Source organism: Spirosoma sp. SC4-14 (assembly GCF_037201965.1).
GTDB lineage: Bacteria > Bacteroidota > Bacteroidia > Cytophagales > Spirosomataceae > Spirosoma.
The window spans coordinates 3018014-3075684 of sequence record NZ_CP147518.1 but is presented as its reverse complement, the minus strand read 5'-3'; the positions used below and the strand labels follow the sequence as shown (position 1 = coordinate 3075684).

Genomic DNA, 57671 nt, shown 5'->3' with positions numbered 1-57671 from the left:
TTCGTCGAGGCCGAGTTCGTATTTCATCATAAAATCGACCCATTTTACTTTATCTTTTGCCAGCTCGTCGGCAATGGCAACCTGTAGCGCCGGACTGAGGCCCATTTCGGCAAATACTTCGCGTACTTCTTCCTTTTCCCGCTCCGGCACTGTTTCAACCTCTCGCACCTCCCGCCGGCGCTCAGAATCATAATGATCGGCCTCGGTACGCCCGGCCAGATAACCGCCCAGGCCCATAGCAATAGACCCCGCAACGATTTCGGCGATTCCGGCCGTTACAACCAGCGATGAATCGGACACGGCACCGCTTAGGCCGGCTGCCAGCGCGAAGGGAACAGTGAGGCCATCGGACATGCCAATGACAATATCCGAGATAAAATCTGAACTGCGTAGATGTTGCTCGTGATGGATATATCCTGTATCTGCCATAGATTTCTGGAGAATTGACGCTAAAAACCGAATTGTTTGACCCTCAAAAGGACCTGCTTGGAAATTTTATAATTAAGTGCAAAAACTATGAAAAAAATTGGCTTCTGACGGAGAAAAATTCAACTTGTTTGTGTTATCCCAGCATTAAGGTCGCTGGTTTTATGCAAGTTCTGTCTTCTCCTCTCACTAATACGCCTAATCGGCTCACACTCTGGGCAAATTTAGTTTCGGTTTATATTCTTTGGGGTTCCACCTATCTGTTCATTCATTTTATGACCGAACAGATGCCTCCCCTGTATATGGTTTCGATGCGGTACATTGTGGCCGGTACGATTCTGTATACCTATGCGCGATTAACCGGAACCCCACGGGCAACCCGAGTTGAATGGCAGTCGGCCGGCATTATCGGCATTATTTTACTGGCTATCTCCAATGGCTGTCTGTCGCTGGGCCTTCAATATATTCCGAGCGGTATGGCGGCTTTGCTGGGCGGCTTATTGCCTGTTTTTCTACTAACGCTGAACTGGGTTTCGTTTGGCAGACAACGGCCCACCAACCTGGCGCTGGCAGGCCTGATTGTTGGCCTGGTGGGTATTTACTTTCTGATTAAACCCGACAAATTTCAGGGCGCGGGCGGAGCCAATGCGAATCTGGTTGGTGCCAGTCTGATTGCATTTGGTAATTTCTCCTGGGCCATTGGTACATTAATGACTCCAAGGGTTTCTTTACCGTCGGGCACCATTTCAACAGGAATTCAAATGATTGTTAGCGGTTTTGTCCTGCTGCCCGTTAGTCTCATCATAGAGCCGGTTTCGCTGTTCAGCATCTTCGATGCCCCGGCCAAAGCTATCGGTTCCATGTTTTATCTGGTCATATTTGGTAGCATTATTGGCTTTTCGTCATATGCCTGGCTGGCTCGCAATGCAGCCCCTCAACTCCTGTCGACTTATGCTTTTGTGAATCCCGTAGTGGCCATGCTGCTCGGAACCCTGTTTGCTGGCGAAATTTTCTCCAGTCAGTCACTTATTGGCGCAGCCATCGCACTCGTGGGCGTGATTCTGATTACGCTGGGGAGGAAATAAATTGTTGAATTGTTGAATTGTTGAATTGTTGAATTGAAAAAAATTCAATCATTCAACAATTCAATCATTCACTTGGCGGTGGGCTAATGCTTGTCCAGCCGCCATCGACAACTAGACTTTGACCGGTGATGTGCCTTGATGCGGGTGAAACCAGAAACAGAGCCGCATTGGCAATGTCGTCGACGGTAGCAGGGCGTCCCATTGGCGTAATGCGTGACCAGATCGGAATGTAGGTTGGATCATCCAGCGTGCGCTCGGTGAGAGTTGCACCGGGGGCAACGGCGTTGACGGTAATACCGAGTGGCGAGAAATCAATGACTAATTGTTTTGCCAGCATTTCCAGACCCGCTTTAGTCATGCTATAGACCGGCAAGCCCGGATGCGCCTGATGTCCCACAACCGACGACATAAACAGTACGCTTCCTCCCTTTCCCTGCTGGCGCATTTGCCTGGCGGCTAGTTGTGCCAGAAAAAAGCTTCCCCGTAGGTTCACGTTCACTATTTTCTGAAATGCATCGGGTGTTGTCGTAAAAATGTCGCCAAAGACAGTGATTCCGGCATTGGCAATGGCAATATCGACCGAACCAAACGTATTGATTGCTGTTCTGACCATGTGTTCAATAAAGGCCACATCGGCAGAATCGCCCGGACAGGCGATACAATTGCCCATACTGGCCTGCTTTTCCTGCCGAATGGTTTCGGCAGCCTGATGCGCCAGATCCTCGTCGTAGTCGTTGAGAACAACGTTGGCTCCCTGCCGAAACAGGGCGCGGGCTATAGCAAAACCGATACCCTGTCCGGCACCGGTAATTAAAACGGTTTGATCAGAAAAAACAGGCATATACTTATTGAGTAACACCAGACTCCCCCTAAGCTAGTGTCACGATTCTATTGTATCAAACAGCAAGGTGCTGTTTGATACAGTCGTTCTAACTAAATATACGGATGGGTGTTACAGACAAATTAATGAGAATCTCGTTTTACTTCGCTACCCGAAGCGCCCTGTAGGAAATCGAAATCGGCACCCTGATGCGCCTGGGTGACGTGTCGGATATACAGGTTCACATACCCCCGGTCGTAGCCCAGATCAAGCGGTTTGAACTGCACAAGCCGGGCGGCCAGTTCCTGGTCGGAAACGTGCAGGTGTAAACTCCGGTTTTCGACATCGAGCGTGATCAGATCACCGTTTTGTACCAGCGCCAGATTTCCGCCCACAGCCGCTTCGGGCGACACGTGCAGCACCACGGTTCCGAATCCCGTACCACTCATTCGGCCATCCGAAATCCGGACCATATCATGCACACCCTGCGCCAGAATTTTGGCGGGCAACTGCATATTCCCAACTTCGGGCATACCGGGATAGCCTTTGGGACCAACATTTTTCAGCACCAGTACGCAACTCGGATCAACGTCCAGATCCGGGTCATCGACGCGGGCTTTGTAGTCGTCGATATTTTCGAAAACAACCGCCCGGCCCGTGTGCTGCATAAGAGCAGGCGTAGCCGCCGAGGGCTTCAGAACGGCTCCGTTCGGGCATAGATTACCGCGCAGAACGGCAACACCCGACTCAGGTTTAAATGGGTTTTCGACGGTGGCAATAACCGCCGGATCGTAGCATTGAGCCTCGGCACAGTTTTCGCCGAGGCTGCGCCCATTAACCGTTATGGCGTCATTGTGCAGATAATTGCGCAGTTCGCGGATTACGGCGGGCAAGCCACCAGCATAAAATAAATCCTCGACAAAATGCTCGCCCGATGGCTGAAGGTTGGTTAAGAGTGGAATTTTTGCCGACAGTTGATCGAAATCATCCAGCGACAGTTCAACCCCTACGCGCCCGGCAATGGCCATCAGGTGCAGAATAAAATTGGTTGAACCACCCAGAGCCGCATTGACCATGATAGCATTTTCGAATGCCTGCCGGGTCAGAATTTTCGACGGGGTTATGCCTTCGCGCGCCAGCTCCACAGCACGCATACCCGTCAGATGGGCCAGCACTTTTCGGCGTGAATCGGCGGCCGGAATAGTTGCGTTATCAGGGAGGGCCAGGCCCAGCGACTCGACCATGGCGGCCATTGTCGATGCCGTTCCCATAACGGCGCAATGCCCCTGCGAACGGGCCATACTGGCTTCGGCTGCCACAAATTCAGCCTGGCTCATCTCGCCTATTTTGTAGGCTTCGGCAAACCGCCAAAGATCGCTGGTGCCAATTTTTCGTCCCTGAAAGCGCCCGGCCAGCATAGGTCCACCCGACACGACCATTGTCGGCAAATCGACACTACAGGCACCCATTACAAGAGAAGGGGTGGTTTTGTCGCAACCGCACATCAGAATAACCGCATCGAGGGAGTTGCCCCGGATGCTCTCTTCTACATCCATACTGGCCAGATTCCGGAACAGCATGGCCGTTGGTTTAATCTGGCATTCGCCCAGCGACATAACCGGAAATTCGAGCGGAAATCCGCCTGCCTCCCATACTCCCCGTTTTATGGCTTCGGCCAATTCCCGAAAATGGGCATTACAGGGGGTCAGTTCAGACCATGTATTGCAAATGCCAATTACGGGCTTACCGTCAAATTCATGGTGCGGAAATCCCTGGTTTTTCATCCAGGCGCGGTAAATAAAGCCGTCTTTACCGGTGCGGCCAAACCAATCTTGTGAACGTAAGGGCATTTTTTGTCAGCAATAAACAGTGAGCAGTAGTCTTTTTCGAATAAAGAAGGCAAAAAAAAGAATCTACCGCCCTCCAATCTGCTCTTTTATGATTGATCTATGGAGGCAGGTGGCTCTGTTGAATCCGTTTTTGTTGTCACACTGCCCCATTCATCATCCCTAATCAGTAAGGCTTCTGGTTTAGCAGGCGATATATGATGCAGCGGTATTACAAAGGTTTGACGAACACGGGTCGATTTATACAGATATGGTATCCATATTGCCGCAGCGACTATTGCCCTGACAACATCATTATATACATCCTTACCCAAAGCAACGTCAAAAAAGCTCCCAAACACCACGGCATTGACAAGCAGAAAAGCGGCACGGCCAGCCAGCAATAGTGTATATAAAAAGGGGAAAGAATTTCTACGTTGCACAAATAAAACAGCACACAGAATAGCAAAGCAGAACAAAAACAGGTTTGCAGCCCCTTCTAGATAAATTCCTATTCGTAGCAATATACTTCTTAGATCAGGAGCCACTTTCAGGGCAGCCCAGGTACTCGAATCAACATAAATTTCGGATGTAAAGAGTTGTTGCGCCTGTAGTATTGGCGCAATTAACACACTAAATGAAACCAACACCAGCCAGCCACCAATTGGACGGGGCGCTGGCACGCTGGTAGTTACACTAGGTGAGTACCGATACCAACGGCGACATAAATACCCGAAACCCAGCAACAATCCAAGAGCAAAAAGTACACTCCCTGCATGTAGGTGCCCTTCCTGTGATGCCAATTCTCCGTTATACAACAACTGGTATTCCAGTTCGCCCGTTATCTTCTTTACATCAGCCCGATAGGTGGCAACTTCGTCGGGTGCTATATGATCAGCTAACGTTTTATAGTGATAATGCAAACTGATCGTACTATCACCCGAATTATAGAACCGCGAAAACGACAACTCATAACCCTTGCGCTTTACACTCCACTGATCGTCAGTAGCGGTCCAGGTTTCCGGCATTTCCAGCTTAATTGTATAGTCCATTTCATAGGGGAACGACAGTGCCAGGGGCTGATGCCGCTTTTCGGACGTTAACTGGTAGAAATTGTCGTAAAATGTCCGACCAAATACATAGAACGTCGACTGTCCGGAGGCCGTATCGGTTTCCCATCCGTCGCCGATCGAATATCCTTCATAACTGGTTAATTCATTTGCTATTGAATTGTCTTCAATCCGAAGGCTGTCGAGCAGTTCTACCGAATGCTGTTTATAATTTTCCTGATAAAAATCATGGTACGATTTTTCGAGTGTTGCCAGACTACTCCCGGCCAACTGACTCCGCATATTATCGGCATGGTTATCGGAATAGACTGACACCACCTGAAGTTTAGCGCTCCCACCTTTCTTTTGGGGAGATGGCACTACAAAAGTTTCTGTAATATCAATGGTTCCGCGTCGGGGCGTTGTTATGGTTTGCAATGTCGTTGTCGATGGACTAATGACCAGTGCATTGCCATAGAGTGGAATACTGAATTCGCCATCGACATTACGCTGGTGAGCAATCGTAGGATCGATCCAGTAACTTTTGTTTGCCAACCGAAACCAAACAATTGCATGATTGAAAAGTAGTGGACTAGGCAGATACGTATTCGTTTGTGACCCCGAATAGGTATTGGTTAAAGCCGGATATGCTTCTATCTGATTAGCCTGCAACAACGTACACAGCAGCAACGACTTATCTTTACAATCGCCATAGCGTTGACGTACAATTTGGGCCGGATCATGAGGGCGGTGCGAATACTCCCCAATTTCAATACCCATATAGCGTACATCGTTCTGCACAAAATGGACAGCCAGTTCGATGTATTTTAGCTTATTGGTGCCAGCTTGGCGTTTCCAGTCATTTACGAATGTCAGCAATGGTGCCGAAACCGTCGGAACTTTATAGAGCGAGAGCGCCCAATCGGTAACAGCCTGCCAGCTTGCATACTCACTTACCTGCACATGAGGCTCCGGATTGTTCCAGTCGGGCTGATTGCTCTCCTGCACCGATGATTTGAAATCATAAAGATCCCATTCGTAAATGTTCAGCCCTCCCTTCGAAATCAGATGGGGTTTGGGTGGATTATTAAGGTTTCGAAAAGAAAGCTTACGGGATGGACTCACAATCAAAACCTGGTGCCGATGAGGAAGCCGATCTGCCGAAGCAAAATAGAAGTCAGTAGCAAATCGTCCGGCAAAAACAGGGTTTACCCCTGTCAGCGTAAATTCGTATTCTATTCGATCGCCGGGCCTGACATCATCCAGTAATAGAGAAGCTACATACGAATCGTTATAAATAAACCGATCCCGCTCAGCCTCAACTGGCGCTACCTTGAAAGCACCTGCCCGTAATTTATTAATCGCTCTCCCATCCCGATACAGGGTTACGGTATGAAACGATAGTCGCTCATAGGCCGGGTTAAAATAAACATTGATTTGCGAGCCATTTTGCACGCCTTCGGTTGTTCGGATTTCCCGTATTATGTGCGAATAAGAAGCCTGTTTCTCAACATGTACCTGTAAATCGACCAAAGAAGCATAGTACCCCTCTGTAAACTCTTTGGCAGATGGGGTGCGTCCGCCATTCTTAACAGGCAACCTCCAGTCGGGCGAAGCCGATAGATCAACCTTAGGATAGGCCCAGGCAGTTAAAGAGGGTAATAAAACCAGCAGGAATAAACGTAGATAACTCAGTTTAAATACGATCACAGGGGCAGCCAAGAAAATGATGGGATATTACAAAAACTTACGTTCCGAAAAATAAAATAAATGACCGGAATATCCTTCAAACTTTTTCGAAGGTTCACCCAGATTTTTTATTCGGATGCCACAGAAGAAAAATCTTCATTCGATACAAAAGCGGTTCAATTCGTGTGCCAACGCTTTGCATCGCCTGCAATGCTTTAGTAAAGAGCAGGATACACCAACGAAAATTCTGTTTTTATCCGGGAGAAACCTCAATTTGGCAACGAAGAAAACCTGACTAATAAAGCAAAACCTCATATGACAATCTGCATTATTTTAAGGTACTGACACTCAGCAGGTTTACTTCAGCACCGATAAAAACCATGGCTGACCCAACTGTTAAATTGACATAAAATATTGATTATCAGTAAACTATTTTTTGTCTATAGACCGTTATAGTCCCAGTAACAACCTGAATATGTTTTGTTGAAACGAGTTGGATTTTCCTTATTGATGGCTTTTATTCGTCCAGCCATCACGGTCGCTGCGAAGTTTACCGCCCCAATCACAAACCTCACTCCATCGAACATCAGCGCAGTAGCTCAGGCCGACGCAACCGGGTCACGCCTGACAAAATCGGGACTACTTTCTCCTTCGGAGTCGGTTTTTGTTGCCGAATCGGTTTCCCCTACGGCAACCCTCACACTCAATGCTCCGGAGTTGCCACTTCTCGATGTTAATTTTTGTGGGGAGTGCCTTCCCCTCGACCAGAGTGACGTAGCTGATCGCTGGAAACACGTGTTCACGCTGTTTAGAAGCCACGCCAGCGATTTGGGGAGCCTTCGCCAACGAGCCGAGGCCTTTTTTCCAATTATTGAACCTATTATGGAGAAGTACGACATCCCCGACGATTTCCGTTATGTTCCTATGGCCGAAAGTGCGCTTCGGCCCCGGGCCGTATCGCGGGCGGGAGCGGCTGGCTACTGGCAACTGATGCCCGCTACGGCTCGCGCTCTTGGGCTGCGTGTTGGAGGTCGAATCGACGAACGATTCAACGTACATAAAGCAACAGAGGCCGCCTGCCGTTACCTTCGGAAACTATATGATCAGCTAGGCTCATGGTCGCTGGTTGCAGCAGCCTACAATGCAGGGCCAGGATTGCTAAAAAATCAGTTGAAACGGAGCAGTCACCGGGATTACTACCGAATGAGCTTACCGCGCGAAACCCGCTATTATCTGTATCGGGTGTTGCTCTACAAAGAGGTAATGTCGCGTCCCGACGATTACTCCTCCTTTCTAACCCCAGCAACGCACACCGCTTACCTTCCTCCGTGGCAGAGTGACCTCTTACGTGCAGCCTGATTTTGGGTTATTTACCGACAGCCGGACAGCAGAAATGATTCCTGTCCGGCTGTTTGCGTTAAAAACCCTTAATTTCTTTTTCGATATTGGAAAAGCGCCGGATTAACGCTTCTTTGTGTCAAATTAAAACTCCAACCGCACAAATCAGTTATATACGGTAATCCAATCAGCACTACCGTCAACGTTTAATGCAATCAGATACCAGCAAACCCGCCAATAAATCGTCCAGCAAGCCGGTTCTATCCCGTGGGCTGGATAAACTTTTTTTAAATCTGACCGATGTAGCCTCCTTTGTTGGTCGTTTTTTCAAAGAAGTCTTTCTGCCGCCTTTCGAGTTCAAAGAAATCATACGCCAGTGTTATGAGGTTGGCTATCGGTCTCTGTTATTGATTTCCACAACGGGTTTCATCACGGGTGTTGTTTTCACCAATCAGTCGCGCCCTTCGCTCTCCGAATTTGGGGCTACATCGTGGCTCCCATCCTTAATTGCCATTGCCGTCGTACGGGCGCTGGGACCTCTGGTAACGGCACTGATAGCCTCCGGCAAAGTTGGCTCCAGCATTGGTGCCGAGCTGGGATCGATGAACGTGACCGAACAGATCGACGCCATGGAAGTGTCGGGCACAAATCCGTTCAAATTCCTGGTTGTCAGTCGGGTACTGGCCACATCCATCACCATACCGGTGCTAACGATGTACACTATTTTTGTGGCTTTGATGGGAGCTTATCTCAACGTAAACCAACACGAACAAACCAGTTTTACCTCTTACTTCCAGGAAGTTTTCGGGGCTATTACCTACACGGATATTTTCGCATCGCTGACAAAATCCATTGTTTTTGGTTTTACGATCGGAATGGTTGGTTGCTACAAAGGCTATCACTCATCGAAAGGCACCGAGGGCGTAGGAAAAGCGGCTAATTCATCGGTTGTTACGTCTATGTTCCTGGTATTTATTGAAGAGTTGCTTTCGTTGCAGATTATCACCGCCATTCGGGGCGACTAGGCCATTAGGTATACTAACCTTACCCATTGTTTAGCGCTTTCCCTGACAAGTAATTACGATATACTCCATGACACCTGCAAACGACCCGATCATTAGTATCCACGGACTAAAAAAATCATTCGGCGATCTTCATGTACTGCGAGGAATTGACCTGGAGGTGAAACGGGGCGAAAATATGGTTGTACTGGGGCGGTCGGGTACCGGTAAATCAGTATTGATCAAAATTATTGTTGGTTTACTGAAACCCGATGCGGGCAAAGTTATTGTGCTGGGGCAGGATGTTGAAACGCTGCACGGTATCGAACTGGATCAGTTTCGGCAAAAAGTTGGGTTTTCGTTTCAGAGTAGCGCCCTCTACGACAGTATGAGTATTCGCGAGAATCTGGAATTTCCGCTCGTGCGCAATGTCAGAAACCTATCGCAGGGTGAGATTGACCGGGCTGTTGAAGAAGCGCTGGACGATGTGGGTTTATCGCAAACGATAAACCAGATGCCCTCGGAGCTTTCGGGAGGGCAGCGTAAACGAATCGGTATTGCCCGAACCCTGATGCTCAAGCCCGAAATCATGCTCTATGATGAACCCACCGCCGGACTTGACCCCATTACCTGTATTGAAATCAATAACCTGATCAATGAAGTTAAGGAACGGTTTAAAGCCACTTCAATTATTATTACTCACGACCTGACCTGTGCAAAAAGCACCGGCGACCGGGTAGCCATGCTTCTGGATGGCCGTTTCGAGCGGGTTGGTACGTTCGATGAGGTTTTTGCCGACCCCGACGAACGGGTAAGGCAGTTCTACAACTATAATTTTGTTACCTAAATCCGGCAGTGTGGCGGGGTATGAGAAGTAGCCCGATTTATGCCTTAAAGCATTATTTATTAACCAATTACTGGTTCTCATAGTTACCTAGTTACCGAACATCCCCAAATACAATCTACCCGAATTTCCCATTCAATTGATACACTATGAGTACAGAATCGAATAAACGCTCCGTTGTTGTTGGCATTTTTGTTCTGCTGGGCATCGTCATTTTTGTGGCAGGAGTGTTTGTGCTGGGAGGCCAGCAGAAGCGTTTTACCAAGAGTATTCGACTGATTGCCGTTTTTAAAGATGTTGCGGGTTTAAAGGCAGGCAACAACGTCTGGTTCTCAGGCGTTAAGGTTGGCACCGTCAAGCGCGTAAGCATCCTTAGCAATTCGCAGGTGGAGGTCGATATGGATGTCGAACAAAGTTCGCAGCAATATATTCGTCAGGATGCCACGGCCACAATCAGTTCCGACGGTCTGATTGGGAACAAGATTGTTGTGCTGGCGGGGGGCACCAATAGCCATCCGGAGGTAGAAGACGGCGATCGTTTACAAACCCTGGCAGCCCTCAGCTCCGACCAGATTATGGAAACGCTCCAGGAAAACAACAACAACCTGCTGCGGGTGACGAAGGATTTTAAAGAACTGGTTGGCAATCTTCGAAAAGGAAAAGGTACTGTAGGGGCCGTTCTGACCGACTCGCTGGTGGCTAATCATTTCAAGCGAGCCATGGAGAATCTGGAGCGTGCTTCTGAAAACACGACCCGCATAACTGGCTCGGTGTCGCAATTTGCCGCTAAACTTAACAACAAAGGCACACTGGCCAATGAACTCGTAACCGACACAACGGTGTTCCGTCGCCTGAGTCGTTCGGCAGCCCGATTTGAAAGTGCGGCCAATACGGCCGAGAAAACCGTTACCAACCTGAACCGGTCTTCAGACAATCTCCATCGGGCATCGGAGAAGCTAAATAATAACAACAGTCCCCTCGGGGTTTTATTAACAGACCAGGAATCGGCCAGTAATTTACAGACAACGCTGAAGAATCTCAGTCAGGGCACTGCGCTGCTCAACGAAGATTTAAAGGCAGCTCAGAGTAATTTCCTGTTGCGGGGGTTTTTCAAGAAACGAGCCAAAGAGGAGGCCAAGCGAAAAGCCGACAGTACAGCCGCTCAGCAGTAACAGCTCTCTTACCGTCAATTATGTCACAGAATATCCACTAGCGATATACTAACCAACAACTATTAAGCGTTTTACTTACGCACGGACTATCTACCCTTGCTACTAGTTGCCTACTTTGAGCTGCAACTTCTGGCAGGGGTAGAGTCTTTTTCAACCTACCCTTTTATCCTAAAAATTATGGTACGTCTCTCGCTACAAATTTTCGCTTTTGTAGTTGTCGGTTCTACCTTTTTTGGCCATCTTGTTTTTGGCCAGAACAAAACCCAACCCGACTTTCCTACCTATCAGCAACTCAAGTCAGGCAACTCCGAAATAATTGATTATTTCCCGACAGGCCCCTTTATACGTACCAGTTTCAGGAGAATCAGTTATACCGACACCACAACGGGGTATCCTCTTAATTTATTCGATTACCCCAAAGGCTCAGTCACCTATTATCTGAACGAGCAACCCACCACCGATGTCAATTATGTTCGGGAGGTGATCCGAAACAAGAGCGTATCAATCCAAACGATTTCAATCGGCAAACCGGACGAAAACGACAAACGAACGATTCGAATCCGTTACGAAGCTTTTTGACTAAGGGCATAGCCCTCCTCGATAAACCGCATCCGCAACCAGGTCTTCGTTCGTCAATCGGGCGCAACTGGAGTTATAACCAGACACCGTATGGGTGATCGGTCACTATTCAGTGTGCGCCCGTCATTGCCTATCGATTTCAGGAACCTTATGACCCCTCCTGTTTCCGCGTCAGTTTTACCCCTGCCCTACAACTCAACAACCAGGAAGCAACACCTTTGCAGGGGGCTTTACTGAGGCACCGGATATGGCAGGAGTTTTTAACCGGGAAGCAACAGAAAAACGTACGGCCTGTTTTCCTGAGTAGTGGAGTTACCCGATTGCTCTATCAGTTTTTATTCGGCGTTAAAACCGCCCAAACTCTTCATAAACATCAAATGGATTCTTACCTTCGGCCATGGCCTGGCGGCTTTTAGCTTCACTGGCAAACCACTCTTCGGCTAGTTCCAGTACGGGTATGGTTAATTCCTGAGGCACAATTACAACCCCGTCGTTATCCCCGAAAACATAATCGCCGGGATGCACTACGAGGAGTCCGCTCATGCCTTTTACATAAATCGGAATCTGATAGTCGACAACCATAAACCGGCCAAAGGCTTCGACCGGATTGCGAAACCGACAGAATGTCGAAAACCCCATATCGATCAGGTAATTAGAGTCGCGGGTAGAGCCATCGATTACAGCTCCCACGCAACCATGGGCGGCAGCCGCCGTGGCCGAAATTTCGCCAAATTGTCCGCAGGATGTATCACCTTGCGTATCCCGAATCTGCACCACACCGGGCGTCATGCTCTTAAACATGCCCAGGCGGATGTCGTGGACTTTTTCGTCGCGACTGGGAGTACTGATGCCATGAGCGGTGAAGGCTGGCCCTGCCACTTTCATGTTATGCGTGAGCGGGTAGATGCCGCTGGCCATGCACTGATTATGATAGCCCATATGTTCGAGGGCATCGGATACAAGTCCGGCATAGAGTTTCAGATAACGATCCTGTATTTCCTGCCAATCATAATTGACTTCTTTTTTCCGAACAGGATACGAATTCGAAATTATTTCCATGGTTGTTCGTCTGTGTTTTGTGTCGTTCTATAGAGTTCAGATAATGCCTTTCAATGGTGACCGGTAGGTTAGCATCTGTCCTTTTTCGGCCTCGGTGATAACAAGCCCCAATCGCCCCGACGGATCAAATGCGCAGTTTGTTGGGTTTTGCCCCGGCAAGTCAATCAGGTGAACAACATCGCCATGCTGGTTAATAACATGCACCTTACCTGTTCCGTAAACAGCCACGTAGAGGTTGCCTTCTTCACCAAACGCCATGCCATCGGGGCCACCCGGTCCAGTAGGCCCCTGCACCTTTGCCCACACTTCGGCCTCGGTCCACTCGCCCGTTTCCACGTTCCATTTGCCTTTCCAGAGCCGATGCTTATAGGTTTCAGCAAGAATTAACTGTTTCCCGTCGAGTGTCAATGCCAGCCCATTCGGGAAATACTTTTCGGTCGTAATTTTCTTTACAGTTCCATCCCGCATCCGAACGCCAGCATAACCCGTTGGCTCCCGGCGCGATTCGCCCGGACAGGTGAACAACAGATTACCTGCCGAATCGAAAGCGAGGTCATTGGGTTTATTCAACGATTCGCCCATGATTTTATCCAGCATTGTCTCCGTTTTTTCGGTTTCAGGATCGAACCGGCGAATGGACCGCTGGCCAGCATCGCAAAACCAGATTTTGCCGTCTGAATCAATGGCAATACCGTTTGGTTCGCCACCAACAGGGAAGCGTTTGACGGTACCATTCTGATACCTAATCAGACTTTCGCCTTTCAGCTCAACAGCCCAAAGGCTACCATCATTGGCAAAAGCTGGCCCTTCAGGAAAACGAACTCCCGTGGTTAACACCCCGATTCGGGGAGAGTTTGGAAGTGGGTACCGTCGATGAATCTGCCGAATTTCGTCGGCCGACAACGCCCGGTCGAACACGGCTAAACCACCCAGTTGCCCTACAAAGTCGTTCCCAATGGCTCCTAACCGATGAACAGCTCCAACGGTAAAGTCGGCACCCTCTTCGCCCCCATCAAAAATCCCTTCTGTGTAGGGATATGGATTCTGGTTTTCGCGCTCGTCGTACTCACCATTTCGGTACGATTTGATCTGGTTTCCATCGTAGGTCATGGCAACAAACGTCCATTCATCGAACAATACCGGCGTTTTGCCAATCGACACATCGACGCACCATTTCTCTCCCGGTGTTGGCCCACCAACGCCCGAAATGTGCCCACAAACCTGTTCGCCACTCTGATTCAGTCGGATGTTCAGAAACAGACAGTATTGTCGTTTTCGGTTGGTTTCGTTCCACATACCCGCAATGGCTTCGCATTCGGCATTACCCCGGCTTTTGGGTTGCCGTTTTACCCAGGCCAGCACCGATACCTGCGCATTCTTACCCCGTATATTTAAGCCCGGACACTCAGAGCGCGGAATGCTGAGATAGGCATGTTCCTTAATAGCAAGGGAATAGCCGGACAAAATACCTTCCTTAACGATTGGAATCGGGCCGGTTGGCTCTCGAAGCTGGTAGGCATACTTTCCTTTGGCCCGGAGTGGATGCTCCCGGAGTGGATGCTTACTGGAAAAATCCCACAGACAGAGCAAATTTGGAACCGACAGCAAATCGGTAGGTGGGGCCAAAGCGTTCGTAACGTTGGTCATCATCAATCCACTGAGTAAGGTTGAATGTGTTATAAAGTCGCGTCGTTTCATAGGGCGTGTTCACGATCGTTTCTGAAAAACCAGATGGCACCACTACCAATCAGTAATCCGCCCAATACATATACCCCCGACAAACTGGCCAGCCCGACCGTTAAACCCAGGGTAGGTTTCAGGACGCCAAGCAGATAGGGGGCCATTGACCCGATCAGGAAGGCACAGGCCAACATCAACCCATATGCCGACGAACGGATTTTCGGGGCAACTACTTCGTAGAGCGAGGCCACAATGTTGGAGTCGTACCAGCCCCGGAAAATACCGAATAGGAACAGAGCGATGTAGGTAAGCACTGGTGTCGGGCTCATGCTGATGCCGTAGATGAAGGGAGCCCCCAGCAACAATCCAGCCGACTGAACGACCAGCCGACTACGCGGATCGGTTTTGGCAAAATGATCGGCGATTTTTGCGCCTGATAGTACGCCCAGAAAAGCCCCAAGATGATGGTAGAATAGCGCCGAGAAACCGGCTTCGGCCAGGCTCTGACCAAACTTATCGACCAGAAACGAGGGCATCCAGGTCAAATACCCCACATTAACAAAAACCATACAGCCGAACCCCAGAGTTAATAGGACCACCGTTGGTTTACGAACAATAATGCGGGCCGTTGCCAGTGTTTCAGAAACAACCGAAGCAGTTTCTGTTCTCTCATTGCCTGGTTTATCCTTTGGAATACGATAAAAAAAGACCAGCGCCAGCACAATTCCCAGGCTTCCGAACAGGTAAAAAGCATTGCGCCAGCCGTAATGCTGGCCCACATAGCCAGCAATGACACCGCTTAGAATGATGCCAAAATACACCGCCGTCTGATGAACCGACAACGCCCATGAACGGCTCTCCTTATATGTCTCACCCAGCATTGCGTTTGCCGATGGCGCATAGAATGCTTCGCCCCCACCCGTGCCAACACCGCGCAGCAGAATAAACTGACTTACGGTTGAGCATAACCCCGTAAAAAGTGTTGTACTCGACCAGAACAGCAGACAAACTCCGAGAATATTCCGACGCGAAATACGATCGCCAATGAAACCAGCGATAGGTACCAGCAAACCGTATGTCCAGACCAGTGCCGATGCAATTAGCCCCAAATCGGCGTCACTCAGTCCCAGATCGGAACGGATCAGTGGAAGCACGACACTGAAAATCTGCCGATCGGCCTGATTCAGAAAAAAGGCCAGCCAGAGTAGCGCAAGAAGTTGCCATTTGGGCGCCGTGGCCGACGACATCGGCGTTGCCTTCGGCGGTGAGTTGGTTAGCATCGGTCAGTGAGGTTGTGAGTTGGCAAGGACTGTCTGTACAGGGGTAGCATTCCAGGCATTGGCCACAATACGGGCATTGGCTTTGGTTGCTGGTTCGCGCCAGCGCACGCTTAGCGCAATGGTTTTGGTTTCGCCAGGAGCCAGCCACTCGAAATCATGACTGGCCACCAGCGCACGCTTTGTGCCGGCAATATCCACTGTGGTCATGAAAGCAGGCATTGGGCCCGTATTGCGTACCTGAACCGTAATCTGGCTTTCGGTGTCCCGTATGGTTTTGTTTTCCAACACCACCAGGGCCAGGGTGGTAGGTGTTGCCGCTACGGTAGGTTTCAGAAACGGACCATTTTCGAATGTAGGCCAGGGGGTTAGTGGCTCTGTCAGGTATCTCTGACGGAAAGCCGCATCATCGAGTTTCGATGTACTACGGGGCCAGTAAACCGAGCGAGAAACAAGCTGTCCTTTGGCATCGGTTAGTTGAGTAACCACAAAAAAGAAACGATCACGGTAGGCGACAGGAAGTGTCCAGGTCCCCAGTTCGGCTTTTACGACCGACGGTCCCACTGGTAATGAAACCACTTTTTCTTTCTGCCAAAGCGGTTTAAACGACTGGTCGAGAATGCGTACGGTTGCTTTCAGGTTACCTAGTGGCTGCTCGGATGCGTGCGTAACCGAGAGCTTCACCGGAAACAAATCACCAGCCGACCAGAGCAGGCGGTCGATGTCGAGGGCAATATGCGTGGGTTCGTAAGTTCGTTTCAGGAAATAATAGGGTGCCCCGGCATGACCGAACCAGTCCATCATCTGAATGGCAATAACGGGCCAGTGGCGTTTGAATACCCACGGCATCAACCCCGCCGTAACGGGATAGTTTCCCTGCATTTTTTCGGATAATACCTGATAAAACTCACCTGCACCAACCTGACTGGCTTCGGTAATGGTTTCGATAGACGGCTCACCGGGACGGCTGCCGGTCATATCGGCCACGTGCGATGCCCGGCTCAGCATTCGCGGCACCCGGCTGGGGCCATATTCGGTGAAATGATGAATAAACTCCGGATGTGTTTTATAAAAATTCTTATCCCACATTTTGCCCAGGTCCGTAAACTCTTTATTATCGACCAGTTCATAAAACAATCCGGCTTCGGGCATGGAGTGCATACCAGTTTCAGAAATCCAGGGTTCATACCGATAACTGGTACTATACCAGCTGGGGTCCATGTCGGGGTAGGTATGAATACTCCCATCGTCGGGAGTAGTACGAACATAGAGCCGCCCACCCGTCGCTACAGATCTGTCGAAAATATCCAGATTGCGCTCGATTATCCCCAGCGATGTGGCGTTCCCCAATGAGTATGGATTGAATTCGTTACCGCCACACCATACTGCCAGCGATGGATGGTTGCGCAACCGAACAATGTTCTGCACAACCTGGGCCTCCCAAATGTCCTGCGGATAGCCGGGCGTATCCTGATTGCCAATCGGGAAATCCTGCCAGACCATAATACCGAGTTCGTTACAGATAGTATAGAAGTGTTCCGTTTCGATTAGTCCCCCGCCCCAGATACGTATTAGCTGAACGCCCATTTTTTTGGCTGCTTCGAGCGTCCAGCGATACCGGTCTTCCGATGTTTCGAGCAGCACGTCCTGTGGCGTGAAATTCATTCCTTTCACAAAAAGCTTTTTACCATTGACAATGAACTGCCAGTTTTCCCAGCGGTCGTCGTAGCGTGGGCCTGCCGTTCGAATCCGGTCGATGGTACGAATGCCGGTCATAAAAGACAGATTGTCGATCAGCTTGCCATCCTGTTTGAGCGAAAGCCGAACCTGATACAGGTGAGTTTCTCCCAGACCGTTGGGGTTCCAGAGCTTTGGGTTCGGTAGGGTCAGGTCTTCTTCCAGCCACGTGCGCCCTTTAAACAAGGTCATGGGCTTTTCGAGCGATAGAGCGGTTTTACCGGTATTATCGACCAGTTCAATGAGCACCGACGCATTTTTCGAAGCAGGTGATGTTCCGGGAACGCGACCGTCGTAATGATGAACCTGACTGTTGTTCCACGGATGGAGCTGATAGTTCAGCGAATGGGTTTCGGCCAGCACCTCGCAGGAAAGATGCAGATGAGCTTTGTCCTTAGCCAGAGCCGTTGTTGTCAGATACGGGCGTTCGAGGTGGTAAGGCGGCACAATTTCCAGCCGAACCCCCTGCCACATCCCCACGCTGAAAAACATCTCACAGCCCGAACCACCCGATATGACCCAGGGTTTGATGATGCGGCCAGTGGCTCGTGGGTTATACCCTTTCCGCTGCGAAATCATAAATTCGCCGTTGCTGTTACGGGGCAGACTTTCATAATCAGTCGCTTTATTTCCCCAATCGCCAGCCCGAACTTCAACAACCAGTTCGTTATCGCCCGATGGTTTCAGGAACTTGCTGATTTCAACCGACGGCCCTCCGAACATCCCTTCATGTACGCCCAGAACGGTACCGTTGAGCCAGATTTTCGAGAAATAGTCGATCCCATCGAAACAGAGAAAAGCGTTATTGCCTGCCGCGCTGGCGGGCGTTGGAAATGACTTTTTGTAATACCACACTTTCTCGTCCATGAACTTATACTGGTCCGAATTTTTGTGGTAATACGGATGCGGTAGTTTCCCCGCTTTGAAATATGACCAGTGAACGGAGTTCGGAATACTGGTCTGAAACGGCTCCTTCTTCTGGCTTTGTAATTCGCCCAGGTCAGAAACGGGCTGGTCGGTATGCGATAACTCCCAGCCACTGCCCGACAGCTCGATATGCTGTGCCCCCGTTCGGGGGGTAATTCGATACGGTTGCCAGAGCTTATTTTTCGCGTCGGCAAACGGATTATCGGGTGCCGAGGCCGGTGTCGTATCTTGCGCTGAAACCGAAGTGAGATGCCACAGCGTTATTAGGAATAGTAAGGAAATGTGTCTATTTTTCATGGTTACGAGAGTAAGCTGATGGAAGCACTCCGATTTATCTGGCTTCGTATGACTCGGATTTTCGACCGGCCTGCCAAAAAGAAGACATTGCCTTCATCGACAGCGTCGGCGCACTGAACGTTCATGTACCGGTTTCATAAGGTCCCGGTTTTCCATACCCCCGCATCAGCAGCAGTCCCCCGTCAATGGTGATTGTAGTGCCGGTCATATAGCTGCCGGAATTAATTAAATCGACCACTACAGCCGCAATTTCTTCGGGCTGCCCCAGCCGTCCGGCCGGAATTCCCCCGTTTACTTCCTGAAGCAGGTCTGGGTTTTCCCAAACACCCCGGTTAATGTTGGTTTGCACAGCCCCTACCGCAATGGTATTAACCCGGATGTTGTGCGGTCCCAGCTCCATTGCCACGCCTTTCATTAGTGTTTCCAGTGCCCCTTTCGTAGCTCCATACAGACTCAGCCCTAAACCCGGACGCAGGCCATTGACTGAGGTGATGGTCCAGATGCTTCCTGCTACGTTATGTTCCACCATACGGCGGGCAACGGTCTGCGTCAGAAATGTGGTACTTCGAAAGTTGACGTTGTTGAACCGCTCAAAATCGGCCTCCGTTACGTCCAGAAAATGTTTTTTGTACGATACGCCCGCGTTGTTCACCAGAACATCCAGCCCTCCTGCAACTGCCCAGGCCTCCTGGCCGAGTTGAATAGCCTGTGCTGCTTCCAGCAGATCGGCCTGCAACAGCCAGGCATTCCGTCCTATTTGCTGAACGGTTTCTGCAACAGCTTCGGCCTCGGCTCGATTTTCGTGAAAATGAATCACTACATCATAACCCGCTTCGGCCAGTCGTAAGGCAATGGCTTTGCCTATTCCCTGCGATGCTCCGGTAACCAGTGCTTTTTTCATTGTGTATTTTTTTGACAGGATTTGTTAGTTGCTATCAATCCAGTAAATCCTGTCGAGCGAAATATCATATCCCCCCCACCGTCGGATACCAATCAGGCCGGTACGGGTCCTGATGAAAACGAGCATAGTAGTCGCCTTTCTCCTCATAAAGCTTTTCGTAATGCTTCATTTTATCTTCGTCCAGCGACACCCCCAACCCAGGCCCCGTAGGGACTTTAATGGCACCGTTTTCATAGCTCATCAGCCCACCTTCGATGATGTCGTCGGTGAGGTAGTGGTAGTGAGCGTCGCCCGCAAACGTCATGGTCGGAATCGTCGACGCGGTATGGATCATGGCGGCCAGTTCGATACCAAATTCGGCTCCTGAGTGCATAGCCACCCCCATATTGAACGTATTGCAGACAGCAACCAGATCTTTTACACCACGCGGTCCTTCCCAATAGTGGATGTCGGTTAATACAATATCAACGGCCCCCAGTCGGATAGCTGGTCCCAGATCATCGAACTTAGCCGGATACATATTCGTCGCAATAGGTATACGCACCTGTTTGCGAACAGCCGCATTTCCTTCGAGCCCCCAGGCCGGATCTTCGAAGTATTCCGGGTTCAGCTCTTCCATCCGACGCCCCATCTGAACAGCCGTCGCTACAGACCATACCCCATTCGGATCGATGCGCAAACCAAAATCATCGCCCAACCGATCGCGGCAAAGTTCAAGCACCCGCACCTCTTCTTTGGGTGCCATTACCCCTGCTTTCAGCTTCATTGCTTTCACACCTAATGTTTCATGAAGCTCCTGGCAATAATCAGCCAGATCGTCGGCAGTTTTGTCGTTGCCACCACCGGGCCGGTCATAGCGCCAGAACAGATAGGCAATAAATGGTACTTCGTTACGCACACGCCCCCCCAGCAGGTCGCTTAGTGGTCGCCCCAGTACTTTGCCCTGAATATCGAGGCAGGCCATTTCGATGGCGGCATATAAACGGGCATTGGAGAGGTAGTAAATGCTCCGCAGCACTTTCATCTTGATCACTTCCAGATGGAACGGATCTTCGCCAACGATACGCGGCTTTAGTTTTTGCAAGGCGCCCCGCTGATCGCCACCCCCTACTTCGCCCAGGCCAACAATGCCCTCATCGGTAATAATCTCCAGAATGGTTCGGAGAAAATAGCCGGGATGCACGCCCGTATTGTGGCGAAGTTGGGCGTTGAGCGGAATAGCAACGCAGCGAGTACGTAAGTCAATGATTTTCATCTTTATAAGCGTATGTTCTTATTCAGGGCTGTCAATTTTTTTTGCATTCCGTTCCTGGTTTCGATTAATCCAGCACCATAACGATGTCACGCGCACCACTTTTTGGAAACTGGACTACCTTTTCATATTTCTTGCCGTTACGCTGCGTAACCACCGTATACGTACCATAAAAACCCCGATAGCTGATTGCATTATTTTGGGGGGCAACCGTCAGATTAGTGCGCCACTCTTTGTTAATCAATCGATCGAGAACGTCGTAGGCAGGTTTTTTCGTAAAATCCCGATTCAGCAATCCACCTTTCCATTTGTCTTCGCCCGGCACTACGGTTCCGTCGGGTTTGATGCGCGCCGGTGCGGCCGTTCCGTCGACCAGATTCCACCAGATGATGCCTTCCACGCTGGGGTGACTAAACCAGAGTTTATAATAGTTTTCTGCCATAACGGCCTGGTATTCCGGGCCTTTCTCCGACAGGGCAGATACCGTTATTTCAGTAATATGGATGGGCAGATTAAAGTCGGAATACAGATCCAGCGTGTTGAACAAGGTGGTGGGTGTCATGGCTTTACCCTTCAGAATCTGTTCGTATTCGGGTTCGCTGAAGTTATGAAACTGCATTCCAATGGCGTTGATTTTTGCCTTACGTAGCAGCAGATTTTCGGTAAGCAGGTAGTCGGCATTGTATTCGCGCTTGTTGCTACGGTTCCAGATGCCGGTAGTGAAGTTGAGCGTAAATACATTACTGCCGGGAAATACGCGCTCACTTTCCAGGAACGCCTTAAAAGCAAAATCTTTGGGCATCAGAACGTCTGGATGACGGTCGGTCACCTCATTTACGACATCCCATATCTGAATATCGTGGCCATACCGCTGGGCAATTTCATCGATTCGCTTGCTGATTTTCTGCTCCATAATTTTTTCATCTCTGGGTAGCCAGGCAGGCAGAGACCAACGCGGATTGTCCCACACGAGCGTATGCCCTTTGGGCGTAAGGTTGTACTTGCGCACAAACTCCATCACAACATCGGGCGCGGGACGGCGGTAGCTATATTCGCTTTCCTTGCCGAAGCGGAGTTTACCCGGTTCGGGCTCCAGTTCAGGCCAGTAGAACGGAATGGTCACGAAATTGAACAGGTTGGTAAAATGCTCTTCGTAGAGTGCATCTTCTTTGGGATTTTTGAACCCCTTGACCATGAATCCGTTAGCACCAAAATAGAAATCATGGCGAGTTTGTGTTAGCGCCACGTCGCCCGGCGAAACGGGGTTCCCATCTTTATCGGTAAACCGAATAGTGAAAGCCCCCATACGATTGTCGCGAATTCCTTCGGCAATTCGTTGTTGCAAAGCCGGATCGCTCCATTGCTTTTTATACTCGTCGGAAAGCTGGGCCAGCAATGGAAACGCCGACAACGTTAGTAAGGATGCAATAATAACTTGTTTCATGCGACAATATCACCTGTCAGAAAGGGAGCAGGTTGGTTAGTTTATAATTTCCTGATCTGCCCAATGGGGGCTAGTTTGCGGTTTTCAATGATCCACTAAACCCAATATGAACCCGCGCAATCCAGGGGTACGTATTGGCGGCCTTCGCATTGCCGGTCACAACTTTAACCGCCATCGTTCCATGTGGCATCGTGGCGACAGCATACGTATACTTATCAATGGGATTGTCCTTATCGCCCGAAATCGGGCTTGGATAAGCTGCTCGGTGGCTTCTGACCACCAAGCCTTCTGGTAGTGCTTTCCAGGAAGATCCATCGGTCGAATAAAGCAACGCGACACTATCTACCTTATCGCTAAATGCGAAAACAGTAATCGATTGTATGGTATCGGCGCGATAAATCAGTTCGCCCGAATCAGTTCCTACGGCTCTTTCAGCCTGAAAAAAATCTTCTTCCGTTTGCCGGAGTCTGGGCCATGATTCGTTGTTAATCCGCAGGTTTTCGGAATGGGAATAGGCCAACGAAAAATCCTTCAGATTATCCATGACCAATCGGGTCAGTGGTACAATTGGCCCGATTGAGTTGGAAGCAGGCGACATACCAGACTCATTTTTACCCTTAATCCGGTAATAATAAGCCTGCCCCAGAACGGCACTGCTATCGGTAAACAGCGGGTAGAAGTAGAGATGATAGCTAATGTCTAAATCACCACTGATTGGTTGCCAGGGGCCTTTCTGAGATGTGGCCCTTTCTACAATGTAGAATCTCGAACCGGGCGAACAACGCCATTTTAAGGCAACGGCATCCCGTTGCAGACTTGGGTAGAGGTATGGCGCATCTGTTGGAGCTGGCAGGGGCGGAACCTGCTCCCCTCTGATTTTATAGCCGTACAATCTGATCAACATCAGATTTTCCCGTTCCCGGAAATAATCGCCACTAGTAAACCCAGGCCAACGACTACCGCCCCAGGCATACGCATGAAAAAGCGCGTGACCACCGATTCCACCATTAAACTGCGGTTTCATCAGACTCCACAGCAACGCTCCGCTTGTTCCGGTGTTACAAACCTGTTCGAGAACGTCTCGAAAGCCGTCGAGCCGTTGAAACTCGTCGATAATTAGGGGGCGCTTTCCTTTGCATTCATTCCAGAGTTCGGTAACACTGTTTCGGTAGTTGGGATACTGCCGGGTTTTTACCAGGTCTATCTTATTGCCATTGGCCAGCACATCGCTCACAATTTCCTTCATCTGCTGCACCCCGTTTGCCCGGCGCGGATCTGCGATTAAGTGATGAGGGTCAATACGTTTCATATAATCGGCCATTTCAGCAATCCACGCACCCTTATTATTGGGCACTTCGTTACCAAATTCCCAGGCCAGAATGGCTTTATCGTTCTTATAAGTGACTCCTGTAAACTGATTTTTTCGATTGGCAAACACCCGCAACAAATCCTTGAAACCGTCTTTAACAACCGGAGACGTATAATAATCTCCCCCTCCGTAGAGCTTACTAAATGAGGCTGTAGAACCGAATATTTTATTTTCTTTTACCAGGCAAAGAATCACTCTGATTTTGTACTTAGTACACAGTTCCAGCATCTTATCGATGCGTCGGAAAGCGGTTTCGTTATACGAATATGGACCAGTAACCAACGCTTCAAATTCGTTCGTACCATCTTCTACCGTGATGCCCCAGGTTCGGATAACGGTAACACCCATCTGCGCCATATCCTTAAAATGGGCTTCCATTTCATAGGAAAGCTCCATAGGGTCATAGACATAACCACTGGCCGGATTTGTATTTTTATAGCCATCATAATGACCATTAATAGTGGGCGTGTTTACCGATATGAATCGGAAAACGCTACTGCCATCTTTCAACTGGTCGCCATCCCTCGTGATAAAATGCGTAAAGGAATCTGCGTTTGCAGCGAAGACACAGAATAGACTGAATACGGTATAGACTACAGCGGCTTTCATCATTACACTATTGTTTCAGAAGCATACTAATCTGGTAGCCAACAGGGTCGGCTACCAGACCAACCAACCTATGATATCTGGTTTTTACCGACTCAATAGCCCGGATTCTGGTCTTTGGCAGCATCGAGTGCCGTGTTGTAGTTCAGTTCGGAATTTGGAATGGGCCAGAGCAGCATCTTGTCGACCACGTCTTTACCGACACCGGCTTTGATAACCGCTTTTAACTTGGCTGCTCCCAACCGTTTCAGATCAATCCAGCGTTTGGCTTCGTACTGGGTTTCGTAGCCGCGCTCTTTCAGAACCAGATCGTTGAAGGTATTGACGTCGTAGTCGGCCAGTTTAAAATCGACAGCCGAGGCTACCGCTGGATTTTGCCCGTATGCCCGGCGATGTACCTGATTCAGCGCTTCCAGAGCCGCCGTCGTTGGCCCGTTATTTGCCCGGTTAGCCGCTTCGGCGTAGAGCAACAACAGGTCGGCGTATCGGTAAATCGGATTATCATTACCCGCTCCAGAAGCGCCCGGAGCCAGAGGGTCAATGAATTTCTTATTGAGATAGGTATTGGCTCCCAGACCAATATCCCACTTGTACCAGAATGCCGTTTTACGCAGATCGGCATTATCCCAGTTTTTGAACACGTTGTTCAATAGAGCGTCCGTATAGTGGGCATAATACCCGCCTGCTCCCATTAGTTTGGAACCAGGATGGTGCGCAAACATGACCAGATTGAAGCCCTGTCCATTCTGCCGGGTATATTTCAGGTAAAAGATTTCTTCGGTGGTGGTAATCACATCGGGGCCAAAAATCTTGTTAAAATCATCGGCTACGGCCACCGATACCAGCGAATATTTACCTGATTTAATTACTTCGTCGGCTTTATCGCGCGCTTCGGCATAGTTGTTCCGGTAGAAATACACATCGGCCAACAGCGTTTTAGCCGCCCATTTCGAGGGTCGACCGCTTTGGGCAGCTTTATCGGGCAGATTGGTTTCGGCATCGGCCAGGTCGCTCAGAATCAGAGCATATACCTCGTCGGCCGTATTCCGCTTGATGTTCTGCTCGGTCATATTGGCCTCGGTACGAATTGGAACACCCGCCCAGTTGCGAACCAATACGAAATAGGAAAATGCGCGCAGAAATTTCGCTTCGGCCACATAGCGACTTATATCGGCCTGGCTGATGCTTTTTCCGGCCGGAGCATTTTTGACAATGAGGTTGGCATTACGGATAGCCAGATAAAGCTGATCCCACATTTGCCCAACCCGAGTGATATTGGTTGCGTTTAGCCCCTGAAAATCACTCAACACCGCATAGCTTCCCCGGCCATAACTGTAGTCGGTATAGGCTTCCAACTGGGCAGGGTATAGCCCACCCAGACAGTTATCGTTTCGCAACGGAGAGTAAATGGCATTTACGGCCGACTCTACTTCGGTTGCGGTATTATAAAAGGTTTCAACAGCCAGCGATTTAGGCTGCTCGATCAGATCCTCCTGGCAGGCAATCAGGCTCAGGAACGGGAGTAGGAATAGTAGCTTTTTCATAATTCTGAATGATTGAATTATCGAATTGTTGAATGATTGAATTAATGTGGATGGACATTAGTGTTGAGCCAATTCCACAGCAACGGCAGCATATAATTCAATCATTATCAATTAAAATCCTGCCCGAACTCCGAACGTGACCGTCTTGGCAGTGGGATAGCTGTAGTAATCAACCCCCTGCATAATGGAGTTGGAGCCTCCCAGCGAGTTAATTTCGGGGTCCCACCACGAATATTTGGTTAGGGTGAGCAAATTCTGACCACTGACATACACCTGCGCACTAGTAATCCATTTCACATTTAACTTCTGAAAAGGAATATTATAAGCCAGCTGTATAGTGCGCAACCGCAGGTAAGAACCATTCTCCACAAACCGATTCGAAATATTGACCGATGTTGTCCGACTGATAATGGGATATTTAGCAGTCGGATTGGCTGCCGTCCAGTGATTGTTGTACACATCTTTGGTCATGTTCAGCCCAAATCCGTAATCGAGCAAACCGATTGAACTGACATCGTAAATGTCGTTTCCCTGCGATCCCTGCAAAAAGAAGGTGAAATCGAAGTTTTTGTACGACATCGTCGAATTGAAGCCGTAAATAAATTTGGGGTTTGGGTTGCCGATATATGTTTTATCCTTCGCCGAAATAACACCGTCGCCATCCAGGTCTTTGTATTTGATTTTCCCCTTTTCGTCGTAGCCATCTTCAACATAGCCGTAAAACTGCCCAAGTGGCCGACCTTCGCGCAGAATGTTGACGTAATCGTTGACGGCCGTTGTGTTGATGGCCGAACCGAAAACATCCTGTCCGCCATATAACTTAACTACTTTGTTGCGGTTGAACGAAATATTACCCGATATCGACCAGCGGAAAGGCCCCGTCAACACATCACCGTCCAGGCCCAGTTCAACACCTTTGTTCTGAATAGCACCTACATTCTGAATGGTGCTCGTAAAACCGAGCGACGAAGGCAACTGAACCGTATTGAGCAGATCCCGCGTATTTTTGATGTAATAATCGGCCGTTAACCGTAGCCGATTGTTCAGAAAAGCGGCATCGAGTCCTACATCGGTTTGCTGGGTTGTTTCCCACTTCAGATTACCGGGCAGGCGAGTCCCCGGCGCATAGTAGGTGTACAGAGCATCGTCAAAAACCGTTTTCCCTGACCCCAATTGATTCAGCGTCGAATACGGACTTATGGCCTGGCTACCCGTTGCTCCATAGCCCACCCGTAGTTTTAGATCGGACAGGAACTGAATATTTTTGAAAAACTCCTCATTCGAAACCCGCCAGGCCAACGCTCCCGACGGGAAATAGCCCCACTTGTTGCCATCGCTGTAGCGCGACGAACCATCGGCCCGGAAACTGACTGTCAGCAGGTATTTATCGGCGAAGTTGTAATTTACCCGGCCCAGATACGACATCAGCGTTGCTTTCGAATAACTGGAGCTCGGAATGCCCGGTGTCGATGCCGACCCAATGTCGTAGGTCTGGCTGGCGTCACTAATGAAACCCGTTCCACTGGCACCTAATGTAGTGGTCAGAAAATCCTGATAGGTGAATCCTGCCACCGCCGAAATGGTATGTTTCTGGGCAAACGTTTTGAGATAACTGATCGTATTTTCGCTCAGGAGGCTGGTAAACTGGGTAGTACTAACGCTGGCCGATCCCTGGGAGTTGACAAAATTTCGGGTCGTATAGCTATCGGTCCGGTCGTCATTGTTTTCGATACCGCCCGAAATCTTGATCGACAATTCGGGTATCGGTTTGTAGATCAGAGCTGCATTGGCCAGTTCTTTGTTCGAGAGCGTGCGGTTTTTCTGCTCATTGATAAAATTGAGCGGATTGGTCAATACATTCGACCCCCAGGGATAGGCCGTGGCCAGCACCCGATAGGAACCGTCGTCGTTATAGGGCGTAAGGGTTGGGTAAGCCGTAATGACAGACGATATTAATGTGCCTCCCCGGTTTCCACCGCCCGAATTCTGCGCATTGGTGATTACCCTGGTGAGCGTAGTTGATAGATTAAACGAAAACTTTTTGCTGACTTCCGTATTAACATTGGCCCGGAGCGAATAGCGATTATAGTCGGAGCTTTTAATAATGCCATCCTGTAGAAATACACTTCCACCCACCGAGAACTGCGTTTTTTCGGTTCCTCCGCTAATATTGAGCGAATGATTTTGCATGGGCGCTTTCCGGAAAACCAGATTTTGCCAGTCGAATCCCTGTCCGAAACTATTGACTTGGTCCTGCGTAAAATACGGTTTCAGCCCATCGTTGGCCGCCTGCTCGTTGTAGAACGTGGCATATTCCTGAGCATTCATCAGGTCCAGTTTTTTGCGTAATGTCTGAACGCTGTAGCTGCCCTCATAGTTGACCTGCGTTCGTCCGGCTTTACCGTGTTTGGTCGTGATCAGCACAACGCCATTGGCCCCGCGTGACCCGTAAATAGCCGTTGCACTGGCATCTTTCAGAATCTCCATGCTCTCAATATCGGCATTGTTCAATTGCGTTGGATTGCTGCCACTAATTGGAAAGCCATCGATCACATAGAGCGGTTCATTACTTCCCTGAATAGAGTTGGTACCACGAATACGAACGCTGATACTCCCGCCAGGAGCACCTGTGTTCTGAATAACCTGTACGCCCGGAGCACGTCCGGAGAGCGCCTGAAGAACATTCGTAGCCGGAAATGCATTGATTTCCTTCGCCTTTACCTGTGCCAGCGAACCTGTCAGGTCACTCTTTCTGACGGTACCATACCCTACAACGACCACCTCGTTCAGTGCCTTATTGTCTTCTTCCAGGGTTATGTCCAGTTGTGTTCGTCCACCCACATCCACACGCTGAGATACATAACCAATGTACGAAAAGACGACTACCGACTGAGCCGATGGTAAATTGAGCCGAAAACGGCCATCAGCATCGGTTGTTGTACCACTAGTGGTTCCTTCTACCGATACACTTACACCAGGCAACGGCTGTTTTGTATCGCCAGCCATTACGCGCCCCGTTACCTGTAGGGGTTGGCTTCGGGCTATTTGCGCTACCAGCAGCAGACAGGTAACCAATAGCAGATATCGTAATTTTTGAGGCATGGGGTTTATTTATTTTTATATTATAAAATTAATTACAATAATGATAACAAATAAAGAGAAGCTTTTTTTATGAACAAAATCACCGGGCCGTATTTTTTACTTTTTTTCTTAGAAATAGCCTAAAATAATAATGCTGTTTACTCACAGGTTTATCAACCAGGTGAGTAAACAGCATTATTGTAAAATTGTATAATCTAATTCAAGCGATCTGATATTCGGCTGGCAGTTGCCAGCAACTCCTGTCGCACTTTTGTTCGGTCAGTAGCCATATAGCGATACTCGGGCATATATATACTCAAACTGGCTACCACCCGCGGGCCTTTGAATACGGGTACAGCCAGGCCAATAACCTGACGCCCTCGGGTTAGTTGTATGGCTAACTCTTCGCGACGAATTTGAGCAGCAACCTCACTAAAGCGTTCACGAGTTGAAGCCTCCGGCCATACATCCGCCGTTGGCAGGCCATAGTTGGCAATAAACTTATCAAGCTCTGTTTCACTGTAATACGCCAGCAACAAACGCCCCGAAGCCGTATCATAAGCATTTTTCCGATCCAGTGTTCGCACCTGAAGATCGTGCTCAGAATCAGTACGTTGCAGAGCAATTCGCTGATTTCCTTTGAGTACGGCCAGCAGTACATTTTCATTTAGCAGGGCCGTTAGTGCATGCATTTCACTGGTAGCGGCTTCCAGCAGATCTTTCCGGTAACTATCATTACCCGTGAGCGCATAGGCCTTGGCTCCTAGCGTGTATCCTTTTTTTACGGCTGCCTGCTCAATAAAATCACGCGCCACCAATGTTTTCAGAATATTGGCGCAGGTTCCATGATTTAATCCTACAGCATCGGCCACTTCGCCCAACGATTTTGGCCGGTCGGGTTCCTGAGCAATAAATTCGATGATGTCAATTGCTCGATTAATAACCTGAATCATTTTATAATTTTACATTATAAAATAAAAGTAGCTAATCGTATTTTTAAAACCAAACTCCAATAAAAAATACTGTATTAGATATGCCTGTTTAATACCAGAATTTACCCGGCCAGCAGTTCCTGCCAGGAGATAAGCCCAATGGCCAGCACCGCCAGTACAAGGCCAATTTTGTTAGCTAGCGAAAGTTTTTCCTGAAAAAATGCGGTAGCCATCAGGGCAGCTACCAGAATGACGCCAATGTTATAGAGTGGATATACAAAAGCTCCATTACCCCCAAATTGCGACAAGGCGAGTAGCAGCGTATAGAAACTCAGGAAATTCGGTACGCCCAACGTTATGGCTCCAATCAGGTTACGAACCTGTATGGTTTCCTGCTGACGAATGATCCGGACAACGAGCATCAGCAGTCCGGCTACAATAGCCCCCAGAACCATTGTCAGCATAACCACAATCGTTTTATCGGCTGATGGAATGTAATGAATATTCATGTAATTGATCAGGGTATTGGTAGCCCCATAGAACAGAAACACCCCTATTGGCAAGAGGATTTCAGCACCGAACCGCCGTGGCTTTACGGGCGCAACTGCCGTTTCCTCGACCGGGCCATTTGCTGGTTCTTTTTTATACGTACTTAGCCCAACCGCCACCACTGCCAGGATAAGCCCCAGATAATTCAGGCTATCGAATGGTTTACCACCCGCCCGAAACACAAACAAACTAAAGCATACGGGCACTACCAGAGACAGGTTGTTGGCTAACGAGGTTGCGGTAATACCAATTCGCTGGGTTGACGCGCCCGACAGCATAAATGTCAGAATAAACCCAACCCCTAGCCCCAGCGCCAGCCAGGTCCAGGTTTGCGACAGATCGAGCGAAAACAACTGGCGGGCGGGCAGAAGTAGAAAACCCGTCAGGAAACAGACCAAATAATTGAAAACTATAGCCTGAAATGTATTGATGTCGTAGCGCGGAAAGAGCCGAAAATTCAGTAAAAGCATTACGGAGAGAAAAATACTGAGTAGTAGAAAAAGCATGAGAAGAACCTGATTATCAGTCGAAGAGAATACCGGCAAACGGCCCGTAAAATAACTCACCGTCATTGCCACAAACAATACAGCCAGCCTGATGTTCTTTTTAAGATTCTGTATATCAACGTTATAAAAAACCACATTAACATGAAAAAGACAATTCTTCTGGCTGTATTGGTAGCCAGTGGCCTGACGTTTCAATCCTGCGGAAGCAGCGAAAAGAAAGATAGCGAAGAACGCGCTGAACAAATCAACGAAGAAAATAAACCTACCGAAGACGATGACGATTCGGAGTTTGCCGTAAAAGCTGCCAGTGGTGGTATGCTGGAAGTTGAACTGGGCCGAATGGCGCAGGAAAAAGCCCAAAGCCAGCAGGTAAAGGATTTTGGTGCCATGATGGTGAAAGACCACTCAAAAGCCAACGACGAACTGAAAGCATTGGCTAGTAGTAAAAATATTGTGCTGCCATCCACCCTGGGCGAAGAAGAACAAAAACACGTTGACGAGCTGGCTAAACTGTCGGGTAAAGAGTTCGACAAGAAATACGTAAGCCTGATGGTCGACGATCATCAGAAAGATGTTGACGAGTTCAAGGAAGAGGCTAAAGATGCCAAAGACCCTGATATAAAAGCCTTTGCAGCCAAAACGGTGCCAACTTTGCAGGAACACCTTAACAAAATCAAAGCCATCAACGACGCGATGTAAGGGATGCAATTAATCCAAAACGAAGGGCACTACCGATTGGTTGGTGCCCTTTTTTTCTTTATTTCACTTAAAATTCACGGCCGATACGGGTATGCTTAACCGATTTTTTTCGTTGTTTTCCTCCGCTTTATTTATAACATCACTGGCTTTTGGCCAGGAAAAACTTTCTGTTTCGGCAACAATTGCGCCCTTGTTCACTCATACTGCCTACGATCGGCTGTATTTGTTTCCAGACAGCGATGGGCAGGTTGTTGATCCTGTTTTTCTCGATGGCAGTACGGGTTCATTTGGTTATTCGGCAGGTGTGACCGTTTACTACACCTATGCCCCAGGCTGGTCGGTAGCAACGGGACTCTGGTATCAGTATCAGGTCATTAAAACAGATCGGTTAGCGTTGGCCGGAGTCGGACAAACCAGTCTTCGCAATCGGAGCTTCCGAATTCCAATTTTACTAAACTATCGTTCGTCGGAAAGAAAAATTTCGCCTTACTACTCCTTCGGCCCATTGATCGACTTTCCTGCTTCGTCGCGTGTTATTGCCCATCGGGAAGGCGAATCGACCCAACACTTACGGTTAAGCAGCGAGTCGGGCCCGATTTTCAGCCTTCTGCTGGGTGCGGGGGCTCTTTATCAGCTTAACACCCATGTTGCACTCACGGCCCAGCCAACGTTCACGTATCATCTGGGACGGTTTGGCGGAGCCCACACCAATTTTCGCACCTATGAACTCGGTCTGCTAACCCAGTTGATTTATACCTTCTGACGTTTTATAAGGCAATTGACTTTTCCGGAAATCCGTTAAATCCGCCTAATTGGTGTTTCATTTTTGAGAGTAGGTTTATGCAACGACGCTACTGATTTGCTATCTTTCTCAAAAACAGACAATGATGCTTTCTCTACTACACCGAATTACTACGCTATTGATACTGCCTGGTCTGGTTCAGGCCGCCTATGCCCAGGTACCGACACGGAAACAGCTCGACCAACGGGTAACTCAGTTGATGGATAGTGCCCATGTTCCGGGCCTTTCCATGGCGCTTATCCAGAAAGGTAAACTTGTTTATAGCAAAGGCTATGGCCTACGAAAGCAGAATTCGCCACAAATAGTCACGCCCAATACGGTCTTTGAAGCAGCCTCGCTAACGAAACCCGTGTTTGCCTATGCAGTATTGCAACTGGTTGAAGAAGGAAAACTGGATTTAGATAAACCACTCTGCGAATACCTGCCCTATCCGGATGTCGACTCCGACGAACGTTATAAAAAAATAACCGCTCGTCTGGTATTGAGTCATCAGAGCGGTTTCCCAAACTGGCGTAAAAACCGCCGATCAAATCAGTTGTCGATGGCGTTTTCGCCCGGCGAACGGTTTGGCTACTCCGGCGAAGGGTTTGTTTACCTCCAGAAAGTAGTTGAAAAAATAACGGGAATACCGAACAATGATTTCATGGAAGAACGAACTCTGAAACCGTTAGGTATGAACTATAGCGGTTTTGTCTGGAAAGAGAATTTCGACCAGGACATTGCTCAGCCGCACAACCAATCGGGAGAACCGCAGGAGAAATATCGTCCTTCGCAATCGAACATGGCCTATTCACTGCATACGACAGCCAATGACTACGCCAAGTTTATAATGGCGCTCATGAAACCTACCGGCTTATCAATTGCAACAGTCGATCAGATGCTTAGTCCCCAAAGCAAACTACCCCGGCGATTCTCGGGTTCCGATACGCTGGCTCCGGGGCTGTTCTGGGGCCTGGGTATTGGGCTGGAACAAACATCTACCGGCAATTATTTCTGGCATTGGGGTGACAATGGCGATTTCAAATGCTTTATCATGGCTAATCAAGACCGAAAAGATGCGGTTATTTATTTTGCCAATGGTGCCAATGGTCTCGATTTTGCCGACGTCATTGTAGCCCAAACAATTGGTGGCCAGCACCCGGCCTTCAGCTTCTTAGGCATCGACTGGCAGGCTGAAGTTAGAAAACAAGCTAAAAAAGGTCCGTAGTCACTGGTTATTCGCCAATCACTAGTGACCAGTAATTACTGGCCGATTTTCGTCGAGCCAGCGCATCCGATAGGCATTCATGGCCGTACGGCCTAGTTGCGTAACAAGCTGATAGTTTGCCACAATACCAACGGCAGCCCCAATACCCGGAATCAATTGGGCCATCTTGGCCAGATCGATATAATCACGGTATTCCTGCTGAAACGTCAGCCAGTCGAACTGATTAATGTCTTCGGGAAGCTGACGGCTGTGTTCGGGCCAGTTAACCACATACTGGTAAATAACCTGCCTTCGTTCCTGGCTCGAAAACGCCAGTTGAAAAATATACAGAATATAAACCCGTTCGCGGTAATCATTGACCGAATGCCCATATAAGGCGGCTATTTCAAACAGCATTTTCATTTTCAGTCCCAGCAACAACGGGAAATCGGCCAGACCGAGCCATAGCCCACCCGCTCCCGTTACGCCCCCTTCGGCGGCTCCAGCTCGGCGGTAAAAGTTAATTCGGGCAATCACGGCCGACTCCCGTTGCGGCAGAGTAAGGCCTGGCTCTGGCAATCGGGTCAGGAATTCAGCGCCAAATAACACCGCCCGCGTCATCTGCTTAATGGTTGCCGTAATGACCTGATGGACCCGTTTGGGAATTATTTTATTCATCCGCCGTTGTACGGATGTCGACAATTTCCCAAACCGGGTTGGTGGTTTCTGCATGGCTAATTGCCAGCGAGTTAGTTCGGTCTGAACAGCTTCTTCGTAGGAGGTCATAGCACCTGTTTGGAGCAAAAGATAGTCTTTTAGCGAATTAAAACGAGTGTTTTAGCGTTTTATTAGTACATTCCGTCATAAAATCCCAAAACACCCTGCTTTGTCTATGAAGAAAGTCGCTTGGCTTCTGGCTGCACTTGCATTTGCGTATTTTGCAGGCACCGGACTCGGACTAAAATCTACCCGTACTGTTGTAGCAGCCTCCCCTGCTTCCCTCCCAGTTACCAAGGCAAAAACCAATTCCCGGCTCGATATATATGATCAACTCGATCTGGCTAAGTCAGGTTTGCGGAAAAATGTTTTTGAATATGCCTTACGGGGCTGGCAAAAAATAGACACAACCAAGTCGATTCTATCAATTGTCGATTTGAGCCAGCCATCCAATAAAAAACGGCTCTACGTGGTCGATCTGGCCAATAGAAAACTTCTCTTCAACACCTATGTTGCCCACGGCCGTAACTCAGGTGATCTGATTCCTGATCGGTTTTCCAATATAAACTCCTCTTTCCAGACTAGCCTGGGTTTTTACCAGACGCTCAATACATACATGGGTAAACATGGCCTGTCACTTCAACTGAAAGGGCTGGAAAAAGGCTTTAACGATAATGTTTATAACCGCAATATTGTATTGCACGGCGCTGATTATGCCTGTGAGGATTTCATCCGTAAAACAGGTCGGTTAGGCCGCAGCCAGGGTTGCCCGGCAGTTCCCTATGCCGATTCCAAAAGTATTATTCAGGTAGTTAAAGGCGGCACCTGCCTGTTTGTCTACGCTCCAAACCAAGACTACCTGAAAAAATCGACCTACCTCCTGTAAGTCGTAGAACCGGCGTGAAAATGCGCTGCCATTTTCACGCCAATACGGTTACTATTTATCTCCCAGACCATACACATCCTTATAAAAATGTAGTCGTCCGGCTCCGTCGACATCGGCAATATTGTAGGTAATAAACACCGGAAACGGTTTTGGAATTGACAGTGTCTGTGGTTTCTGATCGATCAGGCAGCGGTTCATAAAATTGGCATCGAATTTCGTTTCTCCCAGCACAAAATTGGCCAGCTCTACGGGTTTCTGAACCCGAACGCACCCATGGCTACGCCACCGATCAGCCGTGAGCGTAAACATATCCCGCCCGTTGGTATCGTGCAGATAAATCGCTAAGGGATTAGCCAGATCGAACTTGATTAAACCAAGGGCATTTTCACAACCCGACGCCTGCCGAATGCGATACGGGAAATTGGTTTCCGACAAACTTTCCCAATCGACCTCTTCCGGATCGACCACGCGGTTTTGGCTATCGAGCACTTCCAGGTTCTGGTTATACAAAAACGCAACATCGTTCCGGATTTTCGGAAGCATTTCCTTCGTTGCAATACTTTTTGGGACATTCCAGTACGGATAGGCCACAATATCTTTGATATAGGTAGTCATGCAGGGGGTTTGCTTATCTTTTTTCCCGGCAATAACTTTCATTGGCAGCATACGCCTGCCTGTTTTGTCGAAAACATTCAGCTCTCCCGCCGGTATGTTGACAAGGACAAATTGTTCGGGATTGAATCGGTTGATATACCGATAGAAGTTTAGCGTCTGCCGAATGAGCCGCACCGAATCGGCAACGGCTGGATTAGTTTTTTCCCGGCTGCGTAATTGATTATAATGCGCCACCAGCTGACTGTAGGGTGCAAACGCTGCATTCGGTACCGAAGCGGGCGAAAACGCGGTATCGGCCTCATCAACCCAACTTGAATCTATTTGCTCCTCAAGTCCGACAAAGGCCAGCATCGACGGTTTTTTACCATATCGAATTTCCATGAGCAGTTGATCGGTTCTGTCACCAATTTCTTCCTTAGTAGCGGTTGTAGGCATGGCAATCCGACTCGTGTCGATACCAACCGAATCGGCATAGCGGCAAACCCGGTGCAGTGTTTGCCGGGCCGTAGTTAGCTCCTGAATAGCCTGCTCATGACTGACCCTGGCGGCCTGCTTAGTCTGTTGCCAGCGAACTACCTCGCGACCAACAAAAAACAAAACAACCAATGCAGCCACAATGGCTACTCCAATCCAAATTTTACGTTTATCCTTATCCATTTTCGTTGAGCTATTTTCAAGACCTGCCCATGCAGTTCTGCGTTGACTCGTTGCAAATAAGCGGGAACCGCGGCAGGGTTAAACATGAATGGTCTATACTAGTAAACGTAGAAATGCAGGCCCAGGTTATCAGAAAACGCATTTATTCGTCCCCAAAAACAACAGCACCCTCATCAAAGATCTGATGAGGGTGCTGAGCTACCGGGTAGTTAGCTAGTGTTAGCTATATGCTGGCTTATCAATATCAGGCTTCGGATTAGGGTTTCGATTAGGGTGCATCACACGCACATTTGCGGCAGGTTCATCCCCATCCATATATTCATCTTCCAACTCATCGGCAGGAAGCTGGGGAGGATTTATTTCACTACCCGGACCACTATTTCCTTCAACAGATTGATCCTCCAGACCATCGGGTGAGATTGCCTGCTTTGCCCGAATTAACTCTTCCTTGTCTTCACTTGCCATAACATCCTCCTTTCGTTCGTGTAGGGTTTGTTTACAAACATTCCTTTGAGAGAATAACCCAATGACGTTTATATTGTTCGGGACACTACATACAGAATCCGCTTATTTACTGATTGAATAAGCGGATTCTGCTGATCATTAACCCTTTAAAAACTTATTTCCCTTTTTCGGCGGGCATCAGAACCGTATCTATCGAATGAACAATACCGTTTGTTGCTTCAACATCGCTGGCGTTGATCGTAGCGGTGTTGCCAGCACCATCGGTAATGGTTATAGTGTCTCCCTGTTTACCGACCGTGAGGGTTCCTCCCGTAACGGTTTTCAGTTTTTGACCATCCTCCAATTGGTCTGCCATGAGTTTTCCTTTCACAACATGATAGGCCAGGAGTTTTGTCAGTTTTGCTTTCGAAGCTGGTTTCAGGAGTTCGTCGAGTGTACCCTCTGGCAGTTTTTCAAAGGCTTCATTGGTTGGCGCAAAAACCGTATAGGGTCCCTTACTGGCAGCCTGTTCGGTTAGCCCCGAAACCCGTAATGCTCTGAACAAAATAGTGTGGTCGGCCGATTTAGCTGCGCTAATGGCCAGGTCTTTCCCCGTCGATACGCCCGATTTCATGGCACTACCGGGCATTCCCATCGTACTGGCTGTAGATGGTTGAGCAGCCGAGTTTTGATCCTGCGCATTTGTTGCGACTGCCACGCCCAGGCACAAGCCGAGCACAATGGCCCACCTCAATTTCAATCCGTTTGTCATGTTGAGTATAGTTGTGAATGTTACAACACTTATCCGATCGGATAAGACCGATCACCTGATCAGTATGAATGCCAACGACATTGGCCGAGAAAATATTTCGTAAACGGTAGTCAATGGCACTGAATCTGAGGAAGCGGTCAATGAAATAAAGGGACACAGAGTAATTAATTTTCAGCAAATAAGGTAAACTTTGCCTTTCGGTTGTTTCTAGCGTATAACCAACCGGCAAAGCCTATTATTATGCAAATCACCAAACACAAAGTTGCCGCTATCCATTATACACTCCGCGACGATGCAGGCAATATCCTCGATTCAAGCGAGGGTCGCGACCCACTCTACTACCTGCATGGCAAGGGAAACCTGATTCCAGGAATGGAAGAGGGCCTCGAAGGAAAGGCCAAAGGCGACAAAACTCAAATAGATGTAGCACCCGAAAAAGGCTATGGCACACGCAACCCACAGCTTATTCAGGAAGTGCCCAAACAGGCTTTTGGCGGCCAGAATGTTGAAGTTGGCATGCAATTTCAGACCAATCATGGCGAACTGATTACCGTTACCAACGTTGGGCCCGATACGGTTACCGTTGATGGTAATCACCCACTGGCCGACCAGAATTTACATTTTGATGTTGAAGTGATGGACGTTCGTGATGCAACTTCCGAAGAACTTGCTCACGGCCATGTGCATGGCCCCGGCGGCCATCATCATTAAAAGAGTTTACGGTATTCAGTTTACGGTTGTGCTGCCCAAAATAGACATTGCTAATTGGCGGAGCCACCGTAAACTGAATACCGATCTTATTTCGAAAACACCCCTTTGGCTATCAAATATGGAATTATTAGCCATAATAGTCCTTTAATTAGAAAAAATAAGAAGCCCAGCCAACCTACGCGCTTGAGCCATATCTTGAACCGCTCATTCATGGCTGTATTTTTCCGTAAAGATAGCCACGATTAAACACTTCAGAGTCCTTCGTCAGCCCAATTCGATTTAACGAAGTCGTTTGCACGCTCAGCCACAGTGCTCCTATTGCAGTTGCTTCAGCTTACGGTCGAGCAGGGCTTGTTCGCCCACCGATGTTGTTAGCTCACGCGCCCGTTCATACGACTTTCGGGCCTCTTCACGCTGCTGATTCTGTTGATATAAATTGCCCAGAACCGCATAAAAAAGATGGTTATTCGCTAAACCACAAAGTGCCAGAACTTCACTGATAGCGACCGATGGCCCCTTTACATTGGCCACGGCTACAGCCCGATGCAAGGCAACTACCGGCGATGGTTTGATCCGCAGCAACAGGTCGTAGTATGTCAGGATGGTTGACCAGTTAGTAGCGTCGTAGGCTGGAGCGATGCAATGCTGCATTGCAATACCCGCTTCCAGATGGTATTCACTGAGTAAATCGCCTGCTGCCGACCGGTTTAAATAATAATGCCCTTTCTGCATCAGAGCCTGACTCCAGCGACTACGATCCTGGTCGGCCAGTAATACGATAGCGCCTGCATCGTCGGTTCGGGCATCGAATCGGGCCGATTGAAAGCACATTAGTGCCAGTAATGCATCAACGGTTGGCAACTGCGTTTTCGGTGTTTCGGCCAGTAATAAGCCTAGCCGAAGAGCCTCTTCGCACAAATCGCGTCGAATAAGTGTATCAGGATGCGATGAGTTATAGCCTTCGTTGAACAGCAAATAAATGCTTTTCAGTACCGAATCGACCCGACTAACCAGTTGCGAGCCAGTAGGTACTTCGAGCCGGATGGCATCATGCCGTATTTTTTCTTTAGCCCGGAAAAGCCGTTTGGTAATCGTTTCTTCGCTGGTCAGAAAGGCACTGGCAATTTCCCGAACGCTCAGACCGCAAAGTATTTTCAGGCACATCGCCATCTGCGATTCAGCACCAATAGCCGGATGGCAAACCGCGAACAGCATCCGCAACTGGCTATCGGTAATTTCGTCATCGAAAAAGTGCTGATTGATCATCGCTTCAACGCTTTCCTGTTGATGCAGGTATTCGACTTCTGAACGGATCTGGCGAAACCGGCTTTCGAGACGAACTACATCGAGCGCCTTATTTTTCGCAACCCGATACAGCCATGCTCTTGGGTTATCGGGAACTCCCCGGAAAGGCCAGCTTTGCAGTGCCTGCACCATTGTTTCCTGCACAATATCGTCGGCAAGTTCGATCTGGTCGAAACCCAACAGACACGTCAATACCGAAGCCATCCGCCCGGCTTCGTGCCGAAACAGATGGTCGACCAGTTGACTGGAGGTAGCAGAATACAACGGTACGTCAGGCATTCCTGAAAAGAGAGTTCCTCTTTGCTGGCCAGCAAAGAGGAACTGGCTATGGTTTAGCCAAAGTTAACAACCGGCCGAACTTCTACCGTGCCATTGGTATCAAAAATAGGGCATCCCTGAGCCAGTTCGATGGCTTCTTCGATACTGGCAGCACTCACGAGTGCATAGCCCCCCACTACTTCTTTACCTTCGGTATACGGTCCGTCGGTAACAACCTGTCCGCCTTTTGTCAGGAGTTTTCCCATGGGCATCAGCGCTTCGGCGCCTACAAATTTGCCTTGTTCGGCAATACCGCCAATCCATTTATTCCACTTTTCGATTTCGGCCTGCATCGCTTCCGGCGACTGCGCCATAAAGTCTTGTTCCTGCGACATGGGTGAGTGGAACAGCAGCATAAATTTGTCCATGAGATTTGTTTGGTTTGGGATTGAACGCTATTGAATTTGATTTTCGGCACTAAGACGAACGAAGTACGCAAAACCGGACAGTGCCATGTAAATTTTTTTGAAAATTTTTCGGCTAAATCTGAAACCATCATCCACCCGAAAATCTTCGTACCTTTGCGGCCATGACGCAGATTGGCACGGATGTTCATGTAGCAGCCGAGTTTTTAGAGGCAGGTAATGTGGTTGGTATTCCGACCGAAACAGTTTATGGATTGGCAGGAAATGCGCTCAACCCCGATGCCGTATTGACCATTTTTCGGGTCAAAAACCGCCCGGCCTTCGACCCACTCATTGTGCATACCGATTCGCTTCAGAAAGTCAGGCAGTTTGTTGCCGACATTCCCGAACCAGCGCACCAACTGGCCCAAGCGTTCTGGCCAGGCCCGCTGACGCTGCTGCTCCCTAAACGCGATCTGATTCCTGATCTTGTCACATCGGGTTTACCTACGGTAGCCGTTCGGATTCCCCGGCATCCGCTGACCCTCAAACTACTGCACCTGCTCAATTTCCCGCTGGCAGCACCCAGCGCCAACCCGTTCGGCTACATCAGCCCCACTACCGCTCAGCACGTTGCCGATCAACTGGGCGATCAGGTACCGTATGTGCTGGATGGTGGCCCCGCCAGCGTTGGCCTCGAATCGACCATTATTGGTTTTGAAGAAGGTCAGGCAACAGTGTTCCGCCTGGGCGGCATGGCCATTGAGCAAATCGAAGCGGTGATTGGGCCGGTTAGTGTTCGCACGCATTCGACGTCGAATCCTAAAGCGCCGGGCATGTTAAGCAGCCACTATGCGCCCCGCAAGCCGCTTATCCTGCTGCAACCGGGCGAAAGTCCAACGCCCAACAACCGGGCAGGTGCCTTAGTGTTTCGTGAGCCATTCGGTGGCATTCGCGAAGATCATCAGCGCGTTTTGTCCCCTACCGGCGACCTCAACGAAGCTGCCAAAAACCTCTTTGCGCACCTGCGCACGCTGGATTCATTGCCGGTGGATGTCATCTATGCCGAACCCCTACCCAACCAGGGCCTGGGCTGGGCTATGAACGACCGGCTTCGTCGCGCCAGTGTGCAGTAGGGCTTTAGTTGCCTCCGGGAAGTTAGAGGCATAGTGGTTGTTCTGTTTGTCGGATAGCCAATATATTTACTTGTACTTTTTCAGTTTATACCTATATTAAAGAGGCTAAAATTAGATATATCAAAGGCTATACAATATCTGTATTCTTAAAAACAGCTAATTATACCCCTTCGACAAAATTTCGAATCCGGCGAACATAACCATCTGCAAACACCTGTTCTTTCCATACTTGAGTAGCCTGCAAATGATCGCCCTGATATGTCAACAGACTGCGATGTGGGGCCTGAGTAATAACTTGCTGGCTATCGGACAGGGGTGTTATTTCATCCTTTGTGCCCCCAATTAACAGCATGGGGCAACGGATTTTCCTCACCGCATTCGAATAAGTCGTTGCGCTGTTTGGTAAGATAAACTCCCGATTTACTTCACGCTTCCAATAAGCAACAATAGCTGCTGGATTACTCACGTAACCGTCACCGATCAGGAAATCGAAAGGCACTTGCTGATAAGCCAGGGTAGCCAAGAGGGTACTGATTGAGAAAGATAAGACCCCTACTTTATTACCCGGAAACTGGCTTTTAGCGGCTTTTATAGCAGTTTGTAAGTCGGTTACAAACTCGTCACAGTAAAACCGTTTGCTATCCACTTCAAACGTTGAACTGTGCCCAAAACCACGGTAGTCAAACAAGACTACATCAAAACCTGCTTTTAAAAAGGCATCTGCATAGTAGACACAGTTAGCCATGTTGCCTGTTGCGGCATAAGCAATGATCAACGTCTTTTTAAGCGGCTTGCTGGCTGATGTAGGGAGAAGCCAGGAAAGCAGTTGCGCTTTATCAGGCGTAACTAATCGTTTTTCAACATAATTCAACCCTAGTGAATCGGGCCGAATCCAATAGTCAGGTTCGGGTTTGAAAGCCTTGGTGGTTAAGGTCAAACAACAGAAAACGAGTAGCAAGGTCAATCGCATAATCGACTATCATGTTAAGTTATTCAGAATTGACAAGGTTACCTTTATAATCTCACATCAAAAAATTCATAAACGATTCCTTCTAAACCCACTGTTTGACTTCTGTAATCAGATAATCCATCAGTTCTAAAAACGATACTCTTGCGAAGTTGTAGTTAAGTCGATTATAGCTAATTAGTTGGGCGTCACTAGCCAATACCTCTTCCTGTATTCGTTCCAACTGCCTGATCAGCGTATTACTATCAAGATTTTTAACCGCATCGACTATCGCTTCTGGACTAATATCAAAAGCATCAATCCCACAGCACTCAGCTACGCATGTTGTTTCTGTCATGTTCCAGAACTCGCTCAACGGATCTCTGACGTTGCTGTACTTAACAGTAGCATCGCTGGAAAAAGGGCCCAACCGTTCGTCTATTTCCAGTTCTGAATCAGTATCGCAATTAAATCCAAGCAACTCAATTTTCTTTTCAGGACTTATCTGAAGCGTTCTTGAATAGACTATTCTAGCCATAGTGATTAGGTCAATTTTACTGTGCCCAGCCGTAAATCAATTGGTGACTTTGTCAACTGTAAACTCTTCCGGCCCTTTGACTGATTCAGCGCTGGCTGTCAGAATAAATTCGCGCTCTGACTTTTCGGTAATCACAGGGCGGGAATCGTGAGCTTTATGAATAATGAAGTAATACTGCCTGTTGGGTTCGAAGTGCAAAAAGTAGGTTTTATCATCAACTAAAAAACCTAAACTATCGCCCTTTACCTGAACCGTAATCCAATGGCGGGCCTTTATAACGATTGACTGTTTGGGGCCATCAGTGCCCATTCTAAGCTCAGCATTCAATCCAACCATCGTATTTAAGAAATGAATTCGGGCAGGCGCCAGCGACTGAGCCTGGCTGGCCAGGCTTAGCAAACAAGTAAAGACGATAAAGTATGCTGTTGTTTTCATAGCGTTTCTGGTTATTGAGTAAAAAGATAAGCCTCTTAGCCCGGAATTTACCACATAACGGGTAAACAACTGGCTACAATTCGCACCGATTTTGCTACTCCTTCGGCTAAAACAACTGTGCTGGATGCCAGGGTAACATTCGCAAGTAATTTGTTCTTCATTTGAGCGATTTCAGCGGAAGACAAATCCATCAAGACAGATAATATTGCCTGATTGTTTGGCATTGAAATCACATCCAATGCCTGATTTGGCCTGGAAATCGTAGACCCATCTCCAAATTGGAGCACAATCCCTTCTGAACGCCCGTTTTCTGATACACCAGTTGCATTTAATCCTATATTGAGTAGATACGTGGTATCGATTTTAGATACAGTCTTTCCTAACATGAGCATATATAGCTGATTGTGTGTAGAATCGACTTCCGTAAGTGTATCAATAACAGCCATATAACCAACACCATTACTTGCTTCAATTTTTTGAATCAGGCTACAATCTTGTGCCTGGCAGGGCTGAATGAAAAAATAGAGATGAAAAGAGAAGAATAGAACAAAGAACCGCATGGCCACTTGTGGTATATGAATCATTTTACATAGAAAAATTGGAGCGGCAATTTATACATCCTTTCATCATAAGTAAATTATTGCACAAATAATGCACACAAATTTCTTAATACATTTTTATCAAAAAGCTCTGTAGCTATATAATTCCAGGCAGTCAATAGCCTGTTCCTCATCCCATTACTGCTTCGCTGCGCCCCTGCAAACCGCCCGTATGCACCGCTACAACAACCGCATTTTCTGGGAAATAGCCTTGCCGGGCCAGATCATAAATGCCATACATCATTTTTCCGGTATACACCTGATCCAGCAGAACACCCGTCTTCTGCTCAAACGCCCGAATGAAATCCAGCAGTTCGGGTTTTGTTTTGGCATAGCCGCCAAATGAATAGCCCGTTTTCAGTTGATACTGGCTTGTGGACTTATCGATTGGCAATTGGAAATCCGGCGCTTTTAAGGCTAAAAAACCGATTATGGTCATTGAGGCAGGAGCCGATTGGATCAAGCCTGCTATGGTACCACCTGTTCCTACTGGACAGCCTACATAGTCCGGTGGTACAGTCATCTGCCTAAGTAGTTCGGGAATGATTTCGGCGGTGCCGCGAACCGCCAGCTCATTTGTACCACCTTCAGGCAGCACATAACAGGGGCCAAATTGCGCGGTTAGATTTTGCACAAAATCAGGCTCTTCTTTTCGTCGGTACGTATTGCGGTCGACAAAATGGAGCCGCATCCCGCATGATTCACAAAACTGCAAGGTTGGATTGCGTGGTACGGTGGCCAGTTCCTCTCCACGCACCACGCCAATGGTTTTAAAGCCAAACGCCTGCCCGGCGGCAGCCGTCGCAAAGAGATGATTGGAATAGGCTCCTCCAAACGTCAGGAGTGTGTCCAGCCCCTGCTCACGAGCCACTAGTAGGTTATACTTAAGTTTTCGCCACTTATTGCCCGATACCTGCGGATGCAACAAATCATCGCGTTTGAGAAAAAGCCGGATAGCAACGGGTTCAGGAAAGGGATTTTCCAGAAACTGTATGGGCGAATTGCCCACTAAACCGGATAGTTGACGGGCAAGTTCGTTCATAATCCGTACTTTTGCGGGTTCATAAGGTTAGTAGCGCTACGCGGCCTTCCGGCCACGCTACATCTGCAAATCTGAGAAAATGGTAGCGGAAACGGAAGACGAATTACCCGAAGACGACGAATTATACGAGCATCACCGCATTGTTGTCGATAAAGGACAGAGCCTGCTGCGGATCGACCGGTTCCTGATGGATCGGCTCCAGAATGCCACGCGCACGAAAATTCAGGCTGCTATCGATGTCGAGTCGGTGCGCGTTAACGGCAAGCCAACTAAAGCCAGCTATAAAATCAAGCCTTCGGATATTATTACGGTATCGCTGCCGCACCCCCCGCGCGACACCGATATTAAGCCGGAGAATATTCCGCTGACCATCGTTTTCGAAGACGACGAACTGCTGGTGCTCAACAAACCGGCGGGCATGGTGGTCCACCCGGCGCATGGCAACTGGGATGGTACGCTGGTCAACGCGCTGGTCTTTCATTTTCAGAATCTGCCCACTTCGCGCAACGGCGAAATCCGACCTGGACTAGTACACCGAATCGATAAAGATACATCGGGCCTGATGGTGATTGCCAAAACCGAATATGCCATGACCCACCTGGCCCGGCAATTTTTCGACCACAGTATCGAACGGACCTATACGGCGCTGGTATGGGGAATTCCCGAACCTGCCGCCGGAACCATTACAGGTTATATTGGTCGCAGTATGAAAGACCGAAAAGTGCAGGTCATCTACGACGACGAAACCAAGGGCAAGTGGGCCGTAACGCACTACAAAACGCTGGAAACGTTACGCTACGTAGCCTTGGTACAATGTAATCTGGAAACGGGCCGCACCCACCAGATTCGGGCCCACATGAAGCATATTGGCCATCCGCTGTTCAACGATGCCATGTATGGCGGTGATCGGATTTTGCGGGGCAATCCCGTAGGTAGCTATAAAGCCTTCGTTGAAAACGCATTTAAGTTATTGCCCCGGCAGGCGCTACACGCCAAATCGTTGGGGTTTGTGCATCCACGCACCCGCGAATGGCTCCAGTTCGACTCGGATCTCCCCGACGATTTTCGGTCTGTTCTGGAAAAATGGCAAAAGAAGATACTCAACGAAGATTGATTAATTTCGCCACACGTAGTAATAATCTATCGATTATATACCCTCTACACTTACATGATTTCAATCCGTCCCGGCACGCGTGCCGACATTCCGCAGGCATTTGCCTTAGTTATGGAACTTGCCGTTTACGAACTAGCGGCCGATCAGGTCAGCAATTCTGCCGAACAGATGGCCGACGATGGCTTTGGGGCAAATCCGCTGTTTGGCATGCTGGTTGCCGAAGACTCTGAAACCCAGAAAATCGTCGGTCTGGCGCTATATTACTTCCGTTATTCGACCTGGAAAGGCAAACGCCTGTATCTGGAAGACATTATCGTTACCGAAGATTTTCGGGGCTATGGCATCGGTAAACTACTGCTCGACGCTACGATTGAACAGGCTCATAAAACCCACTGCACTGGCATGATGTGGCAGGTGCTGGACTGGAACAAACCCGCCATTGGTTTCTACGAACAGTTTGGCACTCGTTTCGACGACGGCTGGACCAATTGTCATCTGGATTTTTGAGTGTAGGTGAAATGGCAGAGGTAGCATAGAGGGGTTACGAGGAGGCAAACTATACCACCACCCCGCCATCCCTGCTCCCCTGCCATCTCCTTCGCCCTTTGCCAATAAACATCTATCTTTGCAGCTCGCGAATAGTGACATAGCATGACGTATCGTCAACGTAAAGCCCTCCGAATTGCGGGATGGGTATTTTTAAGTATTTTTTTGCTAGGCTGCATAGGAGCAGGAATTGCTTATTCGAAGCGCGAAAGCCTATTGCAAACGGCTCTCGACCGGGCCATCCGCAAAGCCAAGCGAGACTACAACCTCAACGTTCGGATCGACTCAGCCCGATTTACGGGGTTGAGTTCGTTAGCCTTCAGTAATATTTCAGTCGTTCCTGACAACCGCGACAGCCTGGCCCGGATTCAGCGGGTCGAAATTTCGGTCCGGTTCTGGCCACTGCTGGTAGGAAAAGTAGGCTTATCGGGCATGACGCTCGAAAACGGCCTTGTTCAGGTTATCAAACGCGATTCGCTGACCAATATCGATTTTCTGCTTCGCCGGAAACGCGATTCAACCGCAACCACCAGCAGCCGCAAAACCGATTTGTCGAATGTGGCAGAAAACCTGATCGACAATATCCTGTCTAAAATCCCTGATGATCTGAATATCAGCAATCTGGAATTCAGAGGGATGGACAACAAAGATACCCTCAACCTGCTGACCGAAACAGCTACGATCAAAAACGAAAACGTTACATCGACGCTGAAACTCAACGGAAATCAGGCAATCTGGCACATTGCAGGTACAGCCGATCCCGCCAACCGGGAGTATAATCTGGCCTTATATGCCGACGGAAAGCCACTCGAATTACCATACATTCAGAAACGCTTCAACCTGAAATTACAGGCCGACACCGTTCGGGCGCAGTTGAACGATGTTGACCGGTCGGGGGGCGAATTCAGACTGGAAGGCGCAGGCTCGGTTCGGAATCTGCGTATTAATCACCCCGCTATTGCCCGTACCGATGTGCTGGTTCCGCAGGCGTCAATGGACATGCATATGTTTGTGGGCGAAAATTATGTCGGGATCGATAGTTCGTCGGTACTTAAGCTAGGCGAAGTAAGTGCGCGTCCATTTCTGAAATACACACTAAAGCCGGTTAAGATTTACGAAGCACAGCTCCATACCGATCAGATGGATGCGCAGGCCCTGTTCAATTCATTTCCACAGGGATTGTTCGAATCATTGGAAGGTATGCAGGTGGCAGGTAAGCTGAAATACGATATGTCGTTTCAGTTGGATACGTCGCTGCCCGATTCGGTACAATTCAATTCAGGACTGACGCCCGACGGGTTCAAAATCCTGAAAATGGAGCAGACTGATTTTGCCGAAATCAATCATCCGTTTGTTTATACACCTTACGAAAAAGATAAGCCCGTTCGGGATATTGTGGTTGGACCAGAAAACCCGGATTACACACCACTGGAACAAATTTCGCCCGATCTGCGCAATGCCCTGTTAACATCGGAAGATTATAATTTCTTCACCCACAACGGTTTCAACGAAAAAGCCTTCCGGGTGTCGATTGCGACGAATTTCAAGGAGAAATCGTTTAAACGCGGAGCCAGTACCATTTCGATGCAGTTGGTTAAAAACGTCTTCCTGAATCGAAACAAAACCCTGTCGCGCAAGGTCGAAGAAATCCTGATCGTGTGGCTCATCGAAAACGAACATATCGTTTCCAAAGAGCGGATGTATGAGGTCTATTTGAATATTATTGAATGGGGTCGTAATATTTACGGTATTGGTGAAGCGGCCCGTTATTATTTTTCGAAGAGCCCGTCCAATTTAAATCTGGGAGAAAGTATTTTTCTGGCTTTCGTTGTACCCCGCCCCAAACGCGCACTCGACTGGTTTTTACCCGATGGCACCCTACAGGCCCGCAATGTTCGCGGCTACTTCCGTCTGATTGGTCGCATTATGGCCCGTCGTGGACTAACTGCACCCGATTCGGGCGCTTACGGTTTTTATGATGTACGGTTGCGCGAAGGACTACGTCGTCAGATTGCACCGGTCGATTCATTGTTTCCGAGCGATAGCCTGATGATCGATCCTATCGATGGTATTGATGACAACGATGAAGGAACGGGTATTGGCAATTTCTTCCGGCGTTTATTTAAAGGAAACAAAACCGACAAGGAGAATCAGACCGACGAACAACCAAACGCTCAGCTCACCCCAACAGAGCCAATACCGGGCCAACAGGCTCCGACCGATACCGTAAAAACCCGAAAGCAACTTCGGCAGGAACGGCGCGAACGAAAACGGCGCGAAAAAGAAGAACGACGACAACAGGAGGAGGCCAACAACAATTTGAATGAATAAGCGATGAAAGCCTTAATAAGACTGCTAGTGATTGTTGTTATTGTGGGCGGTATCGTACTGTTTTTTATTTCCCGCTATAACAATACATCATTCACTCCGCAAACCATTGACTTGACCGTCGACTGCTCAGAGGTCGACAATGTAGTGGTTACGTCAACAGTAAACGTGGTGGTTAACAACCTGTCGGCCCGTTCGCATAATGATGTATCGGTCAACATCAAAGCCTACGACGAATCGGGGAATTTACTGAAAGAGAAGTTCACCACGTTTTCGCGAACGCTGGAACCCAACAGTAGTTTCGACAAACCCGTAACCCTGCCCGCCGGAACCAAACGTTGCGATTGCAAGATCGTTAGTTCGCATCCGCTTAACTAAACAGTAGCGGTATTGGCTTTCCGTCAGGATACACCCTCTACAGTTCGAGCCGAATTGTAGAAAATAAAATAAAGCGGGATGAAGGCATAAATGCCTACTGAAAGCCAGGGGTGGACAAACGCCAACCCCGACCCTGCCATATATAACCCTGGCCCGAAAATAAGAGAACGAGTAGTGGCTGTGCGATAATGGCCCAAATCGGTGCCTGGCTTCAATACAGCCGGATGCGCCAGCGCATGCCACCGAATAATGGTGAATGTTAGGGCCATGAGAGCCAGAATGATGCCGAAGGCACATAAGGCCAGTGGATTACTGATGTAATCACCGACGAGTGCAGTTGGAAAAGGAATGAACGAACACCAGAGGAGTAGCACTGCATTGAGCCAGAAAAAACCGTGCGTAATATGCTCAATTTGGCTCAGAATCCGGTGATGGTTTACCCAAATTACACATACGATCAGGAAACTGATAATCCAGCTAATCACTTTGGGCATCAGCCCCAGCAATGCCCGCCATAATTCGGCAACGGACTCTGGCTGCTCCAGATGCGGCACCTTGATTTCCAATACCAGCAGCGTTACAATGATCGCAAAAACACCGTCGCTGAAGGCCTCGATCCGTGATTTGGAGAAATAATCCATCTGATTAACGTCCTACGTAGTTTCTGTTCAAACCTTCGTCCAGTAACTGACTGCACCTGGCTATGCTTAAGGCGTCAGGAGCTTTATGGCTATTCGGCGCCCATAACCCTGAAAAAGAGCCAGATTAATCCAGTTTAGAGCCAGTTGTTCGATGAGGGTAAATGTATCGTTTCCACCCAGGTCGTAGCATTGAGCAAAGCCAATTTCTTTTGCCAATTGGGTCGCAACGGCTTTTCCTGGCTGGCTATCACCGGCTACAAACATATCGGCAACCTGTTCGCCATACTGCGGATTGAGCATGTTTTCAAAGCCGGTGGTGTTGAAACACTTTACCACATCGCGAGTGACCGTATTGGCCAGAACAGCATCAGCGGTGTTGCTGAATCCTGCCGGTCCCACGCCCCGCACGATGTTCATTGTATCGATGATAACTTTGCCCGTTGTGTCGCCCAATTCCTTCACTACTTCTACTGCTTTCATAGCAGGGGTTGCCAGCACAATAACATCAGCCTGCGCAGCCGCACCAGCCGGGGAAGCAAAGCAGTCTTCTCCGATTTTGGTAGCTAGTTTGATCGATTTTTCAGAAAGCGGAAAACGAGTTCCGATCAATACGGTATGGCCCACTTCAAGAAAGCGTTGGGCTAAAGTACCACCCACATTACCGGAGCCAATAATTGCAATAATCATCGTTATTAACAGAGTTGGATAACTAATAAACTGATCAAAACTTTCTAACAATGTATACGCCTGCGATGAGTAACCCCACTCCTATTAGCCGTTGCCAGTTGATGGGGTGAAGCGTGGCATTCAACAGCCCAAAATGGTCGATAAGCATAGCCGCCAGTATCTGACCCAGCAAAACCATAATAGTCACATTACCGATTCCGAGCTTAGGCGCACAAATCACAATGAGCAGGATGTAGCTGCCCCCCAATACTCCGCCCAGATAGCTCCATTTAGGAGCATCAGAAAATTGAGTCAGTGCCGGTACGGTTTGCTGAGAGGCCAGGTTGTAAATCGTTAGCCCAATGGCGGCCACCACAAACACCGTAAGGGCCGAAAAGTAAGGGCTTTGCAGGCTGCGACCCAGTTGGCTGTTCATGGCGCTCTGAAACGGAATCATACCGCCCGCCAGCAAAGCCAGCACCAGGAAAAGAAGTTGATTGTCAGATGCTTTCATGTTGTATAATGTCAACTTTTATCGACCTTGGAGTTTGCGGAGGGTGTACGATAAACCAACTGTCAGGATTTTATCGTCAGGATAAATGTTTGTAACGACCACATTTTCATGCGTATAGGTGTAGAGCGCATTGAAAGCCAACCCTCGCCAGATTGGGAAATCGAACCCGATGTCGTATTGCCAGCGGTAGTTGTTGGTATCCGAAAAGGTCGGCTGGTAGTAGGCATCGTAGTAAAGCCGCAGGTGGTTGTCGAGCAAATAGTGCCAGCCGCCCAGCCAGACCGTGCCGCGCCAAAGGTCAATAAGTTGTGAACCGTTGTAATGGGCCTCGTTGTAAGTATCAGCCGAAAAGCGGGTGTTTTCATAAACAGTTCCCGCCGATAGTTTCAGTACGTTTTGGGGTTTGCAGATGAGTTGCAGGGTGGCTCCGGCTCCGGCAAAATAGCGCAGGTCGATTTTTCGGCGGTAGTTGGTCGAAACGTAGGCGATAGCAAACGGGTAAATCCGGCGTTCGGGGCGGTAGTAGAGGTAATTCCGGCTAAAGAGGTCGTTATCGGCTTTAGCCGAATAGAACGACTGATACAAACTGGAATTCTGCGACTTGAACACCCACGACCGAACGGGCGACGTAACCAAATCCAGCTTCCCCCGCACGGTGGTCACCTCCACGTTGCCTTGCTGAAAATTACCCGTCAGCGAAGCTCGTAATTGAAACCGGGCCGTATCGCTTTCATTCAATTGGGCCAGTGCGGACGAGGCAATGAGACAGAGGAGAAAAATAAGTCTGGTCATGCTATAATGAATTTAACTGATATGACCGAAACAGCTGTTACCATTGATTTTCAAGGCGTTATAAAATAAAATCTCATAGAACTGCTATCGTAGTAGAAAACGGTGGGGCTTCCTGCTTTTTCTATAAAGATGCCACCCCTGTGCGGTTCAGAATTTTACAGGAAAGGTCTTAACAACAGCGCGGTACGCCGTTGCGTCCTATCCGCTAAATAAAGATTACGGTCAATAATAAACCTGATAAGATAATTTCTTCATGGCTGTATTGTCAGATTTGGCCAAAGCCTTCCCTTACCCGCGCATTGCAGGTGATGGAGAGGAGCGTGAAATGGAGAGAAATTAACGTTTCACTACTTTGAGCGCGAAGTTGCGACCCAGGCCACTAGCAAAAGCGAGCGTTACCCACGCAAAGGCCAGTTGTTCGACCAGCCCAATTTTAGCGTCGTCGCCAAGGTCATAACATTCAGAAAAGCCTAGTTCAAGAGCCAGCAGGCGGACGGTTTCTTTGGCTTCCTGGCTGCTGCCAGCCATAAACAGATCGATACCTTCGCCGTTGTAGCTGGGGTTTTTTAGGTTCTCGAAACCTGTTGTGTTGAAGCATTTCACAACATCGCTACAGTCCGTAATGGCTTTCAGGGCCGCTACTGCATTGGGATAATCGGGCGTGCCAATGGGTCCGTTGGTGGCATCGACGATGTATTTACCTTTGGCCGACCCGATTTGGTTAGCCACCTCAACCACAGCCTTCGATGGGGTACTGACGATAATCAAATCGGCCACCAGAGCCGCTTCTGATACCGAGTGAGCCGTAATGCTGGGGTAGGTTGCCAATAAGGCATCAGCCTTGAAATCGTCGGGATTTCTAACGCCCAGAACGATGCGGTGTCCTTTTTTGGCGAAGCCTTCGGCCAGCGTACCACCGATGTTACCAGCACCAAGAATTGCAATATTCATGCGTGATTTGTTGATAACCAGACAACAGTAGCGGGGCGAATTGCTCCGCTACTGTTGTATTCGCATTTTCGATTAATAGAAGAACTGCTCCTGAACGATTTTACCATCTTGTACGCCGTATACCGCAATTTCGTCCATCTTCATGCGGTTACCATCTTTAAAGGTTACGTCAAGACCGATGGTGATAGCGATTTGATTACCGGCTACCAATGGGCCGCCCACGCTACCGCCGTGAACTTCCTGAATCATAGCCTGAAACTGGTTGCCTTTGGCGATAATAGCGTCCAGCCCTTCTACCGATTGCATCCCCTGTGCACTGGCAGGTTCGATGCTTTTGGCATCCGATGCATACAATTCGCGCTGAGCTTGTTCATACTTGCCTTCCTGGCAGAGTGCCACCAAACGGTCGGCGATTTCCTGTGTTGTCATTGTGGTTTGTGTATAAAAAAATGAAAGATGGGACTTCCCCATTTTTGACCTATATGTGACGTTCGAGCAGGAACGAAGACACATACTGTTCGCTAATTTCCCAGACTTTTTGCGCCAGCGCTTCGTCCTGAGCCATTGGCGTAGGCTGGTCTTCGCGTTCGTGGTAGATATACTTCCCACTAACTCCGGCCAGGTCAGGGCTGAGAGCGGCATAAAGAGCCGAACGTGCTCCATCGCTGGCTGGTGGCACCTGACTCCAGTCGCGCTGGCCCATGTTGTTGAACAGGTTGCTCTGCACATAGCCCGGATGCACCGTGTTGACAGTAACCTGGGTCCCGGCCAGCTCTTTCGCCCATTGCAGCGAGTGCAACAGATTGATGAGTTTGCTCTGTGAGTAGGTAGCCACGCCATTGTAGGGCTGATTGCGCCATTCGAGGTCGTTCAGTTCCAGAATGTTCCGACGGTGCGCCATCGACGATGTATTGATAATCCGGCCTTCGGGAACGGCTTTCAGGGCTGGCAGGAGCAGGTGCGTCAGCAGGAACGGAGCCAGCGCATTGACAGCCAGATTCATCTCGATACCATCCTGACTTTCTTTCCGTTCCATTTCCCATACACCCGCATTGTTGATGAGCACATCCAAGTGGTTATATTGAGCCAGAAATTGCCCGGCACAGGCTTTCACGGAAGTCAGAGAGGCAAAATCGCAAAGTAGATAGCTTACATCGGCACCAGCGTGATCGGCCAAAAGGCTATTTTTCAGGCTATTGGCTTTGCTTTCGTTGCGGGCCGTAAAGATGAGTTGATGGCCAGCTTCTACAATGCCTTTGGCAATTTCCAGACCAATGCCCGATGTGGCGCCCGTTAGTAAGATGCGTTTTTTCATGTCGGAGTTGTAAACCGGACAGGCTTTAAAACCTACCCGGTTTTTAGCATTATTCGCCCAGCGCTTCGATGATTGCCTTTGCCGTTTCGGCACCGGAGAAGTTTTGCTGACCCGTAATTAAATTACCATCCCGAATAGCAAAACCCCGCCAGAGGCCAGCCTGTACGTAGTTGGCTCCAAGTTTTTTCAGTTCGTCTTCAATCCGCCACGGCATCACGTGTTTATCGCGGGAAAGCAAACCATATTCCCAAACGGCGTTATCAGCAAAATCTTCTTCAACATTGGCAAAGCCCGTTACGGTCTTGCCTTTGGCCAGATAGTCGCCGTTGCTCAGTTTGGCATAGCGCAGGATAGCCGTTCCATGGCAGAGTGCAGAAGTCACTTTGCCACTTTCATAAAACTCTACAAACTTCTGTTGCAGGTCGGTAGCATTCTCAAATGAGAACATTGGCGCTTGCCCGCCTGCCACAACTAGTGCGTCGAAATCGACTACGTTCAGGTCGGCGACAGGTTTCGTGTTATCGACTAAGGCACGTAGTTTTTCGGTATGGATAAACCCTTGCGAGATAAGGTCAGACGATGAATAGCCACTCGCATCGTTGGGGTCGCTCATGGCATCGGGTTCGCACTTCCCCCCATTGGGGCTAAAAATTTCGACTTCGTAGCCCTTCTCCGCAAATTCGTAGTAGGGGTGGGTAAGCTCACTCCACCAGAAACCAACGGGCCAGCCAGTTGTGGTCGAAACGGCCGGATTTGAAATTACAATAGCGACGCGCTTGGGTTGCCTGGTATTAACCAGGTTTGGATCTTTAAGGCTCATGATCTATCAGTTGCTTTGTCTTTTTTGTCGATTGACCTGAACAAAAGTAGATAGTCTGCTTACCTTTGTAAATATATATACACCGAAGTGTGATACTCTCCTTTTAGAGAGTGTTTGATTAGTAAACAGTTAAGACTATGCCTGATTTTCTTCACAACGGTAAACTATACTATAATCCGGTTGAGTTTGCAATGGCCCATATTGGTGGTACCTGGAAAATGCCTATTCTTTGGCGGCTTAATAAGCAGGTTATGCGCTATAGTGAGCTAAAAAAATACCTGCCGCACATTAGTCATAAAATGCTGACAACTCAACTGCGGGAATTAGAAGAACACGGGTTTGTAAGCCGAAAGGTATATCCGGTTGTACCTCCTCATGTAGAGTACAGTATCACCGACAAAGGACAACGAGTGATTCCTGTTATTGAAGTGATTCGGGCGTTTGGCCGGGAATTGATGAATGAGTACGGAATTGAAGAACGAAAACCCAGCCAATAACTGAATTTCTCAACTTCTTTTTCCATAGGGGCCGAGTCTGAAATCTATTTTAAGCTGTTGGACGATAAAACAACCGTATTCAGACTGGTTTCGGGCAACTAGGCCCCGGTTATAATTACAGCTTTGTGTCGATAGTCATCAGTCGTCAACTGGTTCAGCAGAAAAGCGGCTACATCGGCCCGACTGATACTCGGCAGTGCGAAGGTCGAAAATGATAGCTGTTCACCCAGTCTATATTTCCCGGTAAAAGGGCCGTTGGTTAGTCGGGTTGGTCGGGCAATTACCCAATCCAGGCCGCTTTCCCGAATGGCCTTTTCCTGAATTTCTTTCTCGGCAATAACCCCGCTGAGAATTGTTTTGATAAACAGTTTGCTGGGCAACGACGCTTCGGAATAGCTCTCCCCTACACCCAGCGACGACACCACCAACAGTCGGCGCACGCCAGCCTGCTGCATAGCAGCAATCAGATTTTTTGTACCCTGGGCAACCACCTGATCATGCTGTCCCGGACGGCTTCCCAACGAACAGAAAACGGCATCCTGACGACGAACGGCAGGCAGTAAGGTTTCGGGTTTCAATACATCGCCGACAAGTATTGTCAGGTTAACGTGCTGGATAGGTAATCGGGCCGGATCGCGCACAAAGGCGGTTACGTAATGGCCACGCTGAAGGGCCTGCTCCACGGCCTGTTTTCCGGTACCTCCTGTTGCTCCAATTACTAATACCTGCATAAATAGAATGGTTGACCTTGTGTATGGCTATAACACAAAATCAACCATCCAGTTTATGAAAAATTAGGATCATCAGGAATCCAGCAAGTCTGGCCGTCGGGTGCGGGTCCGGGCCAGCGCCTGTTGGTGGCGCCACTCATCAATTTTGGCTTCATGACCTGATAAGAGTATATCGGGTACGCGATGTCCTTCAAACTCAGCCGGACGTGTATAGACCGGCGGAGCCAGCAAATTATCCTGAAATGAATCGGTCAGAGCAGACGTTTCGTCGTTCAATACCCCCGGCAACAACCGAATAATAGCATCCGACAGGACGCAGGCAGCCAGTTCACCACCCGACAGTACGTAGTCGCCAATGCTGATTTCCCGGGTCACGAATAGCTCACGAGCCCGTTCGTCGATGCCTTTGTAGTGACCACACAGAATAATCAGGTTCTGTTTCAGCGAGAGCGTATTGGCCGTTTTCTGATTCAACCGTTCGCCATCAGGGGTCATGTAAATAATTTCATCATACGCACGATCGGCCTGCAACGAGCGAATACAGTTGGCAATGGGCTGAATCTGCATCACCATTCCCGCTCCACCGCCAAAGGCATAGTCGTCTACCCGCCGGTGCTTATCGGTCGTGTAATCACGCAAATCATGCACGATCACTTCTACATGACCCCCTTGTTGCGCCCGTTGCAAAATCGAATGAGCAAAAAAACTATCGAGCAGCCGTGGCAGGCAAGTAATAATATCAATCCTCATCGGTATCGTCAGCTTCGTCGCCGTTGGTTTCGGGCGTATCTTTCCCGCTATCGTCCATATAGATAGCCAGCAACCCATCGGGCAAGGTAACGTTGAGCTTTTTAGTAGCGCGGTCTACTGTCCGAACGATATCGCTGTTAATTGGAATCAGAACTTCTCTGCCTTCATAATCCATGGCAATCAGGTCCTGTGCATTCATGGCATAAACGCCCTGCACAATACCTAACTCACCGGCTTCGGCATCGACAACCCGATAGCCAACAATTTCATGAAAATAGAATCGGGTTTCGTCCGTAATGGGCTCCAATTCATCGAGTGGCAAAAAGGCACCGCAGTTAATAAGCCGTTCGGCCTGCTCAATGGTATCGACATCTTCAAAGGCAATAATGGCCCGGCTGCCTTTTACAATGGCAATCGATTCAATAAAATACGGAATCAACTCCCCTCTAACGTCGAGTAATACCGATTCCAGATCAGCATACTCGT

At 48.8% G+C, this 57671-nt stretch carries 56 protein-coding genes (2 of these 56 running past the window's edge); 17 read left to right on the top strand and 39 right to left on the bottom strand.

Annotation, left to right across the window (positions count from 1 at the left end; all coding sequences use genetic code 11):
* Nucleotides 1-429, bottom strand: the 5' portion of a protein-coding gene (locus tag WBJ53_RS12400) for a VIT1/CCC1 transporter family protein (RefSeq protein ID WP_338876439.1). Its footprint begins 273 nt before the window's first position; 429 of the gene's 702 nt are visible here — the first part of the coding sequence; the start codon lies at nt 427-429; the stop codon falls past the left edge of the window.
* 161 nt (nt 430-590) lie between these two features.
* Between WBJ53_RS12400 and WBJ53_RS12395 the strand changes: the two genes are divergently transcribed.
* Complete coding sequence (locus tag WBJ53_RS12395; RefSeq protein ID WP_338876438.1) at nt 591-1511, top strand: EamA family transporter; 921 nt, start codon at nt 591-593, stop codon at nt 1509-1511.
* A 64-nt stretch (nt 1512-1575) separates the two neighbouring features.
* Here the strand turns inward: WBJ53_RS12395 and WBJ53_RS12390 are convergent, their stop codons facing one another.
* From WBJ53_RS12390 to WBJ53_RS12380, 3 genes are all read right to left on the bottom strand, one after another.
* Entirely contained in the window at nt 1576-2352 is a 777-nt protein-coding gene (locus tag WBJ53_RS12390) for an SDR family oxidoreductase (protein WP_338876437.1), read from the bottom strand.
* Nucleotides 2353-2474: 122 nt separating this feature from the next.
* Nucleotides 2475-4181, bottom strand: a complete 1707-nt coding sequence (locus tag WBJ53_RS12385; RefSeq protein ID WP_338876436.1) for an IlvD/Edd family dehydratase — start codon at nt 4179-4181, stop codon at nt 2475-2477.
* A gap of 86 nt (nt 4182-4267) precedes the next feature.
* The gene (locus tag WBJ53_RS12380; protein ID WP_338876435.1) at nt 4268-6916 is read right to left on the bottom strand and encodes a DUF3857 domain-containing protein; all 2649 of its coding nucleotides are present in this window, start codon (nt 6914-6916) and stop codon (nt 4268-4270) included.
* 459 nt (nt 6917-7375) lie between these two features.
* Between WBJ53_RS12380 and WBJ53_RS12375 the strand changes: the two genes are divergently transcribed.
* From WBJ53_RS12375 to WBJ53_RS12355, 5 genes are all read left to right on the top strand, one after another.
* Nucleotides 7376-8254 (top strand): lytic transglycosylase domain-containing protein, encoded by an 879-nt coding sequence (locus WBJ53_RS12375; protein ID WP_338876434.1) that lies wholly within the window; start codon nt 7376-7378, stop codon nt 8252-8254.
* 188 nt (nt 8255-8442) lie between these two features.
* The gene (locus WBJ53_RS12370) at nt 8443-9258 is read left to right on the top strand and encodes an ABC transporter permease (RefSeq protein WP_338876433.1); all 816 of its coding nucleotides are present in this window, start codon (nt 8443-8445) and stop codon (nt 9256-9258) included.
* Between the two features lie 67 nt (nt 9259-9325).
* Nucleotides 9326-10081 carry an ATP-binding cassette domain-containing protein gene (locus WBJ53_RS12365; protein WP_338876432.1) on the top strand — a complete coding sequence of 252 codons (756 nt, stop codon included), beginning with the start codon at nt 9326-9328 and terminating at the stop codon, nt 10079-10081.
* Between the two features lie 146 nt (nt 10082-10227).
* The gene (locus WBJ53_RS12360; protein ID WP_338876431.1) at nt 10228-11250 is read left to right on the top strand and encodes an MlaD family protein; all 1023 of its coding nucleotides are present in this window, start codon (nt 10228-10230) and stop codon (nt 11248-11250) included.
* Between the two features lie 177 nt (nt 11251-11427).
* Nucleotides 11428-11829 carry a hypothetical protein gene (locus tag WBJ53_RS12355; RefSeq protein WP_338876430.1) on the top strand — a complete coding sequence of 134 codons (402 nt, stop codon included), beginning with the start codon at nt 11428-11430 and terminating at the stop codon, nt 11827-11829.
* A gap of 345 nt (nt 11830-12174) precedes the next feature.
* Here WBJ53_RS12355 and WBJ53_RS12350 read toward each other — a convergent pair whose 3' ends face one another.
* The 13 genes from WBJ53_RS12350 to WBJ53_RS12290 form a co-directional block, all read right to left on the bottom strand.
* Nucleotides 12175-12888: a hypothetical protein gene (locus WBJ53_RS12350; RefSeq protein WP_338876429.1), complete on the bottom strand. Its 714-nt coding sequence runs from the start codon at nt 12886-12888 to the stop codon at nt 12175-12177.
* A 36-nt stretch (nt 12889-12924) separates the two neighbouring features.
* Nucleotides 12925-14586, bottom strand: coding sequence for an SMP-30/gluconolactonase/LRE family protein (locus tag WBJ53_RS12345; RefSeq protein ID WP_338876428.1), 1662 nt, complete (start codon nt 14584-14586; stop codon nt 12925-12927).
* Entirely contained in the window at nt 14583-15848 is a 1266-nt protein-coding gene (locus WBJ53_RS12340; protein ID WP_338876427.1) for an MFS transporter, read from the bottom strand. Before WBJ53_RS12340 ends, WBJ53_RS12345 begins: the two co-directional genes overlap by 4 nt.
* 3 nt (nt 15849-15851) lie before the next feature.
* Nucleotides 15852-18806 carry a sugar-binding domain-containing protein gene (locus WBJ53_RS12335; RefSeq protein ID WP_338876426.1) on the bottom strand — a complete coding sequence of 985 codons (2955 nt, stop codon included), beginning with the start codon at nt 18804-18806 and terminating at the stop codon, nt 15852-15854.
* A 2-nt stretch (nt 18807-18808) separates the two neighbouring features.
* On the bottom strand, nt 18809-18931 hold the full coding sequence (locus WBJ53_RS12330; protein WP_338876425.1) for a hypothetical protein: 123 nt from the start codon (nt 18929-18931) through the stop codon (nt 18809-18811).
* Entirely contained in the window at nt 18928-19707 is a 780-nt protein-coding gene (locus tag WBJ53_RS12325; protein ID WP_338876424.1) for an SDR family oxidoreductase, read from the bottom strand. Before WBJ53_RS12325 ends, WBJ53_RS12330 begins: the two co-directional genes overlap by 4 nt.
* Before the next feature lie 64 nt (nt 19708-19771).
* Nucleotides 19772-20962, bottom strand: a complete 1191-nt coding sequence (locus WBJ53_RS12320) for an enolase C-terminal domain-like protein (RefSeq protein ID WP_338876423.1) — start codon at nt 20960-20962, stop codon at nt 19772-19774.
* 64 nt (nt 20963-21026) lie between these two features.
* Nucleotides 21027-22403, bottom strand: coding sequence for an endo-1,4-beta-xylanase (locus WBJ53_RS12315; RefSeq protein WP_338876422.1), 1377 nt, complete (start codon nt 22401-22403; stop codon nt 21027-21029).
* A 70-nt stretch (nt 22404-22473) separates the two neighbouring features.
* Entirely contained in the window at nt 22474-24384 is a 1911-nt protein-coding gene (locus tag WBJ53_RS12310) for a hypothetical protein (RefSeq protein WP_338876421.1), read from the bottom strand.
* 89 nt (nt 24385-24473) lie between these two features.
* A complete protein-coding gene (locus WBJ53_RS12305; protein ID WP_338876420.1) occupies nt 24474-25922 on the bottom strand; it encodes a RagB/SusD family nutrient uptake outer membrane protein in 1449 nt (482 codons plus the stop codon).
* A 111-nt stretch (nt 25923-26033) separates the two neighbouring features.
* Nucleotides 26034-29024 carry a TonB-dependent receptor gene (locus WBJ53_RS12300; RefSeq protein ID WP_338876419.1) on the bottom strand — a complete coding sequence of 997 codons (2991 nt, stop codon included), beginning with the start codon at nt 29022-29024 and terminating at the stop codon, nt 26034-26036.
* 194 nt (nt 29025-29218) lie between these two features.
* Nucleotides 29219-29956, bottom strand: a complete 738-nt coding sequence (locus WBJ53_RS12295) for an IclR family transcriptional regulator C-terminal domain-containing protein (protein WP_338876418.1) — start codon at nt 29954-29956, stop codon at nt 29219-29221.
* Nucleotides 29957-30057: 101 nt separating this feature from the next.
* Nucleotides 30058-30990 (bottom strand): EamA/RhaT family transporter, encoded by a 933-nt coding sequence (locus tag WBJ53_RS12290; protein WP_338876417.1) that lies wholly within the window; start codon nt 30988-30990, stop codon nt 30058-30060.
* Nucleotides 30991-31131: 141 nt separating this feature from the next.
* On the opposite strand from WBJ53_RS12290, the gene WBJ53_RS12285 reads away from it, so the two are divergent.
* The 3 genes from WBJ53_RS12285 (at nt 31132) to WBJ53_RS12275 (ending at nt 33698) form a co-directional block, all read left to right on the top strand.
* Nucleotides 31132-31689 carry a DUF4142 domain-containing protein gene (locus WBJ53_RS12285; RefSeq protein WP_338876416.1) on the top strand — a complete coding sequence of 186 codons (558 nt, stop codon included), beginning with the start codon at nt 31132-31134 and terminating at the stop codon, nt 31687-31689.
* Between the two features lie 91 nt (nt 31690-31780).
* Nucleotides 31781-32452: a PorT family protein gene (locus WBJ53_RS12280; protein WP_338876415.1), complete on the top strand. Its 672-nt coding sequence runs from the start codon at nt 31781-31783 to the stop codon at nt 32450-32452.
* 121 nt (nt 32453-32573) lie between these two features.
* The gene (locus WBJ53_RS12275) at nt 32574-33698 is read left to right on the top strand and encodes a serine hydrolase domain-containing protein (protein ID WP_338876414.1); all 1125 of its coding nucleotides are present in this window, start codon (nt 32574-32576) and stop codon (nt 33696-33698) included.
* Between the two features lie 21 nt (nt 33699-33719).
* On the opposite strand, the gene WBJ53_RS12270 is transcribed toward WBJ53_RS12275, so the two are convergent.
* Entirely contained in the window at nt 33720-34463 is a 744-nt protein-coding gene (locus WBJ53_RS12270; RefSeq protein ID WP_338876413.1) for an EcsC family protein, read from the bottom strand.
* A 106-nt stretch (nt 34464-34569) separates the two neighbouring features.
* Here WBJ53_RS12270 and WBJ53_RS12265 point away from each other — a divergent pair, with 106 nt between their 5' ends.
* Nucleotides 34570-35280 (top strand): murein L,D-transpeptidase catalytic domain family protein, encoded by a 711-nt coding sequence (locus tag WBJ53_RS12265; protein ID WP_338876412.1) that lies wholly within the window; start codon nt 34570-34572, stop codon nt 35278-35280.
* 51 nt (nt 35281-35331) lie between these two features.
* Here the strand turns inward: WBJ53_RS12265 and WBJ53_RS12260 are convergent, their stop codons facing one another.
* The 3 genes from WBJ53_RS12260 to WBJ53_RS12250 all read right to left on the bottom strand — a co-directional run bounded on the left by WBJ53_RS12260 (nt 35332) and on the right by WBJ53_RS12250 (nt 37768).
* Nucleotides 35332-36552 (bottom strand): L,D-transpeptidase family protein, encoded by a 1221-nt coding sequence (locus tag WBJ53_RS12260; protein ID WP_338876411.1) that lies wholly within the window; start codon nt 36550-36552, stop codon nt 35332-35334.
* A gap of 219 nt (nt 36553-36771) precedes the next feature.
* The gene (locus WBJ53_RS12255) at nt 36772-37017 is read right to left on the bottom strand and encodes a hypothetical protein (protein ID WP_338876410.1); all 246 of its coding nucleotides are present in this window, start codon (nt 37015-37017) and stop codon (nt 36772-36774) included.
* A gap of 154 nt (nt 37018-37171) precedes the next feature.
* Nucleotides 37172-37768 carry a fasciclin domain-containing protein gene (locus WBJ53_RS12250; protein ID WP_338876409.1) on the bottom strand — a complete coding sequence of 199 codons (597 nt, stop codon included), beginning with the start codon at nt 37766-37768 and terminating at the stop codon, nt 37172-37174.
* 240 nt (nt 37769-38008) lie between these two features.
* Between WBJ53_RS12250 and WBJ53_RS12245 the strand changes: the two genes are divergently transcribed.
* Nucleotides 38009-38479, top strand: a complete 471-nt coding sequence (locus WBJ53_RS12245) for a peptidylprolyl isomerase (RefSeq protein ID WP_338876408.1) — start codon at nt 38009-38011, stop codon at nt 38477-38479.
* Nucleotides 38480-38794: 315 nt separating this feature from the next.
* On the opposite strand, the gene WBJ53_RS12240 is transcribed toward WBJ53_RS12245, so the two are convergent.
* Complete coding sequence (locus tag WBJ53_RS12240; RefSeq protein ID WP_338876407.1) at nt 38795-40063, bottom strand: sigma-70 family RNA polymerase sigma factor; 1269 nt, start codon at nt 40061-40063, stop codon at nt 38795-38797.
* A gap of 53 nt (nt 40064-40116) precedes the next feature.
* The gene (locus WBJ53_RS12235) at nt 40117-40470 is read right to left on the bottom strand and encodes a YciI family protein (protein WP_338876406.1); all 354 of its coding nucleotides are present in this window, start codon (nt 40468-40470) and stop codon (nt 40117-40119) included.
* A gap of 161 nt (nt 40471-40631) precedes the next feature.
* Here WBJ53_RS12235 and WBJ53_RS12230 point away from each other — a divergent pair, with 161 nt between their 5' ends.
* Nucleotides 40632-41582, top strand: coding sequence for an L-threonylcarbamoyladenylate synthase (locus tag WBJ53_RS12230; RefSeq protein ID WP_338876405.1), 951 nt, complete (start codon nt 40632-40634; stop codon nt 41580-41582).
* A gap of 160 nt (nt 41583-41742) precedes the next feature.
* On the opposite strand, the gene WBJ53_RS12225 is transcribed toward WBJ53_RS12230, so the two are convergent.
* The 5 genes from WBJ53_RS12225 to WBJ53_RS12205 form a co-directional block, all read right to left on the bottom strand.
* Nucleotides 41743-42453: an alpha/beta fold hydrolase gene (locus tag WBJ53_RS12225; RefSeq protein ID WP_338876404.1), complete on the bottom strand. Its 711-nt coding sequence runs from the start codon at nt 42451-42453 to the stop codon at nt 41743-41745.
* 181 nt (nt 42454-42634) lie between these two features.
* Nucleotides 42635-43066: a DUF6331 family protein gene (locus WBJ53_RS12220; RefSeq protein ID WP_338876403.1), complete on the bottom strand. Its 432-nt coding sequence runs from the start codon at nt 43064-43066 to the stop codon at nt 42635-42637.
* A gap of 36 nt (nt 43067-43102) precedes the next feature.
* Nucleotides 43103-43501 carry a hypothetical protein gene (locus tag WBJ53_RS12215; RefSeq protein WP_338876402.1) on the bottom strand — a complete coding sequence of 133 codons (399 nt, stop codon included), beginning with the start codon at nt 43499-43501 and terminating at the stop codon, nt 43103-43105.
* 47 nt (nt 43502-43548) lie between these two features.
* Nucleotides 43549-44085 (bottom strand): hypothetical protein, encoded by a 537-nt coding sequence (locus WBJ53_RS12210; RefSeq protein WP_338876401.1) that lies wholly within the window; start codon nt 44083-44085, stop codon nt 43549-43551.
* A gap of 145 nt (nt 44086-44230) precedes the next feature.
* On the bottom strand, nt 44231-45142 hold the full coding sequence (locus WBJ53_RS12205; RefSeq protein ID WP_338876400.1) for a pyridoxal-phosphate dependent enzyme: 912 nt from the start codon (nt 45140-45142) through the stop codon (nt 44231-44233).
* 79 nt (nt 45143-45221) lie between these two features.
* Here WBJ53_RS12205 and WBJ53_RS12200 point away from each other — a divergent pair, with 79 nt between their 5' ends.
* The 4 genes from WBJ53_RS12200 to WBJ53_RS12185 all read left to right on the top strand — a co-directional run bounded on the left by WBJ53_RS12200 (nt 45222) and on the right by WBJ53_RS12185 (nt 49508).
* Nucleotides 45222-46256, top strand: a complete 1035-nt coding sequence (locus WBJ53_RS12200) for an RluA family pseudouridine synthase (RefSeq protein ID WP_338876399.1) — start codon at nt 45222-45224, stop codon at nt 46254-46256.
* A 54-nt stretch (nt 46257-46310) separates the two neighbouring features.
* Nucleotides 46311-46763 carry a GNAT family N-acetyltransferase gene (locus WBJ53_RS12195; RefSeq protein ID WP_338876398.1) on the top strand — a complete coding sequence of 151 codons (453 nt, stop codon included), beginning with the start codon at nt 46311-46313 and terminating at the stop codon, nt 46761-46763.
* Nucleotides 46764-46907: 144 nt separating this feature from the next.
* Entirely contained in the window at nt 46908-49133 is a 2226-nt protein-coding gene (locus WBJ53_RS12190) for a transglycosylase domain-containing protein (protein WP_338876397.1), read from the top strand.
* A gap of 3 nt (nt 49134-49136) precedes the next feature.
* Nucleotides 49137-49508 (top strand): hypothetical protein, encoded by a 372-nt coding sequence (locus WBJ53_RS12185; protein ID WP_338876396.1) that lies wholly within the window; start codon nt 49137-49139, stop codon nt 49506-49508.
* A gap of 23 nt (nt 49509-49531) precedes the next feature.
* On the opposite strand, the gene WBJ53_RS12180 is transcribed toward WBJ53_RS12185, so the two are convergent.
* The 8 genes from WBJ53_RS12180 to WBJ53_RS12145 all read right to left on the bottom strand — a co-directional run bounded on the left by WBJ53_RS12180 (nt 49532) and on the right by WBJ53_RS12145 (nt 55207).
* Nucleotides 49532-50149, bottom strand: coding sequence for a TMEM175 family protein (locus WBJ53_RS12180; protein WP_338876395.1), 618 nt, complete (start codon nt 50147-50149; stop codon nt 49532-49534).
* Nucleotides 50150-50215: 66 nt separating this feature from the next.
* Nucleotides 50216-50836, bottom strand: a complete 621-nt coding sequence (locus WBJ53_RS12175) for an NAD(P)-binding domain-containing protein (protein ID WP_338876394.1) — start codon at nt 50834-50836, stop codon at nt 50216-50218.
* A 34-nt stretch (nt 50837-50870) separates the two neighbouring features.
* The gene (locus WBJ53_RS12170; protein ID WP_338876393.1) at nt 50871-51329 is read right to left on the bottom strand and encodes a DMT family transporter; all 459 of its coding nucleotides are present in this window, start codon (nt 51327-51329) and stop codon (nt 50871-50873) included.
* Between the two features lie 18 nt (nt 51330-51347).
* On the bottom strand, nt 51348-52121 hold the full coding sequence (locus tag WBJ53_RS12165) for a DUF481 domain-containing protein (protein ID WP_338876392.1): 774 nt from the start codon (nt 52119-52121) through the stop codon (nt 51348-51350).
* A gap of 336 nt (nt 52122-52457) precedes the next feature.
* Nucleotides 52458-53072 carry an NAD(P)-binding domain-containing protein gene (locus tag WBJ53_RS12160; RefSeq protein WP_338876391.1) on the bottom strand — a complete coding sequence of 205 codons (615 nt, stop codon included), beginning with the start codon at nt 53070-53072 and terminating at the stop codon, nt 52458-52460.
* A gap of 72 nt (nt 53073-53144) precedes the next feature.
* Nucleotides 53145-53501, bottom strand: a complete 357-nt coding sequence (locus tag WBJ53_RS12155) for a nuclear transport factor 2 family protein (protein ID WP_338876390.1) — start codon at nt 53499-53501, stop codon at nt 53145-53147.
* A 49-nt stretch (nt 53502-53550) separates the two neighbouring features.
* Entirely contained in the window at nt 53551-54387 is an 837-nt protein-coding gene (locus WBJ53_RS12150) for an SDR family NAD(P)-dependent oxidoreductase (RefSeq protein ID WP_338876389.1), read from the bottom strand.
* A 49-nt stretch (nt 54388-54436) separates the two neighbouring features.
* Nucleotides 54437-55207, bottom strand: a complete 771-nt coding sequence (locus WBJ53_RS12145) for a type 1 glutamine amidotransferase domain-containing protein (protein ID WP_338876388.1) — start codon at nt 55205-55207, stop codon at nt 54437-54439.
* A gap of 137 nt (nt 55208-55344) precedes the next feature.
* Here WBJ53_RS12145 and WBJ53_RS12140 point away from each other — a divergent pair, with 137 nt between their 5' ends.
* The gene (locus WBJ53_RS12140; RefSeq protein WP_338876387.1) at nt 55345-55704 is read left to right on the top strand and encodes a helix-turn-helix domain-containing protein; all 360 of its coding nucleotides are present in this window, start codon (nt 55345-55347) and stop codon (nt 55702-55704) included.
* 98 nt (nt 55705-55802) lie between these two features.
* Here the strand turns inward: WBJ53_RS12140 and WBJ53_RS12135 are convergent, their stop codons facing one another.
* The 3 genes from WBJ53_RS12135 to rimM all read right to left on the bottom strand — a co-directional run.
* Nucleotides 55803-56435, bottom strand: a complete 633-nt coding sequence (locus WBJ53_RS12135) for an NAD(P)-binding oxidoreductase (RefSeq protein ID WP_338876386.1) — start codon at nt 56433-56435, stop codon at nt 55803-55805.
* Between the two features lie 72 nt (nt 56436-56507).
* Entirely contained in the window at nt 56508-57185 is a 678-nt protein-coding gene (gene trmD / locus WBJ53_RS12130) for a tRNA (guanosine(37)-N1)-methyltransferase TrmD (protein ID WP_338876385.1), read from the bottom strand.
* On the bottom strand, nt 57175-57671 hold the 3' portion of the coding sequence (gene rimM / locus WBJ53_RS12125) for a ribosome maturation factor RimM (protein ID WP_338876384.1). The gene runs 94 nt beyond the window's last position; the window shows 497 of its 591 coding nt (coding positions 95-591); its start codon lies off the right edge, out of view — the gene reads right to left on this strand; the stop codon is at nt 57175-57177. Before rimM ends, trmD begins: the two co-directional genes overlap by 11 nt.

Excerpts from the sequence above, each read along its gene's own strand:
- WBJ53_RS12285 (WP_338876416.1), top strand. The coding sequence starts at position 31,132 with ATGAAAAAGACAATTCTTCTGGCTGTATTGGTAGCCAGTGGCCTGACG.
- WBJ53_RS12200 (WP_338876399.1), top strand. The coding sequence starts at position 45,222 with ATGGTAGCGGAAACGGAAGACGAATTACCCGAAGACGACGAATTATAC.
- WBJ53_RS12155 (WP_338876390.1), bottom strand. The coding sequence starts at position 53,501 with ATGACAACACAGGAAATCGCCGACCGTTTGGTGGCACTCTGCCAGGAA.
- WBJ53_RS12205 (WP_338876400.1), bottom strand. The coding sequence starts at position 45,142 with ATGAACGAACTTGCCCGTCAACTATCCGGTTTAGTGGGCAATTCGCCC.
- WBJ53_RS12170 (WP_338876393.1), bottom strand. The coding sequence starts at position 51,329 with ATGAAAGCATCTGACAATCAACTTCTTTTCCTGGTGCTGGCTTTGCTG.
- WBJ53_RS12260 (WP_338876411.1), bottom strand. The coding sequence starts at position 36,552 with ATGGATAAGGATAAACGTAAAATTTGGATTGGAGTAGCCATTGTGGCT.
- WBJ53_RS12325 (WP_338876424.1), bottom strand. The coding sequence starts at position 19,707 with ATGAAAAAAGCACTGGTTACCGGAGCATCGCAGGGAATAGGCAAAGCC.
- WBJ53_RS12270 (WP_338876413.1), bottom strand. The coding sequence starts at position 34,463 with ATGACCTCCTACGAAGAAGCTGTTCAGACCGAACTAACTCGCTGGCAA.
- WBJ53_RS12180 (WP_338876395.1), bottom strand. The coding sequence starts at position 50,149 with ATGGATTATTTCTCCAAATCACGGATCGAGGCCTTCAGCGACGGTGTT.
- trmD (WP_338876385.1), bottom strand. The coding sequence starts at position 57,185 with ATGAGGATTGATATTATTACTTGCCTGCCACGGCTGCTCGATAGTTTT.
- WBJ53_RS12345 (WP_338876428.1), bottom strand. The coding sequence starts at position 14,586 with ATGAAACGACGCGACTTTATAACACATTCAACCTTACTCAGTGGATTG.
- WBJ53_RS12265 (WP_338876412.1), top strand. The coding sequence starts at position 34,570 with ATGAAGAAAGTCGCTTGGCTTCTGGCTGCACTTGCATTTGCGTATTTT.
- WBJ53_RS12255 (WP_338876410.1), bottom strand. The coding sequence starts at position 37,017 with ATGGCAAGTGAAGACAAGGAAGAGTTAATTCGGGCAAAGCAGGCAATC.
- WBJ53_RS12140 (WP_338876387.1), top strand. The coding sequence starts at position 55,345 with ATGCCTGATTTTCTTCACAACGGTAAACTATACTATAATCCGGTTGAG.
- WBJ53_RS12330 (WP_338876425.1), bottom strand. The coding sequence starts at position 18,931 with ATGAACGTTCAGTGCGCCGACGCTGTCGATGAAGGCAATGTCTTCTTT.
- WBJ53_RS12295 (WP_338876418.1), bottom strand. The coding sequence starts at position 29,956 with ATGATTCAGGTTATTAATCGAGCAATTGACATCATCGAATTTATTGCT.
- WBJ53_RS12385 (WP_338876436.1), bottom strand. The coding sequence starts at position 4,181 with ATGCCCTTACGTTCACAAGATTGGTTTGGCCGCACCGGTAAAGACGGC.
- WBJ53_RS12135 (WP_338876386.1), bottom strand. The coding sequence starts at position 56,435 with ATGCAGGTATTAGTAATTGGAGCAACAGGAGGTACCGGAAAACAGGCC.
- WBJ53_RS12370 (WP_338876433.1), top strand. The coding sequence starts at position 8,443 with ATGCAATCAGATACCAGCAAACCCGCCAATAAATCGTCCAGCAAGCCG.
- WBJ53_RS12335 (WP_338876426.1), bottom strand. The coding sequence starts at position 18,806 with ATGAAAAATAGACACATTTCCTTACTATTCCTAATAACGCTGTGGCAT.
- WBJ53_RS12175 (WP_338876394.1), bottom strand. The coding sequence starts at position 50,836 with ATGATTATTGCAATTATTGGCTCCGGTAATGTGGGTGGTACTTTAGCC.
- WBJ53_RS12365 (WP_338876432.1), top strand. The coding sequence starts at position 9,326 with ATGACACCTGCAAACGACCCGATCATTAGTATCCACGGACTAAAAAAA.
- WBJ53_RS12230 (WP_338876405.1), top strand. The coding sequence starts at position 40,632 with ATGACGCAGATTGGCACGGATGTTCATGTAGCAGCCGAGTTTTTAGAG.
- WBJ53_RS12290 (WP_338876417.1), bottom strand. The coding sequence starts at position 30,990 with ATGCTTTTTCTACTACTCAGTATTTTTCTCTCCGTAATGCTTTTACTG.
- WBJ53_RS12300 (WP_338876419.1), bottom strand. The coding sequence starts at position 29,024 with ATGCCTCAAAAATTACGATATCTGCTATTGGTTACCTGTCTGCTGCTG.
- WBJ53_RS12350 (WP_338876429.1), bottom strand. The coding sequence starts at position 12,888 with ATGGAAATAATTTCGAATTCGTATCCTGTTCGGAAAAAAGAAGTCAAT.
- WBJ53_RS12150 (WP_338876389.1), bottom strand. The coding sequence starts at position 54,387 with ATGAAAAAACGCATCTTACTAACGGGCGCCACATCGGGCATTGGTCTG.
- WBJ53_RS12185 (WP_338876396.1), top strand. The coding sequence starts at position 49,137 with ATGAAAGCCTTAATAAGACTGCTAGTGATTGTTGTTATTGTGGGCGGT.
- WBJ53_RS12275 (WP_338876414.1), top strand. The coding sequence starts at position 32,574 with ATGATGCTTTCTCTACTACACCGAATTACTACGCTATTGATACTGCCT.
- WBJ53_RS12215 (WP_338876402.1), bottom strand. The coding sequence starts at position 43,501 with ATGAAAACAACAGCATACTTTATCGTCTTTACTTGTTTGCTAAGCCTG.
- WBJ53_RS12280 (WP_338876415.1), top strand. The coding sequence starts at position 31,781 with ATGCTTAACCGATTTTTTTCGTTGTTTTCCTCCGCTTTATTTATAACA.
- WBJ53_RS12245 (WP_338876408.1), top strand. The coding sequence starts at position 38,009 with ATGCAAATCACCAAACACAAAGTTGCCGCTATCCATTATACACTCCGC.
- WBJ53_RS12250 (WP_338876409.1), bottom strand. The coding sequence starts at position 37,768 with ATGACAAACGGATTGAAATTGAGGTGGGCCATTGTGCTCGGCTTGTGC.
- WBJ53_RS12160 (WP_338876391.1), bottom strand. The coding sequence starts at position 53,072 with ATGAATATTGCAATTCTTGGTGCTGGTAACATCGGTGGTACGCTGGCC.
- WBJ53_RS12315 (WP_338876422.1), bottom strand. The coding sequence starts at position 22,403 with ATGAAACAAGTTATTATTGCATCCTTACTAACGTTGTCGGCGTTTCCA.
- WBJ53_RS12220 (WP_338876403.1), bottom strand. The coding sequence starts at position 43,066 with ATGGCTAGAATAGTCTATTCAAGAACGCTTCAGATAAGTCCTGAAAAG.
- WBJ53_RS12310 (WP_338876421.1), bottom strand. The coding sequence starts at position 24,384 with ATGATGAAAGCCGCTGTAGTCTATACCGTATTCAGTCTATTCTGTGTC.
- WBJ53_RS12355 (WP_338876430.1), top strand. The coding sequence starts at position 11,428 with ATGGTACGTCTCTCGCTACAAATTTTCGCTTTTGTAGTTGTCGGTTCT.
- WBJ53_RS12240 (WP_338876407.1), bottom strand. The coding sequence starts at position 40,063 with ATGCCTGACGTACCGTTGTATTCTGCTACCTCCAGTCAACTGGTCGAC.
- WBJ53_RS12360 (WP_338876431.1), top strand. The coding sequence starts at position 10,228 with ATGAGTACAGAATCGAATAAACGCTCCGTTGTTGTTGGCATTTTTGTT.
- WBJ53_RS12190 (WP_338876397.1), top strand. The coding sequence starts at position 46,908 with ATGACGTATCGTCAACGTAAAGCCCTCCGAATTGCGGGATGGGTATTT.
- WBJ53_RS12395 (WP_338876438.1), top strand. The coding sequence starts at position 591 with ATGCAAGTTCTGTCTTCTCCTCTCACTAATACGCCTAATCGGCTCACA.
- WBJ53_RS12195 (WP_338876398.1), top strand. The coding sequence starts at position 46,311 with ATGATTTCAATCCGTCCCGGCACGCGTGCCGACATTCCGCAGGCATTT.
- WBJ53_RS12305 (WP_338876420.1), bottom strand. The coding sequence starts at position 25,922 with ATGAAAAAGCTACTATTCCTACTCCCGTTCCTGAGCCTGATTGCCTGC.
- WBJ53_RS12235 (WP_338876406.1), bottom strand. The coding sequence starts at position 40,470 with ATGGACAAATTTATGCTGCTGTTCCACTCACCCATGTCGCAGGAACAA.
- WBJ53_RS12210 (WP_338876401.1), bottom strand. The coding sequence starts at position 44,085 with ATGATTCATATACCACAAGTGGCCATGCGGTTCTTTGTTCTATTCTTC.
- WBJ53_RS12145 (WP_338876388.1), bottom strand. The coding sequence starts at position 55,207 with ATGAGCCTTAAAGATCCAAACCTGGTTAATACCAGGCAACCCAAGCGC.
- WBJ53_RS12165 (WP_338876392.1), bottom strand. The coding sequence starts at position 52,121 with ATGACCAGACTTATTTTTCTCCTCTGTCTCATTGCCTCGTCCGCACTG.
- WBJ53_RS12390 (WP_338876437.1), bottom strand. The coding sequence starts at position 2,352 with ATGCCTGTTTTTTCTGATCAAACCGTTTTAATTACCGGTGCCGGACAG.
- WBJ53_RS12340 (WP_338876427.1), bottom strand. The coding sequence starts at position 15,848 with ATGCTAACCAACTCACCGCCGAAGGCAACGCCGATGTCGTCGGCCACG.
- WBJ53_RS12320 (WP_338876423.1), bottom strand. The coding sequence starts at position 20,962 with ATGAAAATCATTGACTTACGTACTCGCTGCGTTGCTATTCCGCTCAAC.